Below are 55,406 nucleotides of genomic sequence, written 5' to 3' on the forward strand. Positions count from 1 at the left end.
GTTGCGTTTACGGTGGAGGGCATGGTGATCAGACGAGCCGTGGTGACCGGAGCCAGTTCAGGTATCGGGGAGGCGACCGTGCGCGTGCTGCGCGCGCAGGGCTGGGAGGTCGTCGGCGTCGCACGGCGCGAGAAGCGCCTCGCGGCGCTCGCCGGCGAGACAGGGGCATCCGCCGTCGCGTGCGACCTGACCGACCCCGCAGCCGTCGACGCCCTCGTGGCCGAGCTCGAGCGCACCGGGCCCGTGCACGCGCTGGTGCAGGTGGCCGGCGGCGCGCGCGGCACCGACAGCGTCGAGCAGGCCTCGATCGACGACTGGCAGTGGATGTACGACGCGAACGTGCTCGCGACGCAGCGCCTCGTGGCGGCACTGCTGCCGCTTCTGCGCAAGGCGGCGTCCGCGGACGGGCACGCAGACACGGTGTTCGTGACCTCGACTGCGGCGCAGAACCCCTACCCGGGTGGCGCGGGATACAACGCTGCCAAGGCAGCCGAGGCGATGCTCGTCAAGGTGCTTCGTCAGGAGCTGCACGGCGAGCCGATCCGCGTCGTGGAGGTCGCGCCGGGCATGGTGCACACCGAGGAGTTCGCGCTCAACCGGCTGGGCGGTGACGCGGCCGCCGCGGAATCGGTCTACGAAGGGGTCGCCGAGCCGCTGATCGCGGAGGACGTGGCGGAGCTCATCGCGTATGCGCTGAACGCCCCTCGACGTGTGAACCTCGACCTGGTCACGATGCGTCCCCTCGCGCAGGCGGCGCAGCACCTGCTGGCCCGCGGGCCGCTGCACGTGCGCACGGACGACTGATGCGGCGGACCCTCGCCGAACTCGCCGATGCGGGCGCGATCGACAGCGGATGGGCCGAGGCGCTGCACCCCGTGCAGCCACTGATCACCGAGCTCGGCGACCGGCTGCGTGCCGAGCAGGCCGCGGGACGCGACTATCTGCCCGCCGGTGCGAACGTGCTGCGTGCCTTTCAGCGGCCCCTCGCAGACGTACGGGTGCTGATCACCGGGCAGGACCCCTATCCGACGCCGGGGCACCCGATCGGCCTGTCGTTCGCGGTCGAGCGCGACGTGCGGCCGCTGCCGCGCAGCCTGGGCAACATCTACAAGGAGCGGCACACCGATCTCGGCATCCCGCCGGCTCCGCACGGCGACCTCACCGCGTGGAGCGACCAGGGCGTGCTGCTGCTCAACCGCGTCCTCACGGTGCGGCCGGGCGCTCCGGCATCCCACCGTGGCTGGGGATGGGAGAAGGTGACCGAGCTCGCGATACGCGCCCTCGTCGCACGGCAGAAGCCCCTCGTCGCTGTGCTGTGGGGCAAGGACGCTGCGGGGCTGAAGCCGCTGCTCGGACAGACGCCGATGATCGAATCGGCGCACCCCTCGCCGCTCTCGGCGAGCCGGGGATTCTTCGGGTCGCGCCCGTTCTCGCGCACCAATGCGCTGCTCGAAGCGATGGGCGCCGACGGCGTCGACTGGCGCGTGGAGGGTGAGGCGTGAGCGACCTGCGGATCCGGCCGGTGTCGGATGCCGATCTTCCGGCGATCCGCGATATCTACAACCACTACGTGCGATCGTCGACGGTGACCTTCGACGAGGTCGAATCGACGCTGACCGACTGGGAGAGCAAGGTCGCACGGATCGTCGCTGCCGGCATCCCGTTCCTCGTCGCCGAGACCGAGGCGGGAGAGCTGCTCGGGTATGCGCTGGGCCAGCCGTGGTCGCCGAAGTCGGCGTACCGCGTCACGATCGAGAACTCGATCTACCTCGCCCCGTCCGCCGCAGGCAGGGGAGTGGGCTGGGCGCTGCTGGCGGTGTTCCTCGACCGCTGTCGCGACGCCGGCCTCCGGCAGGTCATCGCGGTCATCGCGGATCGCGGTGCGGACGCGTCGATCGGTCTGCACCGGAAAGCGGGGTTCGTCGATGCGGGCCGGCTGCTCGAGGTGGGAGAGAAGTTCGGCGAACGACTGGGAGTGCACTTCCTGCAGAAGTCGCTGTGAGCGCCCCAGGCGGATGAGCGTGCTGAGTGCGGGTCGCGGCGCCGGTCTCAGCTGTTCGGGATGACGGGGACCGCCGCGAGCAGGCGCTTCGTGTAGTCGTCGGCGGGATGCTGCAGAACAGCAGCTGTCGTTCCGTGCTCCACGATGCGGCCGTCCTTCATCACGGCGACGGTGTCGCTGAGGTGCTGCACGAGTCCGATGTCGTGCGAGACCGTGATCATCGTCAGGCCCTCCTCGACACGCAGGCGCGAGAGCAGGGCGAGGATCTGCGCCCGCACGGTGACATCCAGCGCGGACATCGGCTCATCCCCGACCAGGATCCGCGGGCGGTGCACGATGGCGCGGGCGAGCGCGATGCGCTGGCGTTGGCCGCCGGAGAACTCGTGCGGATGGCGATCGGCCATGTCCGCGTCGAGACCGACCTGAGTGAGAACCTCGCCCACGCGCGCGCGATGGTCGCCGGGGATGTCGAGAGCCCACAGCGGTTCGGCGATGATCTGCCCAGCGCTCATGCGGGGATCGAGCGACGCATACGGGTCCTGGAACACCAGCCCGGTCTGCCTGCGCAGCCAGTGCAGCGATCTGGCGCGCGCGGTGGCATCCACCTCCCGGTCATCGACGACGACCCGCCCGCTGGTCGCACGGTCGAGCCCCAGCAGCAGGCGCACGAGCGTCGACTTCCCCGAGCCCGATTCGCCGATCAGCCCCAGCGATTCGCCCTCGGCGATCGCGAGGTCGGTCGGATGAAGCGCCACACTCGTGCGTGCGCGCTCGAACATGGTGCGACGACGCACAGCGAAGCGGCGGCTCACTCCTTCGGCGACGATGAGCGCCCGGCCTGCGTCGTGGGGGAGGGTCACGATGCCGTCCCTTCGTCATCGGCGCGCCACAGCGTCGCGACGGCGTCGCGCAGCAGAGCCTGCGTCACCGCAGAGGCCGGCGCGCTCAGCAGCGTCGAGACGGGAGCCTGCTCGACGACGCGACCGTGCTCGAGCACGACACCGTGGGTCGCGACCTGCGACAGCACGGCGAGGTCGTGCGTGATGAAGACGAGAGACATGCCCTCGTCGGTGACCAGTCCCAGCAGCAGCTTGAGCACCTCGGCCTGGATCGTCACGTCCAGCGCCGTGGTCGGCTCATCGGCGATCAGCAGCCGGGGTCTGCAGGCGAGTGCCATCGCGATCGCGACGCGCTGTCGCTGACCACCGGAGAGCTGGTGCGGGTACCGATCCACGATGGATGCCGGCTCGGGGAGCTGCACGCGGGCGGCCTCGGCGACGGCGCGCTCGCGCGCCTCCTTTCGGCCGACCCGCTCATGGATGCGCACCGACTCCGCGATCTGGCGCCCGACGGTGCGGATGGGGTTGAGTGCGGTGCGCGGCTCTTGGAAGACCATGCCGATCTCATCGCCGCGCAGACGTGCGAGCTCGCGATCGGGCATCCCGACCAGCTCGACCCCGTCCCACCGGATGCTGCCGCTGACCTGAGCACCCTCCGGGAGCAGACCGAGGATCGCGAGCGCCGTCATCGACTTGCCGGAGCCGGACTCGCCGATCAGGCCGAGGCGCTGGCCGTCGGAGACGCTGAACGACACGCCGTCCACGACGCGCGCCCCGTCGATCTCGACGACGAGGGAGTCGACCTCGAGACTCACGCGACCACCTCCGGCACGTGCACCTGCGCCGAACGGCGCGAGAGGGTGGGATCGGTCGCCTCGCGCAGCGCATCGCCGAGCAGGTTGAGTCCGAGCACGGTGAGCGTGATGGCTATGCCGGGCCAGACGACGGTGAGCGGATGCACGCCGATGTAGCGCTGCAGGTCGGCGAGAAGCGTGCCCCATGACGCCTCCGTGAGCGAGGCGCCGAAGCCGAGATACGACAGGCCGGCCTCGGCGAGCACGGCCACCGCCATCGACCAGGACAGCTGCACGATGAACACCGGCGCGATGTTGGGAAGCAGGTGGCGCATGAGGTTCTGGCCCGGGGTGAGACCCGAGGCGCGCCCAGCGAGCACGAAGTCGCTCTGCTGCACCCGGCGAAGCTCAGGTCTGGTGACCCGGGCGATGCTGACGCCGAACCCGATCCCGACCGAGAAGACGACCACCCACAGCGATCCGCCCCACACCGCGGAGATCATCATGGCGATCATCAGCACGGGGAAGGCGATGAGGATGTCGACCAGCACCGCCATGCTCTCACGCACCCAGCGCGCGGTCAGCGCACCGAGAGCGGCGAGCGAGATGCCCACGAGCGTGGCGACGACGCCGGCGCCGACTGCCACGAAGGCCGTTGTGCGCGCTCCCGCCATGAGCAGGCTGAGGATGTCGCGCCCCGTGCCGTCTGTGCCGAGCACGTGCGGCCACCCGGGGGCTGCCCAGCGGCCCCGCACGTCCGACAGCATCGGGTCGAACGGTGTCCAGAAGATCGAGACGACGGCGACCAGGGCGATCGCGAACACCACCAGCACGGCGAAGCGGCCGGTCCATGACGACAGCAGGGTGCGCAGCCAGCGCGGCATCAGCTCTCCTCCGCTCTCTGCCGGGGATCGACCGCGTGGTGCACGAGGTCGACGACGAATCCGATGATCAGCACGAAGCCGGTGAGCACGAGGAGTTCGCTCTGCACCTTGACCAGATCGCGCGTGCCCACGTCGGCGACGAGCATGCGGCCGATGCCGGGCAGAGTGAAGAGCTGCTCGATGACCACCGAGCCCACGACGATGCCGGCGATCTGCACGCCCAGCACCGTGACGATCGAGAGGCCCACTGCGGGGATGCCGTGGCGGATGAGCGCCTGGCGCCGTGTGAGCCCCTTGGCTGCCGCAGTGCGGACGAAGTCCTGCCCCGCGGCCTGCAGGGTCGCGCTGCGGACGAACCGCATGAGCATGGCGCCTTCGACGACGCCGATCGTCAGCGCAGGCAGAAGCAGCGACTCGAATGCCTTCGCCGGCGTCGCCCACCCTGAGCGGGGGAATCCCTGCGCAGGCAGCCAGCCCAGCCCGTGCGCGAAGACGACGACGAGCATCATGCCTGCCCAGATCACGGGCACGGCGGCGAGGGTCTGCGCGCCGATGCTGAGTGCCGTTCCTTCTGCGCGCCCGTGCAGGAGGGCGGAGAGGACACCGAGTGGCACGGCGATGAGCAGCGCGATGGCGAGAGCCATCAGACCGAGAGGCACGGTGACGCGTGACTTCTCTACGAGCTCTGCCCCCACCGACGCGCCGCTGAGCTGGGAGGTGCCCAGATCGCCACGCAGGATCCCCGCGATCCAGTCGCTGTACTGCGCCGGCAGCGGCTTGTCGAGTCCGAGGGACTCGCGCAGCGCTTCCACCGTCTGCGGATCGGCCTGCGTCCCTGCGATCAGCTGGGCGACGTCGCCAGGGAACACGCGGAGGGTGAGGAAGATGATCACGCTCGAGACGAGGAGCCCCGCGATCAGCAGGGCTCCTCGAGTCAGCGCGTATCGGATCACTCCGCGGACTTCGTCACGCCGGCGAGGTCGATGCGCGAGTTGATCGAATCGGTCGGGAAGCCGGAGACCGCGGCGGTGTGGGCGGTCAGGGTCGCGCCGTTGTACAGCCAGTCGGCGGCGTGGTCCTCCGACACGAGGCGGGCCGCCTTCTTCAGCAGGTCGGCGGACTTGTCGGGGTCGATCTCGGTCTGCGACTGCTCGTACAGCTTCTGCACCTCGGGGTTGTCGTATCCGAAGTAGTAGTCCGGATTCGCGAAGTTCACGAAGTCCCGAGGCTCGACGTGCAGCACGAAGCTCAGCTCGTAGTCGTGGTTGGTGTAGACGTCCTCGAGCCACGTCGGGAACTCGACGCGCTTGACCTCGAGCGAGACGCCCACCTTCGCGTAATCGGAGACGAGGACCTGCGCCGCGGTCGTGCCGTAGAACGAGGGGATGGTCAGAGTGAGGTCGAGCTTCTCGTGACCGGCCTCCTTCAGCAGCTTCTTCGCCTCTGCGGGGTCGTACGGTGCGACGTCGCTGAGATCCTCGTATCCGGGGTCGAGCTCGGGGATCGGCCCGTACAGGGTCTGCCCGGCGCCGATCGCCTCGACGAGGGCCTCGTGGTCCACGGCGAGGCGCAGTGCCTCACGCACCCTGATGTCGTCGAGGGGAGCCTTGGCGTTGTTGAACGCGAGTGTCGCCTTGTCAGTGGTGCGACCCGTCGTGATCGTGAAGTCGCCGGTGTCCTCGAGCTGCGACACGAGGTTGGGGTCGACCGCGGTGAGCACGTCGAGTGTGCCGTCGAGCGCGGCGTTCACGCCCGCGGTGAAGTCGGGGATGTACTGGAAGACGACCTCGCCGATGGTCGCAGCGTCGCCCCAATAGTCGTCGAAGCGGTCGAAGGTGATGGCGCTGCCCTTGGCCCAGCGATCGAGCACGAACGGTCCGGTGCCGTTCTCCGCGGTCTTCAGGTCGGTCGTGTCGCCCTTCTTGAAGACCAGGCCGGCGGGGCCGGTGAGGGTGAAGAGGAAGTTCTGATCGGGCTTGGTGAGCGTGATCGTCACGGTCTGGGGATCCGGCGCGGTGATGGCGGCGACGTCGGCGAACTCGGCGTTGCCCTGCACGCTCGCGTCGGACTTGACCGTCTGGTACGAGGCGACGACGTCTGCCGAGGTGAGGGCGGTGCCGTCGTGGAAGGTGATGCCCTCGTTGAGCGTGAAGGTGTAGGTAAGCCCGTCGTCCGAGATCTCATACGCGCTCGCGAGACGCTCGTCGATCCCGTTGTCCTGCGTGCGGGTGACGAGCCCCTCGTAGATGTTGTCGACGAGCACCTGCTCGAGCGCGGCGCCGCTCGTGTGCCGGATGTCGAGGTTGGTGGGCTCGAGCACGAGACCGACGGTGAGGGTCGCGTCGGGGTCTGCCGCGGCGGACGCCGTCGGCGTGGGTTCAGCGGATGGGGAGCACGCGCTGAGAGCGAGGGCGCCGGCGGCGAGCAGACCGACCGCGGCGAGTGCGCCGCGGCGTCGGGGGTGTGTTGCAGACACGGATTGTCCTCTCGAGGGAAGCGGAGCGCGCCGTCAGCGCGTTCCGCGGATCAGTGCGCCGGTGGCGATGGCGGCGAGTGCGGCGGGTGCTGTCTCCTGCACGTTGTGGCCCGCGTCGACCGTGACGACGGTCGCCTCTGGCAGGTGCTCCGTGAAGGCTGCGACATCGGCATCCTGGAGGAAGCCACGCTCTGCGCGGACGAGCGTGACGGGCACGGAGACGGACTCCAGCGGCGTCCACGGGTCGGTGCCGGATGCCGCATGCGCCGCCTTGAGCGAGTCGAAGGCCGAGCCGATGATGTGAGCGAAGTGATGCTTCCACTCGACCCGACCGTCGGCGCGCACTCTCGTGTTGAAGAACACGCCTCGTTCGGTGTCCGGTCGGCTGCCGCCGAATCCGAACGCCTGTGCGCGGTCAGTGGCGTCGTCCCGCGAGGCGAAGTCGGTGACCGCGTAGAAGTCTCTGAGGATCGCGGGAGCAGCGTCGGTGTCGAGTCCGGGGACGATGTCGACCAGCACCAGCTCGCGCACGAGTTCCGGATGCTCGGACGCGACGATCGATGCGGTCAGGCCGCCCAGCGAGTGCCCGATGAGCACCTGCGGACGTGATGTCCGCGCCGTCATCGCGTGGGCGACGTCGTCGGCGAGGAGGGCGGGGGAGTAGTCGAGGTCGTCGCGCCACGACGAGTCGCCGTGTCCGGCGAGATCGATGGCGAGCACCGGTCGTCCGATGAGCAGCGCGACAGCGTCCCAGGTGTGCGCGTTGAGCCCGGCACCGTGCAGCAGCGTCACCTCCGGCTCGCCGTGGCCGAACAGCAGGGCGCTGAGCACGCGGCCGTCGGGCAGGGTGAGAGCGATGCGCTCTGCGGAGGGCACAGGGGTGCCGAGGGCCTGCGCCTGGATGGGCAGGTAGCGGAACTCGCTGTCGTCTTGGACCACGGCCATATTCTGCTCTGATGGCGCCGACACAGGAAATGCGGGAGCAAGTTGCGCGTCTTTCGCCGTAATCGTGGGCAGATCTGCTCAAGCTACGCGCGTAATGCTTAGCAATTCGAATTTGCGCTCCTGTCGCTCTGATGTCAGACCGGACATAGGCTGGACTCATGGGAAAGCTGCGGAATCGAGGACGCGCATGACCGTCCTCGACGTCGACGGCGTCGCCAATGTGCGCGACGTCGGTGGTATGCGCGCCGGCTCATCGCGCGTGCGCTCCGGCGTCCTGCTGCGCTCGGGTCACCTCGCTCAGGTGACCCCGCGAGGCAGTGCGCTGCTGTGCGAGCGCGTACGACACGTGGTCGATCTGCGGGATGACGTCGAGGTCGAGCGGGAGCCCTCCGCGCTCGCAGGGGTGCGCACGACCCGTATCCCGCTGTTCCTCGGATCGGTCGGATCCTTCTTCGCGCAGAACATGGATCTCGCGGCGATGTATCGCCATCTCATCGACGAGTCGGCGTCGAGGCTGGTCGACGCGGTGCGTGTGATCGCGGCCGGCGAGCCGACCCTTGTGCACTGCACGGTGGGCAAGGACCGCACCGGAGTCACGGTCGCTCTCGCGCTCGGTGGCGTCGGTGCCGATCGGGATGCTGTGATCGCCGACTACGCGCTCACCGCTTCGCAGCTGCCGCCCGAACGCAACCGCGCGATCGTGCAGTACCTGCGCGCCCACCTCCCCGATGCGACGAACGCCGTGCAGCTCGCGACCGAGTCGCCGGCGCCGGTCATGGCTGCGCTGCTCGCCGACATCGATGAGCGCTACGGCTCGGTCGCCGACTATCTCATCGCTGCGGGGATGAACAGGGCAGAGCTGGATGCCCTGTCGTCAGCCCTGCTCGAATGATGAGCCACTGAGGTTAGGCAACCCTACATCGGTGGTAGAGTGGACGCATCATGAGCACCACGCAGACGTCCGCAGGCAGCCGCGCCGCACGCCGGGCCTCCCGTCGTCCGCAGGTGCAGCATCTCATCACGGCTGACGAGCACTCGCTCGCCGATCTCGAGCTGGCCCTCGCCACGCTGCCGATGTGCGCTGTGGGCCGCGTCTTCATCGAGGTCCCCGAGCAGTCCGACGTCGGCGTCGTCGTGGCTCCGCCCCGCATGACCGTCACGTGGCTTCCGCGCGCCCGGCGTCAGGCAGCGCCGCGTGCGGTCGGCGATGCGCTCACCCGTGCCGCCGTCGCCTGGTCCGACGAGATGCTGTGCGATGACTCCGCACACGGGCTGCGCACCGAGGTCATCCTCCTCGGCGGCTGGCTGAGCACAGCGGACATCGCCGAGCACCTCACGGCTGCGCACGGCGTGCCGGCAGAAGCCATCCACGCGCCGGCGAGCTACGGCCTGTCGCTCGACTGAGTGACGCTCCCGCGGGTGTCGCGATGTGCCGCACGCGGCACATAGCCGCCGTCCTCGAGGCCCGCCTCGACCTCGAACCTGTTGCGCAGGGGATCGCGCCCCGCGAACAGATACAGCAGGGGCATGAGAAAGCCGTAGCGCTGCCATTGGCGTCTGTGCACGGCTTCGTGCCTGAGAACGGCGTCGGACGGCTCGCGGTCGCCGGTGAGGAAGCAGGCTCCGACACAGACGCCGCCTCGGGCGTACGACCAGTTCGGCAGTCCTCGGAACACCCAGAGTCCTTGTCGCCGCTCCACTGCGCCCGTGCTCCAGAGCGAACCCCACACCCAGCCGACGGCCGTGCCCCACCAGAAGCCGACACGACTGATGGGCGAGTCCAGCAGCACCGACGGGATCACACGGTCGACCCTGCGGCCGCGCTCGAGAGCTCGCTCAGCCTGAGGGTGCCAGTCGTCGCTCATGCCACCGCGCCGATCAGGCGCAGGATGGCGCCGAGGTCGAGAACGGCGTCGGCTGGGCTGCGGGGCGCGAACCCGGCGATGGTGGCGCCGGCCAGCGGCACCTCGTCGCGGAGGACCTTCAGGGCTGCAGCGAGACCGGAGGCGCTGACGCCGAACGGCGCCGCTTCGGACACGCCCTCGAACTCGGCGGGGTCGAGCACGTCGACGTCGATGTGAACCCAGACGCGGCTCGCCCCGGTCGCGCGGACGGCTGCCGCGACGGCCCCCGCATCGTCCAGCGCAGCGGGCGCCAGCTGAGTGACCCCGTCGAGGGCATCCTGCTCGGCTGGATCGATGCTTCGAGCCCCGAGCAGGACGACGCGCCCTGCCGGGATGCCGGGGGAGAGCACCAGCTGCGGTTCGCCTTCGCCCATCAGCGCACGCAGCGCCATGCCGGCGAAAGCACCGGAGGGAGAGGTGGCGGGCTCATTGAGGTCGGGATGCGCGTCGCACCAGAGCACCGCCAGGTCAGTCGTGTCGAGAGCTGACAGTGCGAAGACGCTGACGCTGCAGTCGCCGCCGACGACGATCATCGGCCCATCCGCAGCGGCGACCTCGTCGGCCACCATCTCGCGCGTGCGCAGCAGCGCGCTCAGACGGCGGATACCGGTACCCAGGGAGTCCCCGGCTTCGAGGGGCACATCGAGCAGGGTGGTGTCGCGGCGCGGCAGGTCGCCGGCGATCGCTGCGGCGCCGTCGGTGAGCAGCATGGCCCGAGCCGAAGGCGAGCCCTGCCACTGCGGGACGATGAGGAATCTGGTCATGGTCTCTCCGGGGGGAGAAGGCGGGGTGGATGCCGGGCGACGGCATCCACCCCGCGGGAACTCACTCTGCTTCGAGGGCTGCGCGCGAGGTTCCGCCGGACTTCAGCTCGGCGAGGCGTGCCTCGACCTCGGTCAGCTCGCCCAGGTCTTCGAGGCTCTCGAACTGCGCGTCGAGCGACGAGGCCGCGATCTCGGCCTTGCCCTGCGCAAGAGCCTCCTGGCGACGGATCTTGTCTTCGAACCGGCCCAGCTCGCTGGTGGGGTCGAGCACGTTGATCGAGCCGATCGCGTCCTGGACCTTGGTCTGCGCCTCGGCGACCTTGGCGCGGGCCAGCAGCTCGCTGCGCTTCGTCTTGAGCTGGCCGAGCTTCTCCTTCATGCCGTTGAGGCCACCCTTGAGCTTCTCGACGATCTCGGTCTGAGCGGCGATCTGGGGCTCGGCAGCCTGTGCTTCGCGCTCCTCGCCGATCTGGCGCTGCAGCGCGATCTTCGCGAGGCTGTCGAACTTGTCGGCGTCGGTGGTGTTGCCGGCCGCGCGCAGCTCGTCTGCCTTGCGGCTGGCAGCGAGCGCCTTGTTGCCCCACTCGCGTGCAGCACGGACATCCTCTTCGTGGTCGCGCTCGAGAAGTCGCAGATTGCCGATGGTCTCGGCGATGGCCGACTCCGCGTCGGCGATGTTGTTCGTGTAATCGCGCACGAGCTGGTCGATCATCTTCTGCGGGTCCTCGGCTTGGTCGAGGAGGGAGTTGATGTTCGCACGGACGAGGGTCGAGATACGTCCGAAGATGGATTCCTTGGCCATTGTGGTTCCTTTCGTCAGGGGAGAAGCGTGTCAGGGTTGTCAATGCGGGAGATCAGAAACGGCCACCTCCGCTGCGTCCGCTGCGTCCGCCGCCGCCGCCGAAACCGGAGCTGCGGAAGCCTCCGCCGCCGCTCGAGCGCCAGCCACCGCCGCGCGACGAGCCGCCGCCTCCGGAGAGCAGACCGCCGATGATGCCGCCCAGGATGTCACCGGCCAGTCCGGAGTCGGCACGCGAGCGTGAACCGCCGCCGAACAGGCCGCCGTCCCAGCCCCTGTCGTCGTACTGGATGCGGGGAGTCTGATACATCTCGACGTCGTTGCGGGCCTGACCACCGGCCTGGCGGATGAGCTGGAGGGCGCGATTCGCCTCAGCGAGCGCCGCCGGCTCGTCGGCGGGCTGCAGAGCGATCGCCCGATCGAGCGCGACCTCGGCCTGCGCCAGGCGCGTCCTGGCCTCGGGGCCGATCGTGCCCCGCCTGGTCTCGATGAACTGCCGCGTCGACCCGATCTCCATAGCTGCCTGGTTGATGGTCTGCACGAGCAGCTGACTCTGACGGCGGGCATTCTCGGCGCGTTCGCGTGCCTGGGCGATCGCCGCATCGATCTGCGTGTTCGCGGCGGTCAGGGCATCCAGCGCCCTCTGCGGGCTTCGGCGCTCACCGGTGAGACTGCTCTCTGCCTGCCGCACCTGCGCGTCGACCGACGACACGACCGCCGTGACGGATCCATCGGGGTCGGGCAGCTGCCTCGCGGTGGTGAGATCGTTCTGCAGCTCGACCAGCAGCGTGCGCGATCGGCGCTCGGCGTCGGCGAGCTGAGCGCCGAGGGACGTGATCGCCGTGGACAGCTGACCGGCCTGAGCGACCGCCTGTTCCGCGGTGCGGATCGCGAAGGCCGCTCGCCCCGTCTCACCGGTGGCGATCGCCGCCGTGGCCGCCTCGATCGAGCGATCGGCGAGCGCCACTCGCTCCCGCGCTTGGACGGGGTTGTCGATGACGGTCGCAAGGGCCTGGTCGTCGTATTCGCCCGCCAGCGCGGTGAGAGCGTCTGCCGCGGGCGCGAGGACGCCATCCACGGCCGCGCGCTCACGGCGTACCCGCTCGAGCTCCTGCGGGGCGTTCTGCTGCAGCGCGCGCAGCGCGTCGAAGGCCTCGGTGTTCTCGTCGAGCATCTCGTCGATCTCATCGCAGAGGCCGATGATGCGGATGTGCCATGCCCGGCGGTCGTGCACGGAGTCCTCGACCTCGTCGTCGAGTTTCTGCTTGAGGTCGAACGCCTCTGCCATCTTCACCTTCGCGGCCTCGATCACCTCGGTGAACCCGGCCGTCGCCTCTTCGCCGAACTGGGCGATCGCGAAGCCGAGCTCCTCTCGGCTCGAGGTGATCGCGTCGTCGGCACGCACGATGGCGGAGCCGGCCTGGGTCTGCACCTGGTCGTCGGTCAGTGTGGAGAACGGGTCCTCCGGATCCGGATGCTCGGGCATGGCTCCGCGGGCGCGGATGGCTGCTTCACGACGCCGCCTCGCGGTGTAGCGGATCACCAGCCAGACCACGGCGATCGCGGCGGCGATGCCGACGAAGATCAGCACGCCCCGCATGAGCCCTGCGCCGCCGTCTCCCTCGATCTCGTCCGCGGCGAGCAGCACCGCGCCGTCCCAGTCCTCCTGGCCGAGGAGCGGCTGGATCTTCTGCTCGATGTCATCGAGTCTGCCGTCGCTGAGCGGGCCGCCGGAGGCTGCGGAGATGTAGTACGCGCGCTGCTCGACTGCGACGGCCAGCAGGTACTGCTCAGGTCCCAGATTGTTGGCTGTAGCGACCTCATCCGCCCAGGCGACGCGGTCGGACGGCGAGGTGAACTCGTCGACGAACACGATGAACAGGTCGGACGAGGAGTTCTGCGCCAGCTGCTCGAGGCGAGTCTCGACGGCATCCTCCTCCGAGGACGACAGCACATCTGCGTGGTCTGTGACGTGGCCGGGGTCGAGCTGGAGCGGATCCGTCGCGGAGGCCACCGAAGCGGTGGCGATGCTCGCGGTCACGGCCAGCAGCAGTGCGGCCGCAGTCAGCCACCGATTCCTCATAGTGATCCCTCCGACCGGCAGCCGTGCCCCCATGGGACGAGTCTATGCACTGGGCCCTGACGGCGACAGCACCGGCGGCGGGTTCGCCGTTCGCCCTCAGCGCAGACGCATACGCTGGAAGGCATGGACGACATGTACGGCTCAGACGTGCTCGCAGACGGCTGGCGGCAGCGCGGCGTCGCCAAGACGCCCGAGGTCGCCGCCGAGAAGGATCTCGTCGTCGAGGTCGCACAGGACGGCTACTGCGGCGCGGTCACCCGGGTGGAGGCCGGGATGGTCGAGCTCGAGGACTGGAAGGGCCGTCGGCGCAGCTTCCCGCTGGGCGGCGGGTTCATGATCGATGGCAGACCGGTGAAGCTCGTCGTGCCGGCCACCAAGCAGAATGGGCCGCGCCGCACGGCATCCGGCTCCTTCGCTGTCGCAGACAGCCTCGCGCGCACCGCGCTGCCCAGCCGCATCCTCGTCGAAGGGCGTCATGACGCTGAACTCGTCGAGAAGGTGTGGGGCGCAGATCTGCGAGTCGAGGGCGTCGTCGTCGAGTATCTGAAAGGCCTCGACCTGCTCGACGAGCTGCTCGCCGAGTCCCCGCCGTCGACCACGAGACGCTACGGCGTGCTGGTCGACCACCTCGTGCCTGGTTCCAAGGAGACGCGCATCGTCGAGCAGATCATGCGCGGACCGCACGGGCGGCACCTGAAGATCGTGGGGCACCCGTACATCGACGTCTGGCAGTGCGTCACACCGGCCGCCATGGGCATCCGCGCCTGGCCGACGATTCCGCGCGGCACCGACTGGAAGACGGGCATCTGCCGGGCGTTCGGCTGGCCGGCCGAAGACCAGGCCGACATCGCCCACGCGTGGAAGCGGATCCTGTCTCGTGTCACCACCTACCGCGACCTCGAACCGGCGCTGCTCGGCCGCGTCGAGGAGCTGATCGACTTCGTCACCGAGCCGCGGCGATGAGCGGCCGGTCCCGGGGCGTACCGGTGGGGTCGAGCAGACAGCCCCGGTATCCTGAAGGGATGCCTGAACCCCGCACCTTCCGTGATGAGCCCGTCTCGTTCGTCCGCCGCAGCGGCCGCATGTCGGAGGGCCAGGAGCGGGCGTTCGAGGAGCACGCACCCTTCTACCTGCTCGACGTGCCCCGCGACGTGGCGTTCACCTCGGTGCATCCCGACGCTCGACTCGACGTGGCGGCCGAGTACGGCCGCACGGCGCCGCTCATCGTCGAGATCGGGTCTGGCCAGGGGCATGCGATCATCGCCGCCGCGTCCGCAGCGCCGGAGACCGACTTCCTCGCGGTCGAGGTCTTCAGGGCAGGACTGGCGCGCACGATGCTCGACGCCGACAATGCGGGCGTCCGCAACCTGCGCCTGATCGAGGCGAACGCACCGGAGGTGCTCTCGACGTACCTTCCCGAAGGCTCGGCGGCCGAGGTATGGATCTTCTTCTCAGACCCGTGGCACAAGAAGCGCCACACCAAGCGGCGGCTGATCCGACCGGGTTTCCCGGCGACCGCGGCGCGGGCTGTCGCCGATGGCGGTCTGCTGCGCCTGGCGACCGACTGGGAGGACTACGCGCTGCAGATGCGCGAGGTGCTCGACGACGCCCCGGAGTTCGAGCGCGCCTTCGAGGGTGAGTGGGCCGAGCGCTTCGACGGCCGGGTCATGACCGCCTTCGAGCGCAAAGGCATCAGCAAGGGACGCGAGATCCGTGACCTCACCTATCGTCGGGTGCCCCGGGTGTGACGAAGACCACCTGGCACAGCATCCCGCCCGCCGCGCTCGTCTGCGCGGCTGCGCCGGCCTTCTTCGTGCTCGGCTGGACGTGGGTCGGATGGCTGCTGCTCGCGGTCGGCATCGGCGCGGCGGCGCTGGTCGAGCGCGGCGCGGAGCGCACGGTGACCGCCTTCGCCGGAACGCGCCCGGATCGGGCGGTCGGTGAGCGACGTGCGCCCTCGCTGTCCCGAGACCTGTCGCTGATCGGCATCGGCATGGTGATCGTGCACGCGATATCGCTCGAGGCGAAGCTCGACGACCTGTCGATGCTGCGCTTCACGCTGGCGCTCGGCGGCGCGGTGATCGTGCCCTATCTGCTCTCGCGCTTCGTGTTCCGCGACCGCGCGATCTCGTTTCCGTGGCGAACGCACAGGCGATGGACGCGCTGGCAGTGGGCCTGGCTGTTCGCCGTGCTGGTGCTCGGGTGGCTCATCCTGCCCTACTACTTCATCACGAGCGGCGTGTACCAGAACTGGCCGGTCGTCGACACTCCGTCGCTGATCGCGCGACTGTTCGTGGGCGTCGGAGCGGTCGGCATATGGGACGAGCTGTTCTTCATCTGCACGGTCTTCGCCCTGCTGCGCCGGCACATGTCGGCCGTCAACGCGAACGTGCTGCAGATGATCGTGTTCGTCTCGTTCCTCTGGGAGCTCGGCTACCGGGCCTGGGGGCCTCTGCTCACCATCCCCTTCGCGCTGCTGCAGGGCTGGATCTTCCTGCGGACCCACTCGCTCGCCTACGTCGTCACCGTGCACCTGCTCTTCGACGCGGTCGTGTTCGCGGTGCTCGTGCACGCACACAACCCCGGCATGCTCCTGTTCTTCCTCGTCTGATGTCCTGCGCAGCATGGGCAGGACTGCCCATCGCGGCCCTCGACGGCGATCGATAGCCTCGATCTCGGCTCAGATGGAGGAGGGCGCATGTCGATCAAGCCGGTGATCCGCGAGATGCGGCAGGCCGTGATGCACGGCATGGGGCATGCCCGCATGCGTCTGCACCATCTCGCAGACAACCTCGGTGACCATATGGACACCGTCGTCCGCGAGGTGCGCGACATCGACGACCTCGATGCCGTGTCGCGCGGCTGGCTCAAAGACCGAAAGCTGCGCAGAGGCGAGAAGACCGACGTCGGCTGGCATTTCCTGCCGGAGAAGGACCGAGAGTTCTCATCCGACGTGCCCGCCTACAAGGGCGAGTACGTGCTCGACCTGCACGGAGCACCGAACCAGGTGCAGGGTGCCGACGGGAACATGCTCGACGCCGAGCAGTTCGCCGCGCTCGTGAAGAAGCGCACCGATTGGGACGGCGAGACGCCGATACGCTTGTTCTCGTGCCACACCGGCGCAGATCCCGACGGGTTCGCCCAGCAGCTGTCGAACCACCTCGGTGTCGACGTGACTGCGCCGACGAAGCCGGTGTGGTCGCGAAGGAACGGCGAGCCCTTCGTGACGGACATCGACCCGGTGACGGGTCGTCCGGTCAAGCCGCACAACGGCACCTGGGTGCTGTTCCAGCCGAAGGGAGAATGAGCGCAGATGGTCAGAGAAGTATCGGTGTTCCAGCCGGACTGGGTGCAGAGCCCGTCTCTGCCGCGGCCCCCGCTGAACGAGGAGCGGCTGTCGCCGGAAGAGGCCGAGCGCATCGGCGCCTATCTCGAATCGGGCGCCGTCGTGATGCACACCACCGCACGCGGCATCGACGTGCTGGCGGACGATGCACCTGTCGTTCCGCTCACGATCAGAACCGACGGGGAGTTCGTCTGGACCGGCCCCGTCACCTATTACGTGCAGAACTACGGTGTCGCACCCGACCCCGACTTCCTCGCACACGTGCGCGAGCGCGACTACGAGCCGCGCATCCCCACCGACGACGAGATCGACGCCGCGACCGCCCTGTTCGCCGACGACTGAGCGACGCGCTGAGGGCTCCCATCGTGCATTGGACGGGCCGCGCAACTGGTAGGCTCGACCGGTACGCCTCCGTAGCTCAGCGGATAGAGCGCCGGTTTCCGGTACCGTAGGTCGCAGGTTCGATTCCTGTCGGGGGCACACTCATCAGAAGACCGCCCATGGGGCGGTCTTCTCTCGTTTCCGGCAGCTCGATGATCGAGAGGAACGCCGGATGACGAGAAGATACGAGGTCGGAGACCACGTCAGCTGGAACTCCGAGGCAGGCCGGGTGCGCGGACGGATCACGAAGGTGCACACGGCCGATTTCGAGTTCATGGGCCGCACCCGCCGAGCAGACGCCGACGAGCCGCAGTACGAAGTCAAGAGCGACAAGACCGACCATGTCGCAGCGCACAAGGGGAGTGCCCTGACCCTTCTGAAGGACTGAGCGTTGATCCTCACAGTCGGTCACTCGACGCATCCCTTCGACGAGTTCGCGGAGCTGCTCTCGCATGCCGAAGTGGGTGCCCTGGCCGACGTGCGCCGGCTGCCGGGCTCGAACAGGTACCCCTGGTTCAACGAGGATGCGCTCACCGCCTCGCTGCCTCCCCAGGGCATCGGCTACAGGCGCATCGAGCAGCTGGGCGGACGGAGGAACGTGCAGCGCGACGTGCCGGACGAGGTCAACGCGCTGTGGCGCAACCGCAGCTTCCACAACTACGCCGACTACGCGATGGGCGAGGAGTTCGCAGCGGGGATCACCCAGCTGCTCGCCCTGGCTGACGCCACGACGGGGCGGGTGGCCGTCATGTGCTCGGAAGCGGTCTGGTGGCGCTGCCATCGCCGCATCATCGCCGACAGCCTGCTGGCGCGCGGCATCGCCGTCGGCCACCTCATGCCCGGTGGTGGGGTGAGCGAGGCTGCGCTCACCCCCGGGGCCGTGGTGAAGGACGGTGCGGTGGAGTATCCACCGCGGGAATGATCACTTGGCGGGCTTGGGCTTCGCGCCGTCGGCCGCGGTCACAGGGGCTGTGGTGAAGCGTTCGAGCGCGCCCGCGACCTTGTCGGCGAGGTAGGCGTGGCCCGCGTCGGTGGGGTGCTTGCGCCCCGCGCCCACGTCGATCAGCTGCAGGTAGTTCGCCTCGGTGATCCAGTTCTCCTGCACGGGGGAGATGTACCACCAGCCCCGCGACGCGGCGAGACTGCCGAGATCGCGGTCGATGCGTGCCGTCGCCGCCCCCACCGGCAGCTCATGCGGTGCGGGTCCCAGGATGACGACCGGCGTCTCTGGGTACTTCGCGACCACGGCATCCCACACCGCGTTGACGGCGGCCGGATAGGCCGCAGCATCCGACCGGCGATCGTTGATCGACCCCTGGAGGATGATCAGGTCGGGGTCGATCCACTTCTCCAGCGCGGCGACGCGCGTGAGGAAGTCGGGACCGTCGATGCCCGGCTTCTGGTACCCGCTGCCGCGGACTCCGCGCACGACGGTGTCTCCGTCGATCAGCCGGGCGAGCCGGTAGGCGTATCCGTCGGTGGGCACGGTCGCGGCCGAGCCGTACGTCCATGAGTCGCCGAAGATCAGAACCTCGGGGTCGTCGGGAAGAGTCAGGGCGGCCGGAGAGATGCCGTTCTCGGCCGCGGCGACCGGGGCGGTCTCTGCGGGTGGCAGCCAGGGACGGGCGATGCCCAGGGTGACGGAGGTCGCCACCGCGAGCGCGCCCGCGATCGCGAGGGCCGTGCGGCGCCGTCGGGTCGGCGGGAGCAAGGTCATGAGAAGAGCGTAAGCGACCGCGCCGGATGCTGAGATCCGGACAGGTCACAGTGCGACAACGCTCAGGCCTCCTGAGACGACGATCGCCCCCTCGCGCCGAAGCGGGAGGGGGCGATCGGAGAGCGGATGCTACTTGGAGGTGCCCTGAGCCACCGAACCCTGCAGCTGTCGCTGGAAGAGCACGTACACGATCAGCACCGGGATGATCGTGATCATCACCGCGGCGAACATCTGGCCGAAGTCGAGGGCGTAGCCGGCCGATGAGGCATAGGCGGCCATACCCTGCGACAGCACCCAGTTGTCCTTCTCCGGGTTCAAGGCGACCGGGAGAAGGAACTGGTTCCACAGTCCGAGGAAGTTCATGATCGCGACCGCGGCCATCCCGGGCTTGGCCATCGGCAGCATCACCGTGAAGAACGTGCGCCACTCGCTCGCACCGTCCATGTACGCGGCTTCCTGGATCTCGTACGACAGGGACTTGAAGAACGAGAAGAGGAAGAACACGGTGAACGGCAGGGCGAAGGCCACGTAGGTGATGATCAGGCCGAACAGCGACCCGAGAAGCTGCATGTTCTGCAGGATCATGAACAGCGGGACGATCGCGAGGAAGACCGGGAAGGTGAGCCCGGCCAGCATCAGGTAGTAGATGATCCTGCTGCCTGGCACCGAGAACCGGGCCAGCACATAGGCGCACATGGCGCCGAGGATCATCACCGACACCAGCGCGACGCCGACGACGATGACCGTGTTGAGGAACATCCCGCCGAAGTTGTTCTCGACCCACGCGCTGATGTAGTTGTCGAAGTTCCAGTTCTCGGGCAGCCCGAACGGTGACGCGAAGATCTCCTTCGTGGTCTTGAAGGAGCCGAGCAGCGTCCACAGCATCGGCAGGATCACGACGAGCGACCAGATCGCCATCACGACGTGCGAGGTGATGCCGACGGCTTTGTCGCCGGCTGTCGACTGGACCCCCACCTGGGGCGGGCGCGGCGTCGAGCTGCGACGGTTCACGGTCACGGCGGCGCGGGTGTCGGTGCTCATGAGCGTCCTCCTTCGTCCTTGCCGCCGATGAGGCGGAACACGCCGATGATCAGCGCTGCGAACAGGAGCGTGATGATGGCGAGCACCACTCCCATGGCCGTGGCGAGACCGAACTGGCCCTTCTCGAAGGCGGTGCGGTACAGGTACTGGCTCATGACCAGGGTGCTGTTGCCGGGGCCGCCGGTCGAGTTCAGGCCCGCCATGTAGACGAAGGCGTCGAGCGCCATGATGCCGAGGTAGATGTATGCCGTCTGCACGTTGTCGCGGATCTGCGGCAGCAGGATCGACGTGACGGTGCGCCAGCGTCCGGCTCCGTCGATGCGAGCCGCCTCGAGCGTCTCAGCAGGGATGCCCTTGATCGCGGCGATGAACAGGATCATGTAGAAGCCCACCATGCTCCACACGATCACGAAGATCGTGGCGCCCATGGCGGTGCGCTCGTCGCCGAGCCAGGAGGGCTGCTCCGTGACGCCGAAGAGGCCGAGCACGCCGTTCAGCAGGCCGCCGCTGGGCGTGTAGATCATGTTCCAGAGGATCGCGATGACGATCGCGGGGATCACGTACGGGAAGAACGAGATCACCCGGTAGAAGCTCGAGCCCTTCAGCCCGCGCACCTGACCGTGACTCGGTCCGCCGACGGTGATCATGCTCGCGAAGATCAGGGCGATCACGATGGTGATCAGCGGCACCACCAGCGCGAGCACGATGTTGTTGCGCATCGCCTGCAGGAAGGTGGGATCGTTCAGCAGCCTCACGTAGTTGTCGACGCCGACGAAGTCCATCGTGTCCGAGAATCCCGTCCAGTTCGTCGACGCATAGTACAGCGCCTGAGCGAACGGCGAGATCACGAAGATCAGGAAGATCGCCAGCGGGAGCCCCAGGAAGACCAGGAGGAAGGAGACATAGTCGAATGTCAGCTTGCGCCCGCCGAGGCGGAGCGACCTGCGTCGCCCCGCCTCGGCCGCGACGACCGCGGCTGTCTCCAACCCCGGTCCACCGCTGACGGTGGAATTACTCATGGGTCACTTGATCTCGATCTTCGTGACCGAGCTGTCGTTGGCGATCTTGTCGGTCAGCGCCTGCAGCTGCTTCGTGATCTCGGCGACCGTCATCTTGCCGTCGAGGAACGAGTTCCAGATGGGCAGCTGGTCGGAGTTCATGCCGTACAGGTTGAACGACTTGATGGTGAAGACGTTCTCGCCGGCCGACGCCAGCAGCTCCGACTGCGACACGAGAGCGGTCGAACCGAACCCATCGGCAGGAACGGTGTCCTTGACGATGGTCGGAGCGAGCTTCGCCTTGGCGAACGCCGTGGCGGACTCCTTCGACAGCATCGTGCGCAGCAGCTCCTTGCCGCCGGCCGGGTTCTTCGCCTTGGACGGAACGATGAACGGCTCGCCGGCCTCGGCGCGCATGGTGCCCTTCGGCGTGGTCTGCTTGTCGTCGAGGGGAAGTTCGGCGATGCCCTTCATCTTGAAGTTGTCGGCCGTCGTCTTCTTCATCTCGTTCTCGATCCACGAGCCCGACGGGTACAGCAGTGCCTCCTGGTCGAGGCTCCACTGCGACTGCGCCTGCGTGAACTGCGTGCCGCCACCGCCGGGCTTGACGTAGCCCGACTTGATGAGGTCGTGCAGGATCTCGAGGATGCCCTGCACGGCCGGGTGCGACCATGCCTTCGGGTCGAGGTTCTCGAGCGGCAGACGGAAGTCGTCACCGGCCTGGATGACAGCAGAGTCGACGACCATGGTCTGGTAGTAGGTCGCCGCCTCCTTGCCCCAGAGGAAGAGGTACTTGCCCTTGGCCTTCGCCTTCTCGCCGAGCGCCTTGAGGTCCTGCCACGAGGTGGGGACGTCCCAGCCGTTCTCCTCGAACAGGCTCGACGAGTACCAGATGCCGTAGACGGTCATGACGTAGTTCAGCGCGACGAAGCGGCCGTCGAACGTACCGGGCGCCTCGACGCCGCCGAAGAGCGTGTCGCGGATCTTCTCGCCCTCGAGGTTCTCGGAGTCGAGCACGTCGTCGAGCTCCTCGAGCTGCTCGAGGATGGTGTTCCATCCGATCGAGTTGGCACCCGAGTTGTCGATGAGGTCCGGCGGGTTGCCGCCGACGAAACGGGGCTGCAGCTCCTGCGCGATCTTCGTGGACGACGAGACCTTGACGGACACGCCGTCGAGGTTCTTGTTGCCCTCCATGATCTTCGCGGCGCTCTCGACGTAGTCGATGCCGTAGCCGCCGTCGAAGATGACCGCGTCGACCTTGGCGTTCGCTGCGACGCCGAACGGGTTGTCGGCGCTCTTCTCTCCGCCGCCGGTGTTTCCGCCGCCTCCGCCGCCCGGCGCCGCGCACGAGGCGAGGGTCGCGCCGAACGGCAGCAGGATCGCTGCAGCGGCTGCGCCGCGCAGCAGGTTGCGACGGCTGATGGATGCTTCGTTGAGGTCCATCTCATTACCTTCCGTAGTGATTGATCGGTGTTCAGGGTCGGGTCCGTGACGAGCTCAGGAACCCAGGTCGAGCTCGGAGGTCAAGCTCCCCGTCGCATTCGGCCCGCGTAGCGGTCCTCAAGGACGGAGTTGTGCTCATCGCCGCCGGGGATGTTGGCGGAGATGTACATCGGTGGGGTCTCGCCGCGGTCCGCGATCGTGCGCGCGACGCCGAGCGTCAGCAGCTGCGCGATGAATGCGGCGGTGATCGACGAGATCGCGCCAGCGCCGATGCCGTCGGCGACCTCGAGGGTGGCGTCGCCGTACGGCGCGAGGTTGTCGATCACGACGTCGGCGACCTCGCTGAGGCGCCTGCCGCTCGGGTGCTTCGGCTCGACCCGGGCAGTGTGCTCGAGACTGGTGACGGCGATGACGGAGTGTCCGCGCTCCTTCGCCCAGAGCGCAGTGCCGACGATGGAGCCGTTCACACCGGAGTTGGAGGCGATGAGGAACACGTCGTGCTCGTTCACGGGCACTGTCGCCATCAGCTCGTCGACGACCCATGGCTCCCTCTCGAGAGAGCCGGTGAGCACCTCGACGTCGCGGTCGCCGTGCATGACGATGTCACGGAGGGCGAAGCGGTTGGTGGGGATGAGGCCTCCGGCGCGGCCAGCGATCTCCATCGCGAAGGCCTCGGAGTGCCCGGTGCCGAAGGCGTGCAGGACTCCGCCGCGGTCTAGCGCGTCGACCATGAGCGCGATCGCGGGGTCGAGGGCGCCGTGCTCGGCGTCGGCGGCCAGGCGTTCGAGACGGGTCGTCGCTTCATGCAGCAGCGCGGTAGGGGTGGCGCTCATCGGTTCTCCTGGGGGCCGGGGGCGGGCTTGGTGGTACGCGGTGCGCGTCGGTGCGGGGCGACGGCCATCGCGCTGGCGGCGAGTCGCGTCGACGCGACGCCGAACGTCTGCTGCGCGGCGAGCACGTAGAGCAGATCGAGCACGAGCAGCTGCGAGTGCTTCACCGAGAGATCGTCGGGGCGCAGATAGGCCGTCGGCTCGGCTGTGGCGAGCGAGATGTCGGCGAGAGCGGCCAGAGGCGACTCGGCGTCGTGGGTGATCGCCACGGTGAAGGCGCCTGCGGAGTGCGCCTGGGAGAGCATCTGCACGGTCTCCTCGGTGCGGCCGGTGCTCGATATGCCGATCGCGACCGACGACTGGTCCTGCAGCACGGCGCTCGTGAGGCCGTCGTGCACGTCGGACCAGCTGTGAGCGTTGACCCCGATCCGGTACAGACGTCCCTGGAACTCGCGAGCCATGACGCCGCTGCCGCCGACGCCGTAGATGTCGACGTGGCGGGCTGCTGTGATCGCATCGGCGGCGCGCAGCACCGAGTCGAGGTCGAGTCGGGTGGCTGTGCTCTGCAGGCTCTCGACGTGCAGTGACAGCAGCGTGTTGAGCACCTTTCCCGGCTCGTCCGATGCGCTCAGCTCGCGGCCCATGTCGGCCTGCCAGCTCTCGTCCGCGTCGCCGCGGCCGATCTCCGATGCGACCCCGACGCGGAACTGCGTGTAGCCGTCGAAGCCGAGTGCGCGGCAGAACCGGGTGACGGTCGCGGCGGAGGTTCCTGCGCGGTCTGCGAGCTCGGTGATGGTCAGCTCGACGGGGGCGGCGGGGTGCTCGGTGACCACGTCGGCGATCTTGCTCATCGCGGCGGGCATCGCGCGTCGACGGTCTGCGATGCGCCGTGCGATCGTCAGGCCGTTGCCGATGTCCCGGGTCCGTGGCACCATTGCCTCCAACTTCTTCCGCGGTACCGGGTGAGAAATCTCGCCCGGCGATCTCCGTTGCAATGAAAACTATTCTCACGCGACGAAAACGTCAAACAGGACAAGATCACAAATGAATCACGAACCGCTGCTCGTCGGCGTCGACGCCGGGGGCACCTCGACCCGGGCTGTGCTCACAGACCACACCGGACGCTGCCTCGGCTATGGCGTCGGGGGACGAGGAAACCCCATCTCGGCCGGCCCCGACCGAGCCGCGGCCGGCGTCCTCGATGCGATCCGCGGTGCCCTGGCGATCACCGGGCGCGATCTCGCCGACATCGACGTCATCGTCCCTGCCATGGCCGGCATGCGGGCATCCGGCGGCGGCGACTGGCTCATGCAGCGACTCGCCCCCGAAGGATTCCGCGGCACTCTCCTGTTCGAGTCCGACCTGCTCGCGGCGTACTTCAGCGGTGCGGCGGCTCCGCTCGGCTACGCGCTGGTCTCTGGCACGGGCGCGTGCGTCATCCGCGTGCAGGACGGCCGCATCGATGGCGCAGGCGATGGCCTCGGATGGCTGCTCGGCGACCGCGGCAGCGGATTCTGGATCGGGCATGCGATCGCGCGCGCCGCGGTGCAGGATCTCGACGGCACAGGGCCCGCCACCGCTCTCACGGATCGCGTGCTCGCGCATTACGAGCTCGCGCGGACCGCGGTGCGCACGGACGGTCGTCAGCTCGAGCTCGAAGAGCTGATCGGCCGGCTGTACGGGCATCCGCCGATCGAGCTCGCCGGTCTCGCCCCGTACGCCTTCGACGTGGACGACGCCGTCGCGCACGGCATCCTCGCCTCGGCGGGAGCGCACCTGGCCGACACGCTCTCGGCGGTGCTGGCGGGTCCGGGGCCGGTCGTGATCGGCGGCAGCGTCCTGACCCGCTCCGGTCCGGTGCGCGACGCGTTCCTTGCTCGACTCGGGGCCGCCGGCGAGAGCCTGGATCTGAGATCCGTCAGCGACGGTGCCGTCGGTGCCGCGGTGCTCGCCGTCCGCGCAGCCGGAGGCGCTGCGGACGACGCCGTGCTCGCGCGCCTGACCGAGTCGGTGGCGGCGTTCCGGTAGAGGTTCGGGCGAGCCGTAGACTTGACCGTCTATGAACCCTGAAGCCCTCTCCGCCGCAGTCCTCGCCGTCCTCGACCCGATCGCGGTCTCGCTGCGACCGGACGAGCAGCTCGGGCTCCAGGCAGCGGACATCGTGCTGGAGCGTCCGCGCAACCGCGACCACGGCGACTGGTCCACGAACATCGCGATGCGCCTCGCCAAGCGGCTCGGAACGAACCCCCGCGACCTGGCCCAGCGCATCGCCGACGGACTGGCGCAGTCCGACGGCGTCGCCGGGGTCGAGATCGCCGGCCCGGGCTTCATCAACATCCGTCTCGAGGCGGGCGCGGCTGGCGCCCTTGCGAAGACCATCGTCGACCAGGGCTCCGCCTACGGCACCAACGCCTCGCAGGCGGGCGTCTCGGTGAACGTCGAGTTCGTCTCCGCCAACCCCACCGGCCCGCTGCACATCGGGCACACCCGCTGGGCGGCGCTCGGCGACTCGATCGTGCGCCTGCTGCTCGCGAGCGGCGCCGAGGCGGTGCGCGAGTACTACATCAACGACGCGGGCGCTCAGATGGAGCGCTTCGCGCGTTCGGTGCTCGCTGCGGTGAAGGGCGAGCCGACCCCCGAGGACGGCTATCCCGGCGCCTACATCGCCGAGCTCGCGCAGCGCGTGCTCGCCGCCCACCCCGGCCTGCTCGACCTGCCCGAGGAAGAGCAGCTCGTGGTCGCCCGGGATCAGGCATACGAGTACCAGCTCGCCGAGATCAAGGCATCCCTCGACGCCTTCAACGTGCCCTTCGACGTGTGGTTCTCCGAGCGCACGCTGCATGCCGACTCCGAGGGTCCCAGCCTCGTCGACCAGGCGGTCGAGCGTCTGCGTGCACAGGGTCACGTCTTCGACGAAGAGGGCGCCGTGTGGGTGCGCACGACCGATTTCGGTGACGACAAGGATCGCGTGATCCGGCGCTCGAACGGCGAGTACACGTACTTCGCGGCCGACGCGGCCTATTACCTGAACAAGGGTGACCGCGGCTTCCAGAACAAGATCTATCTTCTCGGGGCCGACCACCACGGCTACGTGCACCGCCTCAAGGCGGTCGCGGGCGCGGCGGGAGAGGACCCCGAGAAGAACATCGAGGTGCTGATCGGCCAGCTCGTCTCCGTGCGGGGCGCCCGCCTGTCGAAGCGCGCGGGCAACATCATCGAGATGGACGACCTTCGATCGTGGATCGGCACCGATGCGCTGCGGTACGCGCTCGAGCGTTCACCCGCCGACTCGCCGCTCGATCTCGATCCCGAGCTGCTGCAGAAGCGCACCAACGACAATCCCGTGTTCTACGTGCAGTACGCCCACGCGCGCACCCATAACGTCTCCCGCAACGCCGCAGACTCCGGCGTCGACCGTTCGGAGTTCGCCCCCGAGCTGCTGACCCACGAGACCGAGAGCGCGCTGCTCGGTGCTCTGCAGGAGTTCCCGCGGCTCGTGGCGTTCGCCGCCGAGGTGCGCGAACCGCACCGCATCGCCCGCTACCTGGAAGAACTCGCGGGGCTCTACCACCGCTGGTACGACAACTGCCGCGTGATCCCCAAGGGAGATGACCCGATCGAGACGGTGCACCGCACGAGGCTGTGGCTGAACGACGCCACAGGACAGGTGCTGCGCAACGGGCTCGACCTGCTCGGGGTCTCGGCTCCCGAAAGGATGTGACCGCATGACGAGCGCATTCGCCGAGCGGCGCAGGGCGCGCTGGCCGTGGGTCGTGCTCGTCATCGTGCTCGTTCTGGCGGCACTCGTGGTGGCGGCCGAGTTCATCGCCCGCTCAGTCGTGCCGAGCACTGTTCGCTCGCTCGTGATAGACAACCTCGACCTTCCTGCTGATCAGCAGCTCGACGTGCAGGTTCCCGGCATGATGCTCCCGCAGCTGATCGCCGGAACCCTGGGCGAGGTGAGACTCGCCTCAGATGAGGTGACGGTGGGAGGGATCAGCGGGTCCGCCCGTGTCACAGCCACCGACGTGCCCGTCAGCGGCGGCGCGCTGGGGGCAGCGAAGGGCACGGTCTCGATCGATCAGGATGAGTTCAGCTTGCTGCTCGACTCGGCACAGCTGCCGGTCACGCGGATTGCGCTCTCAGCGCCCAACGCGACCGTCGAAGGCGAGGTCGAGCTGTTCGGTCGGCAGATCCCGGTCGGGATCACCGTCACCCCCGGCGCAGAAGACGGAGACCTGCTGCTGACGCCCGTGTCGCTGTCGCTGAACGGGATGGACGTCGACCTCGACGCGGTGTCGGGCATGATCGGCTCGGCAGGGGACACCATCACGCAGCCGCAGCGCGTGTGCATCGCCGACCGGCTGCCCGAGGGCATCACCCTCACCGGGCTGCGCATCGAGGGGACCCGCGCTGTGGCCGACATCTCCGCCGACGGTCGGATCACGGTCGACCAGAACCTCCTCGAGAACGGCACCTGCCCGAGGTCCTGACGGTCAGCGGTGATCGGGGGCGACGGCCTCCTGAGCCGCTCGCAGCGTCGCGGTGGCGGCGCGCACGTCATCCTCGGCCCGGCGCAGAGCGAACTCGGGCAGCGTCTCGGCGCCGAATCGCTCAGCCACCCTGTCGCCCTGCTCGCGGTGCGACACGGTGATGAGCGAACTCGCGAGCAGGATCACCTGCGTCGACAGGTTCAGCCAGAGCAGCAGCGCCAGCAACGAGGCGAACGAGGCGAGCAGAGGGTTCGACTTCGCCCCGCCGACGAACAGCCCCGACAGCTCCTGCAGGATCAGCAGTCCCGCGGCGCCGACGAGCGCGCCGCCCCAGAGGGCCCGTCCCGAGGCGCGCACGCCCGACAGCATCCGGTACACCGCGGCGATCAGAAGTGCGTCGAGGGCGAACACGATGACCAGCGAGAGAAGCCGCACCGTCCAGAACACGGCGGGGGAGTCGTCCGGCACGCCGAAGAGTCCTGCCATCCAGCCCACGACCGCATCCCCGGCGAACGTGAGTGCGGCCGCTCCGACGAAGCCGCCGCCGATGATCAGTGCGAGCAGGATGCTGCGCAGCAGCACCAGCCACCACGCCACGTCGGTCGACTCGGTGCCGGCGATCGTGCGGACCGCGTTGCGCATCGACCCGATGGCGCCCAGCGCCGATCCGATGAGTCCCACGAGCGAGATGACGCCGGCTACCGACAGGCCGGCCGGCGCGGTGATCTCGTCCAGGTCGATGAGCCCCTTCTCCTGGTCGGTGCTGACGAGACCTGGCACGGCCGAGTCGACGGCAGAGACCACGGCGGTCCAGGCGACTGCGTCCTGCGACAGCCAGAGCGCGGCTGCGGAGAACCCGAGCAGCACCGCGGCGAAGACGCTGAAGAGCGCGCGATAGGTCACGGCGTCGGCGAGCATCGGGCCGCGCCTGCCGGTGTACAGCAGTGCGGCGCGGACGATGCGGAATCGCAGCAGCCGCCGGATGACGTCCGCGGATGTCCGCGCGAACCATCCCTGCGGCGCCGGCTTCGCGGTCGACTCTGCTTCTGAACTCATCGGCCTCTCCATCCTCTCCACACTATTCAGCCCATCGGAATGTGAGCAGGGGTTGACTCGGAGGTGTCTTAGAATCAGGGGCGACGTCGCCGACACGGCGAGACCCCGTGACCCGATTGGTGCTGCGTGCATTCCGCTGATTCCTCTCCCGCCCCCGGATGGCTGTCCGTTCCCGACGACGCCAACGACCTGGTCGAGGCGGTGTGGCCGCAGTCCGCAGAGCGCGACGCCACTGGCGAGCTGCGCATCGGCGGTGTCGGTGTCGCAGAGCTCGCCCGCACCTATGGCACGCCTCTGCAGGTGATCGACGAGACAGAGGTGCGCCGCCGAGCGTCAGTGCTGCGCGCCGCGTTCGAGCGGGCGGCGACCGCGCACGGCACGTCGGCCCGCGTCTACTACGCGGGCAAGGCGCTGCTGAACACGTCGATCGTGCGGTGGGTTCTGGATGAGGGGCTGAACGTCGACGTCTGCACCGGCGGCGAGCTCGAGGTGGCGCTCGCCGGGGGAGCGGATGCCGGAAGACTGGGCTTCCACGGCAACAACAAGTCGGTCGCCGAGCTCGAGCGTGCGGTGGAGGTCGGCGTCGGCACCATCGTGATCGACAGCGTCATCGAGATCGAGCGTCTCGCGGCGATCGTCTCCCGCACGGGTGCATCGCAGCGCGTCATGCTGCGCGTCAACAGCGGTGTGCACGCCGAGACCCACGACTTCCTGGCGACGGCGCACGAGGATCAGAAGTTCGGCTTCGCGCTCGACCACGCGGCCGCGGCCGTCGCGCGCATCCGCGAGGTGGATGGTCTGGTGTTCACCGGACTGCACTGCCACATCGGCTCGCAGATCTTCGGGGTCGCCGGTTTCCGCGAGTCCGCGTCTCGTGTGCTCGACCTGCACCAGCAGCTGCTCGAGGGCGGCGAGATCCCCCAGCTGAACCTCGGCGGCGGCTTCGGCATCGCGTACACCCGTGTCGACGACCCGACGCCGATCGGCGACCTCGCCGAGGGGATCGTGTCGGCGGTCGCTGAAGGCTGCGCGGCGCGCGGCATCGCGCTGCCCGATCTGTCGTTCGAGCCGGGCAGGGCGATCGTCGGCAACGCCGGCGTCACCCTCTACGAGATCGGCACGACGAAGGACGTGACGCTCGACAGCGCGGTGCGTCGCTACGTCAGCGTCGACGGCGGCATGAGCGACAACGCCCGTCCCGCACTCTACGGCGCGCAGTACTCGGCCCGTCTGGCGTCCCGAACCGGAACGGGCGAGCCCGTGCTCGTCCGCATCGTCGGCAAGCACTGCGAATCGGGTGACATCGTGGTCGATCACGAGTACCTGCCTGAGGACCTGACTCCCGGCGACCTGCTCGCCGTCCCCGCGACCGGGGCGTACTGCGCGCCGCTGTCGAGCAATTACAACCACGTGCCCCGACCGCCCATCGTCGCCGTCGCCGACGGCGTGTCGCGGGTCATCGTCCGCGGCGAGTCCATCGCCGACCTGCTCGCGCGCGACGCGGGCATCCCGCAGTGACCGGCCGTCTTCGGCCCGAACTCTCCCTATCCGACGTGCTGAGGAGCGCAGATGACTGACTACCGACGACTTCGCGTTGCGCTGCTGGGAGCCGGAGCCGTGGGCTCGCAGGTGGCGTCGCTGCTGCTGCGTCACGGCGACGAGCTCGCCGACCGCGCCGGCGCCCGGCTCGAGCTCGCCGGAATCGCCGTGCGCGATGTCGACGCGCCGCGCGACGTCGACCTTCCCCGTGAGCTGTTCACGACCGACGCCGAGACGCTGATCACCGGCGCCGACATCGTCATCGAGCTGATGGGAGGCATCGAGCCGGCACGCTCGCACATCCTGCTGGGTCTCGGATCGGGCGCAGACGTGGTCACGGCGAACAAGGCGCTGCTGGCCACCCACGGTCCCGAGATCTTCGACGCGGCGAGCCGCGTCGGAGCGTCCGTGTACTACGAGGCGGCCGCTGCGGGCGCCATCCCGATCATCCGTCCGCTGCGCGATTCGCTCGCCGGTGACCGGGTGGTGCGGATCATGGGCATCGTCAACGGCACGACCAACTACATCCTCGACCGCATGGACGGCGAAGGCGCCGACTTCGCCGACGTGCTCGCCGACGCGCAGCGTCTCGGCTACGCCGAGGCCGATCCCACCGCCGACGTCGAAGGGTATGACGCGGCGCAGAAGGCGGCGATCCTGGCTTCGCTCGCGTTCCACACCGCTGTGCCGCTCGAGGCCGTGCACCGCGAGGGCATCACGACGATCACGGCCGACATGATCGAAGAGGCACGCGAAGCCGGATTCGTCATCAAGCTGCTCGCGGTGTGCGAGCGTCTCGGCAACGGCGGCGACGAGTCCATCTCGGTGCGCGTGTATCCGGCGCTCGTCCCGCGCGACCACCCGCTCGGCGCTGTGCACGGAGCCAACAACGCGGTGTTCGTCGAGGCGGAGGCGGCTGGTTCGCTGATGTTCTACGGCGCGGGCGCCGGCGGGGTGCAGACAGCCTCCGCCGTGCTGGGCGACGTGGTGTCGGCTGCGCGGCGCCACATCGCGGGCGGCACCGGCGTCGGCGAATCGACGCGCGCGAACCTCCCCGTCGTCTCGATCGGGCACGTGCTCACTCGATACCAGATCACCCTCGAGGTGGCGGATGAGGCGGGCGTGCTCGCCACGATCGCGGGTCTCCTCAGCGACGGCGACGTCTCGGTCGCGACACTCGTGCAGACCGTCATCCCCGCAGAGGACGGAGCCGACGGCGAGACCGCTCGGCTCATCATCGGCACGCACCGCGCGACCGACGATGCGCTGAGCGCTGCGGTCGACCGTCTGGCGGCGAGCGACGTCGTCGAGCGCGTGGTGTCGGTGCTGCGCGTCGAGGGGGAGTGACGTGGGAGTGACCCTCGTACCGGCTGAGCCGGTCACCGGCGAGGCGCCGCTCGTCGACGGCGCAGTGCGCACGGTCATGGTGACGGTGCCCGCGACCAGCGCCAACCTGGGCCCGGGCTTCGACACCCTCGGCCTCGCACTGAGCGTGTACGACACGCTCACGGCGTCGTCGTTCGACGACGACCGCCTGGTGATCGAGGTCGCCGGGTCGGGCGCAGACGAGATCCCCACCGACGCGAGCAACCTCGTCGTCAGGTCGATCGCGCACGCGTACGCCGACGCCGGCCGTCGGATGCCGGGTCTGCACCTGCACGCCGAGAACGGCGTGCCGCATGGTCGCGGTCTCGGGTCGTCGGGCGCGGCGGTGACAGCGGGCATCCTCATCGCGAAGGGGCTGCTCGCCGGCGACGTCGACCTCGACGATGAGACCCTGCTGCGCCTGGCGACCGAGCTCGAGGGTCATCCCGACAATGTGGCACCGGCCCTGTTCGGCGGCCTCACGATCGCCTGGACCGGGGAGCGCGGACCGCAGCACAAGAAGCTGCTGGTGCATCGCGGCGTCGCTCCGCTGGTGTTCGTCCCCGGTTTCACCATGTCGACGTCGCTGGCCCGCTCGCTGCAGCCACCGCAGGTCTCCCGCGAGGACGCGGTCTTCAATGTGTCCCGCTCGGCCCTGCTGATCGCTGCGCTCACGCAGAGCCCCGAGCTGCTGCTCGACGCGACCGACGATCGGCTTCATCAGGACTATCGCGGTCCCGCGATGCCCGAGACGCTCCGGCTGGTGCAGGCGCTGCGCGCCGAGGGCTTCGCCGCGGTCGTATCGGGCGCAGGCCCCAGCGTTCTCGTGCTGGCAGACGGCCCCGGCGCGCGACAGCGCGCGGTGGAGGTCGCGGATGCCGTCACGGACACTCCGTGGCAGGCGCACATGCTCGCCGTGGACGTGCAGGGTGGTACAGTGAGGGAACGAGCGGAGGGCACCACGTAACTTCGTGATTCTCGCCCTATCGCAATTCTGCGAAGTCCGCACGCGATCCCCAGGAACATCCAGGAACTGGCTGGCAGGCGCTCTGCGTCGGCGCGTGTGATGCACGCGGCATCCGCTGCGTGCTCGTCGGACTGCTCGTCTTCCCACGACATATGAGGGAGTACTCGTGGAGAACCTCTCCGAGACCCAGAACGACACCCGGGCCACCGAATCGGCGGCGACCGAGGCCGCGGCACCCGCGCGCAAGCGCGCGCCGCGTCGCGCCACCACGGCATCCGCTGCGGCCGCCGCCGAGGCATCCGCGGTCGAGACGCCCGCCGCCCCGGCTTCGGACGCGGCCCCCGCCGACGAGCAGCCGAAGGCCAAGGCCCCGCGTCGCACGCGCGCCAAGAAGGCCGACGCCGAGACGCTCGACCTCCCGGCGGCCGATGCTCCGGCCGAGGCCGCACCGACGACGCCGGCCGCAGAGAAGTCCGACGACGCCGAGGCGCCGGCGAAGCCTGCTCGCAAGCGCGCCGCTCGCCCCAAGAAGTCCGATGCCGAGGCTGCGACCGCGGCGGATGCCGACGGTGCCCCCGACGCTCCCGCGGATGACGCCGGCGCGACGGCGGGCAAGAAGGAGAAGGGCGGCAGCGACGAGCAGTCGGCTGACGCTGCCTCCGAGCCCGCGAAGCGCCCGGCGCGCGGCCGTCGCGGCGCCAAGGCCGCCGAGAACGAGGCTCCGGTGGAGGGGACCGCCGACTCCGCGCCGGGCGAGCAGGCGCAGGCATCAGCGGATCAGGGCAACGGTGACGGCGAGACCGACGGCGAGGGCTCCGGTCGCAGCCGCAGCCGCAGCCGCAGCCGCAGCCGTGGCCGCGGGGGCAACGCCCAGAACGGCCAGAGCTCCAACGGACAGAACGGCGGCTCGCAGAGTGGCAGCGGTCAGAACGACCGTCAGAACGACTCCGACGACGAGGGCGGCTCGGGCCGCGGGCGCCAGCGGGGCAGCAAGCGCCGCGGTGCAGTCAACGCCACCGCCGACGAGTTCGAGACCGAGATCGGCGAAGACGACGTGCTGATCCCCGTCGCCGGGATCCTCGATGTCCTCGACAACTACGCCTTCGTGCGCACCACCGGCTACCTCGCGGGCTCCAGCGACGTGTACGTCTCGCTTGGGCAGGTCAAGAAGTACAACCTGCGCAAGGGCGATGCGGTCGTCGGCGCGATCAAGCAGCCGCGAGAGGGCGAGCAGCAGGGCCGCCAGAAGTACAACGCGCTGGTGAAGGTCGACTCGATCAACGGCCTGTCTCCCGACGACGCCGCGAACCGCGTCGAGTTCGGCAAGCTGACCCCGCTGTACCCTCAGGAGCGCCTGCGGCTCGAGACCGCCCCCGAGAAGCTCACCCAGCGGATCATCGACCTCGTCGCCCCGATCGGCAAGGGCCAGCGCGGCCTGATCGTCGCACCGCCCAAGGCGGGCAAGACGATCGTCCTGCAGCAGATCGCCAATGCGATCGCTCAGAACAACCCCGAGGTGCACCTCATGGTCGTGCTCGTCGATGAGCGCCCCGAAGAGGTCACCGACATGCAGCGCACGGTCAAGGGCGAGGTCATCGCCTCGACCTTCGATCGTCCGGCGGAAGACCACACCACGGTCGCCGAACTCGCCATCGAGCGTGCCAAGCGCCTTGTCGAGCTGGGCCGCGACGTCGTCGTGCTGCTCGATTCGATCACCCGCCTGGGACGCGCGTACAACATCTCGACCCCCGCGTCGGGCCGCGTGCTCACCGGAGGCGTCGACGCCGCCGCGCTGTACCCGCCCAAGCGCTTCTTCGGCGCTGCCCGCAACATCGAGAACGGCGGCTCGCTGACCATCCTCGCGACCGCTCTCGTCGAGACCGGCTCGAAGATGGACGAGGTGATCTTCGAGGAGTTCAAGGGCACCGGCAACAGCGAGCTGCGTCTGTCTCGTCAGCTCGCCGACAAGCGCATCTTCCCGGCCGTCGACGTGAACGCGTCCAGCACGCGCCGCGAGGAGATGCTGCTCTCGGCCGACGAGGTCAAGATCACCTGGAAGCTGCGGCGCGCCCTCGCGGGCCTCGACCCGCAGCAGGCGCTCGAGGTCGTTCTCGGCAAGCTCAAGGAGACCGGCTCCAACGTGGAGTTCCTCTTCCAGATGCAGAAGTCGGTGCCGACGCCGGGCTCGAACGGCGGCTCGCACGCCCACGAGAACAGCATCCGCTGATCCACCGCTGAGCGGAGCAGAGGCGTGTTCGATTCGGTCCAGGCCCTCATCGAGGAGCATCGCCGGGTGCAGGAGGAGCTCTCCGACCCGGCGGTGCACGCCGATGCCGCTCGCGCCAAACGCGTCAACCGGCGCTATGCGGAGCTGAACCGCATCGTCGCCGCACACGAGGCGTGGACGGCCGCGTCGGACGATCTCGACGCGGCTCGCGAGCTCGCCAGAGAAGACGACGCGTTCGCCGACGAGGTGCCCGTTCTCGAGGAGGGGCTGCGCGTCGCTCAGGAGAAGCTCCGCCGCCTCCTGATTCCTCGCGATCCCGACGACGCGCGTGACGTGATCATGGAGATCAAGGCGGGGGAGGGCGGGGCCGAGTCGGCGCTGTTCGCCGCCGACCTGCTGCGCATGTACGTGCAGTACGCCGCCTCGAAGGGCTGGAAGACCGAGCTGCTCGAGCGCAACGAGTCCGATCTCGGCGGTTACAAGGACGTGCAGGTCGCGATCAAGGGATCATCGACCGATCCGTCGCAGGGCGTCTGGGCGCACCTGAAGTACGAAGGCGGAGTGCATCGAGTGCAGCGCGTTCCCGCGACCGAGTCGCAGGGCCGCATCCACACCTCGACGACGGGCGTCCTCGTCTTCCCCGAGGTCGACGAGCCGGAAGAGATCCAGATCGACCAGAACGATCTGAAGATCGACGTCTACCGCTCATCCGGCCCCGGCGGTCAGTCGGTCAACACCACCGACTCGGCGGTGCGCATCACGCATGTGCCCACGGGCATCGTCGTGTCGATGCAGAACGAGAAGTCGCAGCTGCAGAACCGTGAGGCGGCCATGCGCGTGCTCCGCGCGCGGCTGCTCGCCAAGCAGCAGGAGGAGCTCGACGCAGCTGCATCCGACGCCCGTCGTTCGCAGATCCGGGGCATGGACCGCTCCGAGCGCATCCGCACCTACAACTTCCCCGAGAACCGCATCGCCGACCATCGCACCGGGTACAAGGCGTACAACCTCGATCAGGTCATGGATGGAGCCCTCGAGCCCATCATCGAGTCCGCGATCCACGCGGATGAGGAGGCCCGTCTGGCGGCCCTGGGCGGCGACGCGTCGTGAGTGCGACCAGAAGCGACGGGATGCTGATCCGCGACGCCACCGCCCAGGACTGGCCTCAGATCTTCCCGTTCTTCTCCGCCATCGTCGAAGACGGAGAGACGTACGCCTACCCGGACGGCCTCAGCTCGGAGCAGGCGTCGGCGCTGTGGATGGAGCAGGCTCCCGCCCGCACGGTGGTCGCCGTGCTCGATGGGCGCGTCGTGGGGTCGGCGAAGATGGGACCGAACCGCCCCGGACGAGGGTCGCATGTCGGGACCGCGTCCTTCATGGTCGACCCGTCCGTTCGCGGCGCGGGAGTCGGCACGGCGCTGGCGCGCCACATGATCGAATGGCACCGCGCCCAGGGGTTCTCGGCCATCCAGTTCAACGCTGTGGTCGAGACGAACACCGGCGCGGTGCGCCTCTGGCAGTCGCTCGGCTTCGAGATCATCGGCACGGTGCCGGCGGCATTCGACTCCCGCCGGCACGGTCCGGTGGGGCTGCACGTGATGCATCTCGCGCTCTGAGCCCCGTGCGGCGGGATCTCGCCGACCTCAGATCACGTAGTCAGCCGCAGTGAGCAGAGCGCGTGAATCGTCGCGCTCGGTGCGCTGACGCGGCTTCGCCGGCACGCCCACCAAAATGCTGTCTGCCGGGGAGTCCTTCGTCACGACGGCGTTCGCGCCGACCACGGAACGCGCACCGATGCGTACGGGGCCGAGGATCTTCGCACCGGCACCCACTGACACCCCGTCCTCGAGGGTGGGGTGCCGCTTGCCGTGATCACGCGTTCGACCGCCGAGCGTGACCCCGTGATAGAGCATGACATCGTCGCCGATCTCAGCGGTCTCGCCGATCACGACGCCCATGCCGTGATCGATGAAGAAGCGCCTTCCGATCCGCGCACCCGGGTGGATCTCGATGCCGGTGAGCCAGCGGGTCACCTGCGAGCCCATCCTCGCCACGAAGCGCAGGTCGCGTCGCCACAGAGCGTGCCAGAGCCGGTGGCTCCAGACCGCGTGCAGCCCCGGGTACAGCAGGGCCACCTCGACCCCGCTGCGGGCGGCGGGGTCGCGGCGACGTGCAGCCGCGAGGTCTTCGCGGACCCGGGAGAACATGCCCACGGCGCGGATCAGTCCTCGCGCAGGTCTTCGAACAGCGCGGTGCTGATGTAGCGCTCGCCCGTGTCGGGGGCGATGACGACGATGGTCTTTCCGGCGTTCTCGGGGCGGGCGGCGACCTTGAGTGCCTGCGCGACGGCGGCACCGCACGAGATTCCGACCAGCATGCCCTCCTTGGCGGCCAGAGCCCGGGCGGTGGCGATCGACTCATCGAACTCGGCGGTGATGATCTCGTCGATCACGTCGCGGTCGAGCACGGGAGGAACGAAGTTCGGGCCGATGCCCTGGATCTTGGCCGGTCCCGTGCGTCCTTCGGAGAGCAGGGGGGAGTCCTTCGGCTCGACGGCGATGACCTTGATGCCGGGGATGGCCGCCTTGAGCGCCTGACCGGTGCCGGTGACGGTGCCGCCGGTGCCGACGCCTGCGACGAAGACGTCGACCTCGCCGCCGGTGTCGCGGAGGATCTCCTGGGCAGTGGTGTCGCGGTGCACCTGAGGGTTCGCGGCGTTCTCGAACTGACGGGCCCACACAGCCCCTGGGGTGCTTTCGATGATCTCCTTGAGGGTCTCGATCGCGCCGCTCATGCCCTTCGTGGGGTCGGAGAGCACGAGTTCGGCACCGAACGCCTTGAGCAGAACCCGGCGTTCCTTCGACATCGACGCGGGCATCGTCAGGATGACGCGGTAGCCGCGCGCGGCACCGACCATCGCGAGCGCGATGCCGGTGTTGCCGCTGGTCGCCTCGACGATCGTGCCGCCCGGCTTGAGCTCGCCCGACGCCTCGGCGGCATCGACGATCGCGATGCCGATGCGGTCCTTCACGCTGGATGCCGGGTTGAACGACTCGAGCTTGACGAGCACGGTGGCATCGATGCCCTCGGTGAGGTGGTTCAGCCGCACGAGCGGAGTGTTGCCGAAGGTGCTCGTGATGTCGTTGTGGATTCCGGTCATGACGGACCTTTCGTATGCGGGGCTCAGCGAGATCAGCCTACGGTGCGGGCCTCTCCGGATGACGGAATGTGACCGCATCCGTCCACCGCCTACGCTGAGAGGATGCCCATCCTGATCTCCGCGCAGCTGCGCGCCGTCGCGCAGCGACTGGCAGACGCCGGCGTTCCCGATCCGCTCGTCGACGCCGAGCTGCTGATCGGACATGTGCTCGGACGGGGGCGGGGCGAACTGCAGGCTGCCGTCGTCCGCGGCGATGAGATGACCGATCCGGATGCCGAGCGGCTGGCGTCTCTCGTAGACCGCCGGGCGGCCCGGGAGCCGCTGCAGCATCTGACCGGGCGTGCGGCGTTCCGCCACCTCGAGCTCGCTGTCGGACCCGGCGTCTTCGTGCCCCGGCCCGAGACCGAGACGGTCGTGCAGTTCGCGATCGATGCGCTCCTGGAGAGCGCCTCGTCCGCACCGATCGCGGTGGACCTCGGAACGGGCAGCGGGGCGATCGCGCTCGCGATGGCGACCGAGGTGCCGCATGCGCGCGTGCACGCCGTCGAGCGCTCCGCCGAGGCCCACGCCTGGGCGGCTCGCAACGTGCAGGGAGTCGAGAACCTGACTCTCGTGCACGGTGATCTCGCGACAGAGCTCGACGAGCTGCGGGGCGCGGTCGACGTCGTCATCTCCAACCCGCCGTATGTGCCCGACGCGGCGATCCCTCGCGATCCCGAGGTGCGACTGCACGATCCCGCACAGGCGCTGTACGGCGGAGCCGACGGCCTCGACGTCGTGCGCGTGATCAGCCGCCGCGCGCAGGAGCTGCTGCACGCCGGCGGCCTCCTCGTGCTCGAGCACGGAGAACTCCAGGGTGCGGCCATCCGCGACATCCTGGCCGTCGACGGCTGGTGCGCAGCGGCGACGCACCAGGACCTCACGCGACGCGACCGCGCGACGACGGCACTGCGCGCCTGACGCGCCTGCTGCGCTGAGCCCTGCCAGGTGGTCACGAAGCTGACCGAAGTAGACTGGTGATGCCATGTCAACTGTCTTCGATTGCCGCGACGATTCTCAGATCCTCGCCGGCATGCGCCACGCCCGCCAGGCCATCGCCCGCGGTGAGCTCATCGTGCTGCCCACCGACACCGTCTACGGCATCGCCGCCGACGCCTTCTCGCCGGCCGCGGTGCAGCGCCTGCTCGACGCGAAGGGTCGCGGGCGCGACATGCCTCCGCCCGTGCTGGTGGCCGGCCCGGACGTGCTCGCAGCACTCGTCGAGGAGGTGCCCGCGGCGGTGCAGAAGCTCGTCGACGCGTTCTGGCCGGGCGGACTCACGATCGTCCTGCCCGCTCAGCCGTCCCTGACCTGGGACCTCGGCGAGACCAAGGGCACCGTCGCCGTGCGGATGCCCGACCGTCGCGTCGCCCTCGAGCTGCTCGCCGAGACCGGTCCGCTCGCGGTGTCGAGCGCCAACCTCACGGGCCGCGACGCCGCGATCATCGCCTCCGACGCTCAGGAGATGCTCGGCGACAGGGTCGCGGTGTACCTCGAAGAGGGCTACAGCGAGAACGGCATCCCGTCGACGATCGTCGATGCGACCTCGCTGGTCGCCACTCCCGAGGGCGAGGCCCCTCTTGTGCGCATCCTGCGCGAGGGCGCGATCAGCCGAGAGCGGCTGGCCGAGGTGCTCGGAGACCTGCTCGAGCCGGAGGAGGACCCCGCCGAGGTCGACGAGAGCCCGGTCGACGAAGAGTGAAGCAGTACCTGTTCACGATCATCCTGACGGCGGCGATCACCTTCGCGCTGTCGTGGGCGGTGTGGCGTCTGAGCCTGAGGTTCAAGCTCTACCCCGGCATCCGTGAACGCGACGTGCACAAGACCCCGACGCCCCGGCTGGGCGGGGTGGCGATGTTCATCGGCATCGCCGCGGCGATCCTGATCTCGGCGGCCAACCCGTTCTTCGAGCGCATGTGGTCACCGCCGAACACCCTGTGGGCGATCCTCGCCGCAGCTCTGCTGATCGCGGTGGTCGGGGTGACCGACGACCTCATCGATCTCGATTGGATGATCAAGCTCGCCGCGCAGTTCCTCGCGGCCGGCATCATCTCGGTCGGGGGAGGCCTGCAGATCCTGTCGCTGCCCGTCGGCGACATGATCCTCGTCTCGAGCTGGGTGAGCATCTCGATCACCATGTTCGCGATCGTGGTCGTGATGAACGCGGTGAACTTCATCGACGGGCTCGACGGTCTCGTCGCCGGGGTCTGCCTGATCGCCAACGGCGTGTTCTTCGTGTACGCGTACATCCTGACCCGCGACTCGGGAGCCACGAGCTACTTCAACCTCGCGACGTTCCTCGCCGCCGTGCTCATCGGCGCCTGCCTCGGATTCCTCCCGCTGAACTGGAGTCCGGCGAAGCTCTTCATGGGCGATTCCGGTGCCCTGGTGCTCGGCCTTCTGATGGCGACGTCGACGATCGCGCTCACCACCCAGGGCGATGTGAACGCCTTCGACCCCGAGCGCTTCGGACGCTCCCAGCTTCTCGGAGCGTTCATCCCGATCGTCCTGCCGCTGGTGATCGTGATGCTGCCGCTGCTCGACTTCGGTCTCGCCGTGTTCCGCCGCATGCGCGCCGGCAAGTCGCCGTTCTCGCCCGACCGCAAGCATCTGCATCACCGGATGCTCGACCTCGGCCACCGTCACCGCGATGCGGTGCTCATCTTCTACGCATGGAGCGCCGTCATCTCGCTGACCGTGCTGCTCATGTACATCGCCGGTCGCCAGGACTGGCCTGGCGGCTACTTCGCCGCCATCGCGTTCGGGGTCGTCGGCATCACCGCCTGCCTCATCGTCACGCGCACTCCGCCGCGCGCCCGCTCGGCATCCTCCTCCTCGTCCAGCCTGGACGAATCCGCCTCCGAAACACACAGGGAGCCCTGATGACCTCGAGCCCCGTCTCCAGCACACCGATCCTGCGCCGCACGCTCGCGTGGTCCGCAGGCGCGGCCCTCGTGCTCGCCCTGGCCGCAGCAGGGATCGGATATGCCGCCGACGGCAGGAGCGGGATGTGGAGCGGCCTGATCGGCGTGCTGCTCGCGTTCCTGTTCCTCGGGATCACAGCGGGCAGCATCCTGTTCGCGAACCGCTGGTTCGGCGACCCGATCTACGTGCAGCTGTTCTTCGCGATCGTCCTGGGCGGCTGGCTGCTCAAGCTCGGCGTGTTCCTCGTCGTGATGATCATCCTGGGCGGACAGCCGTGGATCTCGCCGATGGTGTTCTTCCTGTCGATCGTGGCGGGCGTCGTGCTCTCGCTCGTGGTCGACATGATCGTGCTCATGCGCATGCGCCTGCCCAACGTCAGCGACATCGACCTCCCGACGACCAATCCGGAGGACGAGCCCGACGTGGATGGTCGGCAGGGCCACGCCGCGGCGGATGGCGACCGTTGAATCTGGTAGTGTTTACCCGTGCCCGCCGCTCGTCTCGCGAGCGCTTGCGCTGATGCACACCGTCCCTCGTCGCCCCGGTTCCGACCGGTGACCCGAAGCTGGAGCCCGCGCTTTTGAATCCCGTTGCGACCCTGACCGTTCGTCCGATCGCCGGTGACGGTGAATTCCACGGCCCCTCGATGGACGAGTTCTTCCCGGAGATCCTGTTCAACGCGTTCGGCGTCGTGCCGATGCACCGCATCCACCTCATCCAGCTGCTCTCGGTGATCGCCGTCGTGCTGATCATGTGGCTCGGAACCCGTCGCATGACGGTCGTGCCCGGTCGCTTCCAGAGTCTCGTCGAGATGGGCATCGGCTTCGTGCGCAACGGCATCGGCCACGACCTGCTCGGACGCAAGGACGGCGAGCGGTTCGCGCCGCTGCTCGTGACCATGTTCTTCATGATCCTGTTCATGAACATCACGGGCATCATCCCGTTCCTCAACATGCCGGGAACCGCGATCATCGCCGTGCCGCTCACGCTGGCGATCATCAGCTACGTGACCTTCATCTACGCCGGCATGAAGAAGAGCCCCCTCGGCTTCTGGAAGAACTCGCTCTTCCCCGCCGGCGTTCCGTGGCCCGTCTACATCATCGTCACCCCGCTGGAGTTCATCTCCACCTTCATCATCCGCCCGGTGACGCTCACCCTCCGTCTGATGATGAACCTCGTCGTCGGTCACATGATCCTCGTGCTCTGCTTCGCAGCAACGCACTTCTTCTTCTTCACCGCAGGTGGCGGATGGGCGGCGCTCGGCGTCGGCACCCTCGCCTTCGGCGGCGCCTTCACTCTCTTCGAGATCCTGGTCGTCGTCCTGCAGTCGTACGTCTTCACCGTCCTCACCGCGATCTACATCCAGCTCGCGGTCGCAGAAGAGCACTGAGCGGGTCGGCAACTGCCGTCCCACCCAACGAAAGGAAAAACCCGTGGACGCTACTACGGTTCTCGCTGAAATCAACGGTCACATCGGTGCAGTCGGCTACGGCCTCGCCGCCATCGGACCGGCTATCGGCGTGGGCATCGTCGTCGGCAAGACCATCGAGGGTGTCGCCCGTCAGCCCGAGCTGGCCGGTCGTCTCCAGGTCCTCATGTGGATCGGTATCGCCTTCACCGAGGCGCTTGCGTTCGTCGGCATCGCCGTCGCATTCATCCCCTTCCCGTAATCCGCACCGACTTCTGAAGGAGACAGGATGCTGAACGCTCTTGTCACGAACCTCGCGGCGGCGGAGACCGAGGCGCAGAACCCGCTCATCCCCGCGTGGTACGACATCATCTGGTCGGGCCTGTGGTTCCTCATCATCCTCATCGTGGTGTGGAAGGTCGCCCTTCCTCGCCTGACCGCGATCCTCGACGAGCGCTCGGCCGCCATCGAAGGCAACATCGCCAAGGCTGATGAGGCCCAGAAGCAGGCTGAGGCAGCGCTGGAGGAGTACACCCGCCAGCTCGCCGAGGCCCGCACCGAGGCCGGTGAGATCCGCGAGGCCGCCCGTGAGGACGGCAAGAAGATCGTGACCGAGGCCAAGGAGACGGCGGTCGCCGAGGCGAACCGCATCACCGCGGCCGCTCACACGCAGATCGAGGCGGAGCGCCAGGCGGCGTTCGTCTCGCTGCGCAGCGAGGTCGGCACGCTCGCGATCGACCTGGCCGGCGGCGTCGTGGGGGAGACCCTCACCGATGACGCTCGCGCGACGGCGGTCGTCGACCGCTTCCTCGCCGACCTCGAGAAGGCCAAGTAATGGGCAGCGCGACCACTCAGGCACTCGCGGCATCGACGGACGCGCTTGCCGCAGCGTCGGGCCTGAACCTCGACAGCGCGGCCGAGCTCTTCGCTTCGGCCCGCGCCATCGGGGAGTCGGCCCAGCTGAGCGGCGCGCTCGCCGATCCCGCGGCTCCGGCTGAGGCGCGCAGCGCGCTCGTCTCAGCTGTGTTCGCCGGTGTCTCGGCTCCGGTGCGCTCGCTGCTGATCACGGTCGCCGCACAGCGCTGGTCGTCGGTGTCCGACCTGATCGACGGCGTCGAGGAGCTCGCCATCCGCGCGGCCGCGAAGGCGGCCCCCGGCGACGACATCGCAGGTGAGCTCTTCGGCTTCTCGCGCGTCGTCGCGGCGAACCCCGAGCTCGAGCTCGCTCTCGGCAGCCGCCTCGGCGGTGCGTCGGCGAAGGGCGAACTGGTCGAGAAGGTGCTCGGCGGCTCCGCGTCGCCCGCGACCGTCCTGGTCGCCTCGTCGCTGGTGCGCATGCCGCGCGAGCGTCGTGTGCGCCAGGTGCTCAGTCGTGCGACCGACATCGTCTCCGCTCAGGCCGGTCGTGCGGTGGCGACGGTATACACCGCGACCGCTCTCTCCGCTGCTCAGGAGACGCGCCTGCGCGACGCGCTGGCACGTCGCTATGGCGGCGAGATCTCCATCAACCAGGTGATCGACGCGACCGTCGTCGGGGGCCTGCGCGTGCAGATCGCCGATGATGTCATCGACGGCAGCATCTCCGCCCGACTCGCCGACCTTCGCCAGAAGCTCGCGAGCTGAACAACTTGACGCGGGGAACCGCGCCCACCCAGACACACAAAGGGAAGACAATGGCAGAACTATCGATCAGCCCCGACGTCATCCGTGACGCGCTGAAGAACTTCGCCGACGCCTACGAGCCCACCGGCGCCGTGGCGACCGAGGTCGGCACCGTCATCGACGCGGCCGATGGCATCGCGCACGTCGAGGGACTGCCCGGCGTCATGGCCAACGAGCTCGTCACCTTCGCGGACGGCACCAAGGGCCTGGCCCTGAACCTCGACGAGCACGAGATCGGCGTGGTCGTCCTCGGCGACTTCACCGGCATCGAGGCCGGCCAGGAAGTCACCCGCACCGGCGAGGTCCTCTCGGTCCCGGTCGGCGACGGCTACCTGGGTCGCGTCGTCGACCCGCTCGGCAACCCGATCGACGGACTCGGCGCCATCGCGACCGAGGGCTCGCGTGAGCTCGAGCTGCAGGCGCCCGGCGTCATGCAGCGCAAGTCGGTCCACGAGCCGATGCAGACCGGAATCAAGGCCATCGACGCCATGATCCCCGTCGGTCGCGGCCAGCGTCAGCTCATCATCGGCGACCGCCAGACGGGCAAGACGGCCATCGCGATCGACACGATCATCAACCAGAAGGCCAACTGGGAGTCGGGCGACGTCAGCAAGCAGGTCCGCTGCATCTACGTCGCGATCGGCCAGAAGGGCTCGACCATCGCCTCCGTCAAGGGCGCGCTGGAAGAGGCCGGTGCCCTCGAGTACACGACGATCGTCGCCGCGCCCGCGTCCGACCCGGCCGGCTTCAAGTACCTGGCGCCCTACACCGGCTCGGCCATCGGCCAGCACTGGATGTACGGCGGCAAGCACGTCCTGATCATCTTCGATGACCTGTCGAAGCAGGCCGAGGCCTACCGTGCCGTGTCGCTTCTGCTGCGTCGCCCGCCGGGCCGCGAGGCATACCCGGGTGACGTCTTCTACCTGCACTCGCGTCTGCTCGAGCGCTGCGCGAAGCTGTCCGACGAGCTCGGTGCCGGTTCGATGACGGGTCTGCCGATCATCGAGACCAAGGCCAACGACGTCTCGGCCTACATCCCCACCAACGTGATCTCGATCACCGACGGCCAGATCTTCCTGCAGTCCGACCTCTTCAACGCCAACCAGCGTCCGGCGGTCGACGTGGGTATCTCGGTCTCGCGAGTCGGTGGTGACGCTCAGGTCAAGTCGATCAAGAAGGTCTCCGGAACGCTGAAGCTCGAGCTCGCGCAGTACCGTTCGCTCGAGGCGTTCGCGATGTTCGCATCCGACCTCGACGCGGCCTCGCGTCGTCAGCTCGCCCGTGGCGCCCGTCTGACCGAGCTGCTCAAGCAGCCGCAGTACTCGCCGTATCCCGTCGAGGAGCAGGTCGTCTCGATCTGGGCCGGAACCAACGGCAAGCTCGACTCGCTCGAGATCGAGGATGTGCTGCGCTTCGAGCGCGATCTGCTCGACTACCTGCGTCGCAACACGTCGATCCTCGACACGCTGCGCGAGACCAACGTCCTCGACGACGCCACGGTCGCAGAGCTCGACAAGCAGACCGACGCCTTCATCCTGGAGTTCCAGGGTGGCAAGGGCCAGTCGATCGGTGCTCCGGGCAACGAGCAGGTCTCGGCCGAGGATGCCGGTGACGTCAGCCAGGAGAAGATCGTCAAGGGTCGTCGCGCGTAATCGCGTGAGGTACTGATTCATGGGCGCTCAACTCAGGGTCTACAAGCAGAAGATCTCTTCTGCTCAGACGACCAAGAAGATCACGAAGGCGATGGAACTCATCGCGGCTTCGCGCATTCAGAAGGCGATGGCACGCGTCAAGGCGTCCAGCCCCTTCGCGCAGGCCGTGACGAGGGCCGTGTCCGCCGTCGCGACGCACTCCAGTGTCGATCACCCGCTCACTCGCGAGGCAGAGACGATCCGCCGTACGGCGGTCGTCATCTTCTCGAGCGACCGTGGTCTCGCCGGCGCGTTCAACTCCCAGGTGATCCGTGAGGGCCTGGAGCAGGGCGAGCGTCTGCGCGAGCTCGGCCGCGAGCCGGTCTACTACCTGGTCGGTCGCAAGGCCGTCGGGTACTTCCAGTTCCGTCGGATCGAGTCCGCGGCCGAGTGGATCGGCGACACCGACACGCCGTCGTTCCACACGGCGGAGGAGATCGCGCACACGCTGCAGCAGGCGTTCCTGCGCGGCGGCGAGTCCGAGGGCGTCGACGAGATCGTGCTGGTGTACAACCGCTTCGTCAGCATGATGACGCAGGAGCCCACGGCTCTGCGTCTGCTGCCGCTCGAGATCGAAGAGGCTGAAGACACCGCGAGCGCGGCCGTCTACCCGCTCTACGAGTTCGAGCCCGACGCAGAGACCGTGCTCGACGCGATCCTGCCGGTGTACATCCAGAGCCGCGTGTTCAACGCCCTTCTGCAGTCCTCGGCCGCCAAGCAGGCCGCGACGCAGAAGGCGATGAAGTCGGCGAGCGACAACGCCGACAAGCTGATCACCGACTACACCCGCCTGCGCAACAACGCTCGCCAGGCGGAGATCACCCAGCAGATCGCAGAGATCGTCGGTGGAGCCGACGCCCTCTCGTCGAGCAAATAAGACCATCAGGAGAAGAGACGAGATATGACCACCACCGCCACGGCTGAGCAGCCGGCGACCGCGGTCGTCGGACGCGTTGCACGCGTCAACGGTCCGGTTGTCGACATCGAGTTCCCGCACGACTCGATTCCCGAGATCTACAACGCCCTCAAGACCACGATCACGATCGGCGAGGACTCCACTGAGATCACGCTCGAGGTCGCGCAGCACCTCGGCGACGACCTCGTTCGCGCCATCGCCCTGAAGCCGACCGACGGCATCGTCCGCGGCCAGGAGGTTCGCGACACCGGTGAGGCCATCTCGGTCCCCGTCGGCGACGTGACCAAGGGCAAGGTCTTCAACGTGATCGGCGAGGTCCTCAACGCCGAGCCCGGCGAGACCATCGAGGTCACCGAGCGCTGGCCGATCCACCGCAAGGCGCCCAACTTCGACCAGCTCGAGTCGAAGACCACCATGTTCGAGACCGGCATCAAGTCGATCGACCTCCTGACCCCCTACGTGCAGGGTGGAAAGATCGGTCTGTTCGGTGGTGCAGGTGTCGGCAAGACCGTGCTCATCCAGGAGATGATCCAGCGCGTCGCGCAGGACCACGGTGGTGTGTCGGTGTTCGCCGGTGTCGGCGAGCGCACCCGTGAGGGCAACGACCTCATCCACGAGATGGAGGAGGCGGGCGTCTTCGACAAGACCGCCCTCGTCTTCGGCCAGATGGACGAGCCGCCGGGGACCCGTCTCCGTGTCGCGCTCTCGGCGCTGACCATGGCGGAGTACTTCCGCGATGTGCAGAAGCAGGACGTGCTGCTCTTCATCGACAACATCTTCCGCTTCACGCAGGCCGGTTCCGAGGTCTCCACGCTGCTGGGCCGCATGCCCTCGGCCGTGGGCTACCAGCCGAACCTCGCCGACGAGATGGGCCTCCTGCAGGAGCGCATCACCTCGACGCGCGGTCACTCGATCACCTCGCTGCAGGCGATCTACGTGCCGGCCGACGACTACACCGACCCGGCTCCGGCGACCACGTTCGCGCACCTCGACGCCACCACCGAGCTCTCGCGTGAGATCGCGTCGAAGGGTCTCTACCCGGCCATCGACCCGCTGACGTCCACCTCGCGGATCATGGACCCCCGCTACCTGGGTGAAGACCACTACCGCGTCGCCACCACGGTGAAGCAGATCCTCCAGAAGAACAAGGAGCTGCAGGAGATCATCGCGATCCTCGGTGTCGACGAGCTCTCGGAAGAGGACAAGATCGTCGTCTCCCGCGCACGTCGCATCCAGCAGTTCCTTTCGCAGAACACCTACATGGCGAAGAAGTTCACCGGTGTCGAGGGCTCGACCGTCCCGCTCAAGGAGACCATCGAGTCGTTCGATGCGATCTGCCGCGGTGACTTCGACCACGTCGCGGAGCAGGCGTTCTTCAACGTCGGTGGCATCTCGGACGTCGAAGAGGCTTGGGCGAAGATCCAGAAGGAGAACGCCTGACCATGGCGCTGCACGTGAGCCTCGTCTCCGCTGATGCGGAGGTCTGGACGGGGGAGGCGTCGCTCGTCGTCGCCAAGACCGTCGAGGGCGAGATCGGCATCATGTCCGGTCACGAGCCGGTGCTGGCCATCCTCGCCCAGGGCGAGGTCCGCATCACTCAGACCGACGGCAGCAAGGTGCTCGCGAACGCGCAGGATGGGTTCCTCTCGATGGAGGGCGACACCCTGACGATCGTGGCAGGCAACGCCGCTCTGATCGCCTGACAGCAAGACAACCCGGCGTCCGCCTCGGTCCGTGCCCTGCACGTTCCGAGGCGGACGCTTCGTCTGTGTGGAGCCCATGAAGATCCTTCTGCCCCCATCCGAGACCAAGCGTGCCGGCGGCACCGGCCGTCCTCTGCGCCTCGACGCGCTCGCTCTGCCGTCGCTGACCGCACAGCGCGCAGAGGTCGTCGATGCCCTCGTCGAGCTCAGCTCCGACCCGGCCGAAGCGCGACGTGTCCTCAAGCTGAGCGAGCGTCAGGCGGGTGACGTCGAGCACAACCGGATGCTGCGCACGGCCCCCACGATGGCCGCGATAGACCGCTATACCGGAGTGCTCTACGACGCGCTCGACGCCGCATCGCTCGACGCGGCCTCACGGCGGTGGCTCGGCTCGCATGTGATGATCCATTCCGCTCCGTTCGGACCGATCGGCGCACTGGATGAGATCCCCGCCTATCGCCTGGCCGCAGGGACGTCGCTTCCTGGCATCCGCCCGCTGAAGCGGCATTGGGCGGAGGCGACGTCAGCCGCACTGTCCGACTGCGGTTTCGTCCTCGACCTGCGCAGCGAGTCGTATGTGGCGCTCGGGCCCGTCGCCGGAGTCGTCTCCTCGGCTTATGTGCGGGTGGTCACGGACAAGGGGCGTGCGCTGAATCACTTCAACAAGAAGGCGAAGGGCGCGTTCGTGCGTGCGCTTGCGACGACACGCCCGAGAGGGAGCACCGTCCCGGCGCTGATCGCGTGGGCCGACGAGCAGGGCATCCGTCTGCGAGAAGCGCAGGATGCCGGTGTTCTGGAGCTCGTGGTCGCCGACTGACCTTCCACGGCCGGCCTCGCGAGCGGTGATGCATCGTTGCCCGGGGTGCGGACGCTTCGCTAGCATGACCGTGCGCGAGATGCGCACGGGGGAGCGAAACCGCTTCCTCTCAACGAGGGAAGTGGTTCACTCATGGACTATGGCGACTACGGGGGCTATGAGGGCCTCGCCGCGATGTTCGCCCTTCTGGGCATCCTGCTCTTCATCGTCGGGCCGATCATGTATGTCCTCTCGTCGATCTTCATGATGAAGATCTTCGAGAAGGCCGGTGTTCAGGGCAAGTGGAGGGCGTGGGTGCCCGTCTACCGGGAGATGATCTTCTTCAAGCTCGGCGACATGAGCCCCTGGCTCGTGCTGTACGCCCTCGGCGCCACGATCCTGCTGTCGTGGACCGGCATCGGCAGCATCTTCGGTCTGGTCTTCACCGCCCTCTTCGCGATGGCCGGCTGGCGCGTCGGCCTCAAGCTGCAGAAGGAAGCGGCATGGGTCATCCTGTTCGTGCTGCTCAACATCGTCTGGATGGGCATCGTCGCGTTCGACCGTTCGCGCTGGAACCCCAGCATCGCGCCGGCTCCATGGGCGGGCAACAGCTTCCTGGGCGACAACACCGTGTGGGAGGGGATTCCCGCGCAGCCCGGCCAGAGCGCGGCTCCCGCGACCGGCTACGCAGCTCCACAGGGCTATCAGCCTCCGGCACCTCAGGGATACCAGCCGCCGGCTCAGCCCGGTTACGCCCCGCCTGCTCAGCCCGGTTACGGCCAGCCGACGCAGCCGGGCTACGGCGCCCCGCACAACCCGGGTGCTCCTGTTCCGCCTGCGCCGGGCGCCCCGGTGCCTCCTCCCGCCACTCCGCCTGCGCCCCCCGCGCCGCCTGCAGCGCCGCCGACCGCCCCGCCCGCGCCTCCGGCCCCGCCCGCGTCGCCCAACGACCCGACGCAGCCGCCCGCGTGAGCTGATCCGATGAAGAAGCCCTCGACGACGTCGAGGGCTTCTTCTCATCGTGATGGCGGACGACGCGTCCGGAGGCCCCGATAGTGTGGATGCATGGCTACCTCGCAGCGCCGCGTCGGCGCATCCGGACTCGTCGTATCCACCGCCGGTCTCGGCTGCAACAACTTCGGCCGTGCCGGCACCGTGACCGAGACGCTCGAGGGCACGCGCGCGGTGATCGACGCGGCGCTTGCGAACGGTGTCTTCTTCTTCGACACCGCCGACATGTACGGCGCCGACGCCGGACGCAGCGAAGAGCTGATGGGGGAGGTGCTCGAGGGGCGCCGCGACCGCGCAGTGCTCGCGACCAAGTTCGGTCACGAGCGCGATATGGGCTACGACTTCCCCGGCGGGCGCGGGTCGCGTCGGTATGTGCGCCATGCGGTGGAGCAGTCGCTGCGGCGCCTGCGCACCGACTGGATCGACCTTTATCAGCTGCACCTTCCCGATGCGCAGACGCCGATCGCCGAGACCATCGACGCGCTCGACGAACTCGTCGACGAGGGCAAGATCCGCTACTACGGGCACTCGAACTTCACCGGCTGGCAGATCGCCGAAGCCGAGTTCACCTCACGTGCCCGGTCGACCGGCCGCTTCATCTCGGCGCAGAATCACTACTCGCTTCTCGCCCGCGCCTCAGAGCGCGAGGTGCTTCCCGCCGTGAACAGGTACGACCTGGGCTTCTTCCCGTTCTTCCCCCTGAAGAACGGCCTGCTGACGGGCAAGTTCACCCGCGAAGGCGGGCCGTCGGGTAGTCGGATCATGGAAACGCGGCAGCACATCTGGGCGGACGCCCCGTGGGACGCGCTCGAGCGGTACCAGCAGTTCTGCGTGCAGCGCGGCATCTCGATGCTGCAGGCGACGTTCGGCTGGCTGCTCGCCCAGCCGGGTGTGTCGAGCGTGATCGCCGGGGCCACGAGGCCGGAGCAGGTCGAGGCGAATGCCGAAGCGGCCGACGCGTGGACCCCTGGTGCGGCCGACCTGGCCGAGATCGATGCGCTGTTCCCGCTCGTCGACGACCCGGCCGACCGGATGTGAGCGCGCGCACCACTACGATGAACATGAACCCTGCGGCGTCCCCGCCGCTCAGCAGTCCGACGGAGAACCCACGTGCCTGAGACCACGACGCAGACGTTCCGCGTCAGCGATGAGCTGGAGCTCACCTGGGCGGGGATCACAGACCGCGGGCGCCGTCGCGAGAACAATCAGGACTCCTTTCTCGCGAAGTACCCGCTGTACATCGTCGCCGACGGCATGGGCGGCCATGCGGGCGGCGAGATCGCCAGCCAGGCGACGGTCGACCGGCTCTCCGACATGGTCGATGCAGGACACATCGACGACGATCGCATCCTCGCCGCTCTGCAGCTCGCCGTCGACGACATCCACCAGCATCCGGACACCACAGACGAGGGAACGGGCACGACGCTGACCGGCGTCTATCTCGACCGCGGCGAAGACGGCTGGCGCTGGATCTCGCTGAACATCGGCGATTCCCGGGTCTACCTCGAGCGCGACGGACGACTCATCCAGGTCACCACCGATCACTCGGTCGTCCAGGAGCTCATCTCATCGGGCAAGATCAGCCCGGAAGAGGCCGACGCGCATCCGTACAGCAATGTGATCACGCGTGCCGTCGGCGCGAACGAGCTGGTCTCTCCTGACTACGTGGCGATCGACGTCGTCGACGGGGATCGCTTCATCATCTGCTCAGACGGTCTCACCAAAGAGCTCACCGACTACGGCATCCTGCACTTCCTTCGCGAGAACTCCGAACCCGCAGCTGCAGTGAGCGCGATGGTGGAGGCTGCGCTCGAGAACGGCGGGCGCGACAACGTCACGCTGATCGTGCTGAACGTGCGGTACACGGGTGCTTCCGAAGACGACGGCGATCACGGCGCGGCACAGGAGGAAGCCGATTCGGCCGAAGCTGAGCACTCTCCCTCCACAGAGCCCTCGACCGCGGATTGACCAGGCCCCGCCTGTGGAGAGGCGGGATCTGATTCCATCGATGGGCTGAAATGGGCGGATGGATGCCACGACCATCGTCCTCCCCGCAGCCCCGGCCGAGCCGGCACGCCCGCAGCTTCCGCTGCTGGCGGCGATCGTGCCCGTCATCGCCGGCATCGTGCTGTGGATGGTCACGGGTTCGCTGTTCTCCCTGTGCTTCGCCGCCATCGGACCGTTGATGCTGCTCGCGTCGTTCTTCGACGGGGTGCGGGCTCGGCGGCGTGGTCGCAGACGAGCACAGGACGAGACCGATCTCGCCTGGCGGCGCGCTGACGAGGAGCTCGCGCGGCTGCACGATCAGGAGCACCAGATGCTGTGGCACCGAACTCCTGACGCAGCGGGCTGCCTGCTCGACCCGCCCTTGCGCGGACGCGTGCCGGTGGGTTCAGGCACCGAGGTGGTGATCGGGCGCGGGGATGGGCGCAGCAGCGTGCGCGCCTCGGGTGGCGATGACGAACGGGCCCGATCCTTCCGCGAGCGTGCGCAACGGCTCGCTGACGCACCGGTCATCGTCGAACTCGGTGGCGGCATATGCGTCCGCGGTCCCGAGCCCGTCGCGGCCGCCATCATCCGGGCGCTCGTGACGCAGCTGTGCCTCCGATTCGGGCCGGCAGAGCTCAGTCTGCACGGCGCGGGCGTCGCCTCCTGGGGATGCGACGCGTTCCCGCACGCCGGCCGGCGTCGTGCGCGCTTCCGGCTGCGTCTGGGGGAGGGCTCGGATGCCGCGGACGCCGTGATCTGCATCCGGACCCCCGGTGCAGAGCCGCCGGAGGGCGTCACCACCGTGCTCGACTTCACAGCCCCCGGCAGAGCGCGGGCGCGCACTGCCGCTGGTGTTCGGGAGCTCTCCCTGGAGGGACTGTCGGTGCGGCAGACCGCAGCGATCGCGGTGGGAACGGCACGCCGCGACGACGAAGGGTCCGAGGTGCCCGACACGGTCGCCCTCGCCGAGATCGATCCGACTTCCGGTGGCGACGGGCGGCTCGCCGCTCGGTTCGGCCGCGGACAGCATGGCGACCTGCTGATCGACCTCGTCGACGACGGACCGCACGCGATCGTCACCGGGATGACAGGCACGGGCAAGAGCGAGCTGCTCACCAGCTGGGTGGCGGCCATCGCCGCAGGACACAGTCCGAGCGAGGTGGCATTCGTGCTGATCGACTTCAAGGGCGGAACGGCGTTCGAGCCGCTGCGCACCCTGCCGCACGTCGTGGCCGTTGTGACCGACCTGGACTCGGTCGGTGCCCGCCGCGGCGTCGGCAGTCTCAGCGCCGAGCTGCGACGGCGCGAAGCCGCCCTCGCGGCGGCAGGTGCTCGTGACGTGCGCGAGTGCCCCTCGCTCGGGCGTCTGGTGATCGTCGTCGACGAGTTCGCCGCACTCGTTCAGGAGCACCCGGATCTGGCGCAGATCTTCACCGACATCGCCGCCCGCGGGCGGGCGCTCGGGATGCATCTCGTGCTCGGGACCCAGAGGGCCGGGGGAGTGATCCGGGACGCCCTGGCCGCGAACTGTCCGCTGCGGCTCAGTCTCCGTGTCGCGGAGTCGGCGGACAGCCGTCTCGTGATCGGCTCGGACGCGGCCGCCGATCTGCCTGGCGGGTTGGAGAGCCGAGGTCTGGGCTACGTGCGCCGCCCGGAGGATGTCGAGCCTCATCCGATGCGGGTGGCTCTCACATCGCCCGCCGACCTGGCCGCCGTCGCGCAGCAGTGGGCGAGAGCGCCCAGGCAGGGCAGCCCATGGCTGCCACCGCTGCCGTCCGTGATCGATGTGCCCCCTGCGGCTGCCGATGACGCGCAGGATGCGGTGGTGCTCGGTCGCGCCGACGATCCGGACCACCAGAGCCAGCCCTGGGTCCGCCTCGCGCGCGGCGAGGCGCTCGGGGTGATCGGCGGTCCCGGTTCGGGAAAGAGCACGCTGATCCGGGCGCTGCGGACCCAGCTGCCCGATGCCGTCGTCGTGCCCACCGACGCGGAGGAAGCATGGGACGCTGTAGCCGAGCTGTCCACCGGTCGTCACGGCGTGGTGCTGTGCGACGATCTCGACGTGCTGGTCGCACAGTATCCGTCCGAGCATGCGCAGCTATTCCTGAGCCGCTGGGAGACGATCGTGCGGTCGCCGGCCGGCGCGGTCATCACGGCCTCGCGCTCGTCGGGTCCGGTCGGGCGGCTGCTGGATGGACTCGCACGCCGCGCTCTGCTGCGGGTGGGCAGTCGGGTCGAGCACGTCGCCGCCGGCGGTGAGTCGGGCGCGTTCGATCCGCATCGTCCGCCTGGACGCGCCTGGGTCGACGGTCGTGACGTGCAGCTGTGCTGGACGGATCGCGCACCCGCGGGCGACCTCGTCAGAGCGGTCGCCGGCTGGCATCCGCGCCTGCGGCGCTCCGGGGTGGTGACACCGGCTGTCGAGGGCACTCGGGCCGCGCTGGCTTCCGCTCACCCCGGCTGTCGGGTGACGACTCTGGCTCAGCTCGGTGCGACGGCGGAGGTCCCGGATGCCGGCGATGCGCCCGTCGTGATCGTCGGCGACCCCGAGGAGTGGCGTTCGCAATGGGCGCGGCTGCAGCGCATCCGAAGCGAGGGGGAGCTGATCATCGCCGCCGAGTGCGCACCGGAGCTGCGTCAGCTCGGCGGCGTGCGCGAGACGCCGCCCTTCGCCCGACCTCATGAGGGCAGGGCGTGGGCGGTCGAGTCGGGGCGTCGTCCCCGCAGGGTTCGGCTGGGGTGATCGCCGGGGTCAGATGCCGGAGCCGGGGCGGATCATCCCGACCGCCTGACCGCCGCCGAGCACCTCCAGGGGCAGAGCGTTCGCCAGGGCCGCGACATCCGACTCGCCGAGGGCGCCGGCGCGCGCGAGCAGAGTGGCCGCGACGATGGCTGAAGCCCGGCTGCTGCCGTCGAGCATCTTGCTGGCGACGGTCGTGCCGTCGGGTGCGACCATGACCATCACGCCCTCCGCGCCGTGCTTGGCGAACACGCCGAGCGTCTCGATGGCGATGGTGTCGGGTTCGCCCGGACCGGCGATGGTCCACGGGTTCTCGCGCACGGCGCGGACGAGCGCACCGGCGACACGATGCAGCGCGAACGGCGAGCGCTCGGATGCCGAGCCGATTCGGTGGATCGCGCGGGCGAGGCCCAGAAGGGTGATCGCGTGGACGGGCGCTCCGCAGCCATCGATCGAGGTGTGCGCGATCTTCTCGC

Annotated in this window: 58 protein-coding genes and 1 tRNA gene (1 of these 59 running past the window's edge); 39 read left to right on the forward strand and 20 right to left on the reverse strand. The window is 68.7% G+C overall.

Features of this window, described 5'->3' with window-relative positions:
- Window positions 1-21: 21 nt before the first annotated feature.
- Genes AB0N59_RS09600 through AB0N59_RS09610 form a run of 3 tightly spaced genes read left to right on the forward strand, consistent with a single transcriptional unit; the run spans window position 22 to window position 2,002 of the window.
- Window positions 22-804, forward strand: coding sequence for an SDR family oxidoreductase (locus tag AB0N59_RS09600; RefSeq protein WP_363482120.1), 783 nt, complete (start codon window positions 22-24; stop codon window positions 802-804).
- Window positions 804-1,502 (forward strand): uracil-DNA glycosylase, encoded by a 699-nt coding sequence (locus tag AB0N59_RS09605; protein WP_363482123.1) that lies wholly within the window; start codon window positions 804-806, stop codon window positions 1,500-1,502. Before AB0N59_RS09600 ends, AB0N59_RS09605 begins: the two co-directional genes overlap by 1 nt.
- Window positions 1,499-2,002: an N-acetyltransferase family protein gene (locus AB0N59_RS09610; RefSeq protein ID WP_363482126.1), complete on the forward strand. Its 504-nt coding sequence runs from the start codon at window positions 1,499-1,501 to the stop codon at window positions 2,000-2,002. The genes AB0N59_RS09605 and AB0N59_RS09610 overlap by 4 nt, the downstream gene beginning before the upstream one ends.
- Before the next feature lie 47 nt (window positions 2,003-2,049).
- Here AB0N59_RS09610 and AB0N59_RS09615 read toward each other — a convergent pair whose 3' ends face one another.
- The 6 genes from AB0N59_RS09615 to AB0N59_RS09640 all read right to left on the reverse strand — a co-directional run bounded on the left by AB0N59_RS09615 (window position 2,050) and on the right by AB0N59_RS09640 (window position 7,940).
- Window positions 2,050-2,781: an ATP-binding cassette domain-containing protein gene (locus AB0N59_RS09615; protein WP_363484179.1), complete on the reverse strand. Its 732-nt coding sequence runs from the start codon at window positions 2,779-2,781 to the stop codon at window positions 2,050-2,052.
- Window positions 2,782-2,858: 77 nt separating this feature from the next.
- Window positions 2,859-3,656 carry an ABC transporter ATP-binding protein gene (locus tag AB0N59_RS09620; protein ID WP_363482128.1) on the reverse strand — a complete coding sequence of 266 codons (798 nt, stop codon included), beginning with the start codon at window positions 3,654-3,656 and terminating at the stop codon, window positions 2,859-2,861.
- Window positions 3,653-4,519 carry an ABC transporter permease gene (locus AB0N59_RS09625; RefSeq protein WP_363482131.1) on the reverse strand — a complete coding sequence of 289 codons (867 nt, stop codon included), beginning with the start codon at window positions 4,517-4,519 and terminating at the stop codon, window positions 3,653-3,655. The genes AB0N59_RS09620 and AB0N59_RS09625 overlap by 4 nt, the downstream gene beginning before the upstream one ends.
- Window positions 4,519-5,472, reverse strand: coding sequence for an ABC transporter permease (locus tag AB0N59_RS09630; protein WP_363482134.1), 954 nt, complete (start codon window positions 5,470-5,472; stop codon window positions 4,519-4,521). The genes AB0N59_RS09625 and AB0N59_RS09630 overlap by 1 nt, the downstream gene beginning before the upstream one ends.
- Entirely contained in the window at window positions 5,469-6,995 is a 1,527-nt protein-coding gene (locus AB0N59_RS09635) for an ABC transporter substrate-binding protein (protein WP_363482136.1), read from the reverse strand. The genes AB0N59_RS09630 and AB0N59_RS09635 overlap by 4 nt, the downstream gene beginning before the upstream one ends.
- Window positions 6,996-7,028: 33 nt before the next feature.
- Window positions 7,029-7,940: an alpha/beta hydrolase gene (locus tag AB0N59_RS09640; RefSeq protein ID WP_363482139.1), complete on the reverse strand. Its 912-nt coding sequence runs from the start codon at window positions 7,938-7,940 to the stop codon at window positions 7,029-7,031.
- Window positions 7,941-8,127: 187 nt separating this feature from the next.
- On the opposite strand from AB0N59_RS09640, the gene AB0N59_RS09645 reads away from it, so the two are divergent.
- Both AB0N59_RS09645 and AB0N59_RS09650 read left to right on the forward strand, forming a co-directional pair.
- Complete coding sequence (locus tag AB0N59_RS09645) at window positions 8,128-8,832, forward strand: tyrosine-protein phosphatase (protein ID WP_363482142.1); 705 nt, start codon at window positions 8,128-8,130, stop codon at window positions 8,830-8,832.
- 50 nt (window positions 8,833-8,882) lie between these two features.
- A complete protein-coding gene (locus AB0N59_RS09650; protein ID WP_363482145.1) occupies window positions 8,883-9,344 on the forward strand; it encodes an SIP domain-containing protein in 462 nt (153 codons plus the stop codon).
- Here AB0N59_RS09650 and AB0N59_RS09655 read toward each other — a convergent pair.
- From AB0N59_RS09655 to AB0N59_RS09670, 4 genes are all read right to left on the reverse strand, one after another.
- On the reverse strand, window positions 9,323-9,805 hold the full coding sequence (locus AB0N59_RS09655; RefSeq protein ID WP_363482148.1) for a Fe-S oxidoreductase: 483 nt from the start codon (window positions 9,803-9,805) through the stop codon (window positions 9,323-9,325). The two genes, AB0N59_RS09650 and AB0N59_RS09655, sit on opposite strands and share 22 nt — an antisense overlap.
- Complete coding sequence (locus AB0N59_RS09660; protein WP_363482151.1) at window positions 9,802-10,608, reverse strand: arginase family protein; 807 nt, start codon at window positions 10,606-10,608, stop codon at window positions 9,802-9,804. The genes AB0N59_RS09655 and AB0N59_RS09660 overlap by 4 nt, the downstream gene beginning before the upstream one ends.
- Window positions 10,609-10,669: 61 nt before the next feature.
- On the reverse strand, window positions 10,670-11,410 hold the full coding sequence (locus AB0N59_RS09665; RefSeq protein WP_204976162.1) for a PspA/IM30 family protein: 741 nt from the start codon (window positions 11,408-11,410) through the stop codon (window positions 10,670-10,672).
- 52 nt (window positions 11,411-11,462) lie between these two features.
- Window positions 11,463-13,523, reverse strand: coding sequence for a TPM domain-containing protein (locus tag AB0N59_RS09670; RefSeq protein WP_363482153.1), 2,061 nt, complete (start codon window positions 13,521-13,523; stop codon window positions 11,463-11,465).
- A 90-nt stretch (window positions 13,524-13,613) separates the two neighbouring features.
- Between AB0N59_RS09670 and AB0N59_RS09675 the strand changes: the two genes are divergently transcribed.
- The 8 genes from AB0N59_RS09675 (at window position 13,614) to AB0N59_RS09710 (ending at window position 18,139) form a co-directional block, all read left to right on the forward strand.
- On the forward strand, window positions 13,614-14,453 hold the full coding sequence (locus tag AB0N59_RS09675; protein WP_363482156.1) for a DUF3097 domain-containing protein: 840 nt from the start codon (window positions 13,614-13,616) through the stop codon (window positions 14,451-14,453).
- Window positions 14,454-14,512: 59 nt separating this feature from the next.
- The gene (trmB, locus tag AB0N59_RS09680; RefSeq protein ID WP_363482159.1) at window positions 14,513-15,238 is read left to right on the forward strand and encodes a tRNA (guanosine(46)-N7)-methyltransferase TrmB; all 726 of its coding nucleotides are present in this window, start codon (window positions 14,513-14,515) and stop codon (window positions 15,236-15,238) included.
- Entirely contained in the window at window positions 15,235-16,101 is an 867-nt protein-coding gene (locus AB0N59_RS09685; protein WP_363482162.1) for a CPBP family intramembrane glutamic endopeptidase, read from the forward strand. The genes trmB and AB0N59_RS09685 overlap by 4 nt, the downstream gene beginning before the upstream one ends.
- A gap of 87 nt (window positions 16,102-16,188) precedes the next feature.
- The gene (locus AB0N59_RS09690) at window positions 16,189-16,797 is read left to right on the forward strand and encodes a hypothetical protein (protein ID WP_363482165.1); all 609 of its coding nucleotides are present in this window, start codon (window positions 16,189-16,191) and stop codon (window positions 16,795-16,797) included.
- A 6-nt stretch (window positions 16,798-16,803) separates the two neighbouring features.
- Complete coding sequence (locus AB0N59_RS09695; protein WP_363482167.1) at window positions 16,804-17,178, forward strand: hypothetical protein; 375 nt, start codon at window positions 16,804-16,806, stop codon at window positions 17,176-17,178.
- A 65-nt stretch (window positions 17,179-17,243) separates the two neighbouring features.
- A tRNA-Arg gene (locus AB0N59_RS09700) sits at window positions 17,244-17,316 on the forward strand.
- A 73-nt stretch (window positions 17,317-17,389) separates the two neighbouring features.
- On the forward strand, window positions 17,390-17,605 hold the full coding sequence (locus AB0N59_RS09705) for a DUF2945 domain-containing protein (protein ID WP_363482170.1): 216 nt from the start codon (window positions 17,390-17,392) through the stop codon (window positions 17,603-17,605).
- Window positions 17,606-17,608: 3 nt separating this feature from the next.
- A complete protein-coding gene (locus AB0N59_RS09710) occupies window positions 17,609-18,139 on the forward strand; it encodes a DUF488 domain-containing protein (protein WP_363482173.1) in 531 nt (176 codons plus the stop codon).
- Here the strand turns inward: AB0N59_RS09710 and AB0N59_RS09715 are convergent, their stop codons facing one another.
- From AB0N59_RS09715 to AB0N59_RS09740, 6 genes are all read right to left on the reverse strand, one after another.
- Window positions 18,140-18,934 carry an SGNH/GDSL hydrolase family protein gene (locus AB0N59_RS09715; protein ID WP_363482176.1) on the reverse strand — a complete coding sequence of 265 codons (795 nt, stop codon included), beginning with the start codon at window positions 18,932-18,934 and terminating at the stop codon, window positions 18,140-18,142.
- Window positions 18,935-19,063: 129 nt separating this feature from the next.
- Entirely contained in the window at window positions 19,064-19,975 is a 912-nt protein-coding gene (locus tag AB0N59_RS09720; RefSeq protein ID WP_363482179.1) for a carbohydrate ABC transporter permease, read from the reverse strand.
- Window positions 19,972-20,994 carry a sugar ABC transporter permease gene (locus AB0N59_RS09725; RefSeq protein WP_363482183.1) on the reverse strand — a complete coding sequence of 341 codons (1,023 nt, stop codon included), beginning with the start codon at window positions 20,992-20,994 and terminating at the stop codon, window positions 19,972-19,974. Before AB0N59_RS09725 ends, AB0N59_RS09720 begins: the two co-directional genes overlap by 4 nt.
- 3 nt (window positions 20,995-20,997) lie before the next feature.
- Complete coding sequence (gene ngcE, locus AB0N59_RS09730; protein WP_204976174.1) at window positions 20,998-22,416, reverse strand: N-acetylglucosamine/diacetylchitobiose ABC transporter substrate-binding protein; 1,419 nt, start codon at window positions 22,414-22,416, stop codon at window positions 20,998-21,000.
- An 80-nt stretch (window positions 22,417-22,496) separates the two neighbouring features.
- Complete coding sequence (locus AB0N59_RS09735; protein ID WP_363482185.1) at window positions 22,497-23,249, reverse strand: SIS domain-containing protein; 753 nt, start codon at window positions 23,247-23,249, stop codon at window positions 22,497-22,499.
- Window positions 23,246-24,181 (reverse strand): MurR/RpiR family transcriptional regulator, encoded by a 936-nt coding sequence (locus AB0N59_RS09740; protein WP_363482188.1) that lies wholly within the window; start codon window positions 24,179-24,181, stop codon window positions 23,246-23,248. Before AB0N59_RS09740 ends, AB0N59_RS09735 begins: the two co-directional genes overlap by 4 nt.
- A 109-nt stretch (window positions 24,182-24,290) precedes the next feature.
- Here AB0N59_RS09740 and AB0N59_RS09745 point away from each other — a divergent pair, with 109 nt between their 5' ends.
- From AB0N59_RS09745 to AB0N59_RS09755, 3 genes are read left to right on the forward strand one after another with little or no spacing between them, the layout of a single operon-like run.
- Window positions 24,291-25,274: a BadF/BadG/BcrA/BcrD ATPase family protein gene (locus AB0N59_RS09745; protein WP_363482190.1), complete on the forward strand. Its 984-nt coding sequence runs from the start codon at window positions 24,291-24,293 to the stop codon at window positions 25,272-25,274.
- A 31-nt stretch (window positions 25,275-25,305) separates the two neighbouring features.
- Complete coding sequence (gene argS, locus AB0N59_RS09750) at window positions 25,306-26,967, forward strand: arginine--tRNA ligase (protein WP_363482193.1); 1,662 nt, start codon at window positions 25,306-25,308, stop codon at window positions 26,965-26,967.
- Window positions 26,968-26,971: 4 nt separating this feature from the next.
- Window positions 26,972-27,739 carry a DUF2993 domain-containing protein gene (locus AB0N59_RS09755; protein ID WP_363482196.1) on the forward strand — a complete coding sequence of 256 codons (768 nt, stop codon included), beginning with the start codon at window positions 26,972-26,974 and terminating at the stop codon, window positions 27,737-27,739.
- A 3-nt stretch (window positions 27,740-27,742) separates the two neighbouring features.
- Here AB0N59_RS09755 and AB0N59_RS09760 read toward each other — a convergent pair whose 3' ends face one another.
- Complete coding sequence (locus AB0N59_RS09760) at window positions 27,743-28,795, reverse strand: YihY/virulence factor BrkB family protein (RefSeq protein WP_363482199.1); 1,053 nt, start codon at window positions 28,793-28,795, stop codon at window positions 27,743-27,745.
- A 126-nt stretch (window positions 28,796-28,921) separates the two neighbouring features.
- Between AB0N59_RS09760 and lysA the strand changes: the two genes are divergently transcribed.
- The 6 genes from lysA to AB0N59_RS09790 all read left to right on the forward strand — a co-directional run bounded on the left by lysA (window position 28,922) and on the right by AB0N59_RS09790 (window position 36,506).
- Window positions 28,922-30,313: a diaminopimelate decarboxylase gene (lysA, locus tag AB0N59_RS09765; protein WP_363482201.1), complete on the forward strand. Its 1,392-nt coding sequence runs from the start codon at window positions 28,922-28,924 to the stop codon at window positions 30,311-30,313.
- Between the two features lie 51 nt (window positions 30,314-30,364).
- Window positions 30,365-31,681 (forward strand): homoserine dehydrogenase, encoded by a 1,317-nt coding sequence (locus AB0N59_RS09770; RefSeq protein WP_363482204.1) that lies wholly within the window; start codon window positions 30,365-30,367, stop codon window positions 31,679-31,681.
- A 76-nt stretch (window positions 31,682-31,757) separates the two neighbouring features.
- On the forward strand, window positions 31,758-32,666 hold the full coding sequence (gene thrB, locus AB0N59_RS09775; protein WP_363484182.1) for a homoserine kinase: 909 nt from the start codon (window positions 31,758-31,760) through the stop codon (window positions 32,664-32,666).
- 166 nt (window positions 32,667-32,832) lie between these two features.
- Complete coding sequence (gene rho / locus AB0N59_RS09780) at window positions 32,833-34,893, forward strand: transcription termination factor Rho (protein WP_363482206.1); 2,061 nt, start codon at window positions 32,833-32,835, stop codon at window positions 34,891-34,893.
- Between the two features lie 24 nt (window positions 34,894-34,917).
- On the forward strand, window positions 34,918-36,000 hold the full coding sequence (prfA, locus tag AB0N59_RS09785; RefSeq protein ID WP_363482209.1) for a peptide chain release factor 1: 1,083 nt from the start codon (window positions 34,918-34,920) through the stop codon (window positions 35,998-36,000).
- Window positions 35,997-36,506: a GNAT family N-acetyltransferase gene (locus AB0N59_RS09790; RefSeq protein WP_363482212.1), complete on the forward strand. Its 510-nt coding sequence runs from the start codon at window positions 35,997-35,999 to the stop codon at window positions 36,504-36,506. Before prfA ends, AB0N59_RS09790 begins: the two co-directional genes overlap by 4 nt.
- 27 nt (window positions 36,507-36,533) lie before the next feature.
- On the opposite strand, the gene epsC is transcribed toward AB0N59_RS09790, so the two are convergent.
- The gene (epsC, locus tag AB0N59_RS09795) at window positions 36,534-37,103 is read right to left on the reverse strand and encodes a serine O-acetyltransferase EpsC (protein ID WP_363482214.1); all 570 of its coding nucleotides are present in this window, start codon (window positions 37,101-37,103) and stop codon (window positions 36,534-36,536) included.
- Window positions 37,104-37,111: 8 nt separating this feature from the next.
- Window positions 37,112-38,050, reverse strand: coding sequence for a cysteine synthase A (cysK, locus tag AB0N59_RS09800; protein WP_363482217.1), 939 nt, complete (start codon window positions 38,048-38,050; stop codon window positions 37,112-37,114).
- Between the two features lie 102 nt (window positions 38,051-38,152).
- On the opposite strand from cysK, the gene prmC reads away from it, so the two are divergent.
- The 17 genes from prmC (at window position 38,153) to AB0N59_RS09885 (ending at window position 54,933) form a co-directional block, all read left to right on the forward strand.
- Window positions 38,153-39,010, forward strand: a complete 858-nt coding sequence (gene prmC / locus AB0N59_RS09805; RefSeq protein ID WP_363482220.1) for a peptide chain release factor N(5)-glutamine methyltransferase — start codon at window positions 38,153-38,155, stop codon at window positions 39,008-39,010.
- Between the two features lie 64 nt (window positions 39,011-39,074).
- Window positions 39,075-39,791, forward strand: a complete 717-nt coding sequence (locus AB0N59_RS09810) for an L-threonylcarbamoyladenylate synthase (protein ID WP_363482223.1) — start codon at window positions 39,075-39,077, stop codon at window positions 39,789-39,791.
- Window positions 39,788-40,972 (forward strand): MraY family glycosyltransferase, encoded by a 1,185-nt coding sequence (locus AB0N59_RS09815; protein WP_363482226.1) that lies wholly within the window; start codon window positions 39,788-39,790, stop codon window positions 40,970-40,972. Before AB0N59_RS09810 ends, AB0N59_RS09815 begins: the two co-directional genes overlap by 4 nt.
- Window positions 40,972-41,481, forward strand: coding sequence for a hypothetical protein (locus AB0N59_RS09820; RefSeq protein ID WP_363482229.1), 510 nt, complete (start codon window positions 40,972-40,974; stop codon window positions 41,479-41,481). The genes AB0N59_RS09815 and AB0N59_RS09820 overlap by 1 nt, the downstream gene beginning before the upstream one ends.
- Before the next feature lie 179 nt (window positions 41,482-41,660).
- The gene (gene atpB / locus AB0N59_RS09825; protein WP_204976191.1) at window positions 41,661-42,404 is read left to right on the forward strand and encodes a F0F1 ATP synthase subunit A; all 744 of its coding nucleotides are present in this window, start codon (window positions 41,661-41,663) and stop codon (window positions 42,402-42,404) included.
- Between the two features lie 43 nt (window positions 42,405-42,447).
- Window positions 42,448-42,684, forward strand: coding sequence for an ATP synthase F0 subunit C (gene atpE, locus AB0N59_RS09830; protein WP_071642243.1), 237 nt, complete (start codon window positions 42,448-42,450; stop codon window positions 42,682-42,684).
- 27 nt (window positions 42,685-42,711) lie between these two features.
- The gene (locus AB0N59_RS09835) at window positions 42,712-43,257 is read left to right on the forward strand and encodes a F0F1 ATP synthase subunit B (protein WP_363482232.1); all 546 of its coding nucleotides are present in this window, start codon (window positions 42,712-42,714) and stop codon (window positions 43,255-43,257) included.
- The gene (locus AB0N59_RS09840) at window positions 43,257-44,045 is read left to right on the forward strand and encodes a F0F1 ATP synthase subunit delta (protein WP_363482235.1); all 789 of its coding nucleotides are present in this window, start codon (window positions 43,257-43,259) and stop codon (window positions 44,043-44,045) included. Before AB0N59_RS09835 ends, AB0N59_RS09840 begins: the two co-directional genes overlap by 1 nt.
- Window positions 44,046-44,095: 50 nt before the next feature.
- On the forward strand, window positions 44,096-45,736 hold the full coding sequence (gene atpA / locus AB0N59_RS09845; protein ID WP_363482238.1) for a F0F1 ATP synthase subunit alpha: 1,641 nt from the start codon (window positions 44,096-44,098) through the stop codon (window positions 45,734-45,736).
- 19 nt (window positions 45,737-45,755) lie between these two features.
- Window positions 45,756-46,652, forward strand: a complete 897-nt coding sequence (locus AB0N59_RS09850; RefSeq protein ID WP_204976194.1) for a F0F1 ATP synthase subunit gamma — start codon at window positions 45,756-45,758, stop codon at window positions 46,650-46,652.
- Between the two features lie 24 nt (window positions 46,653-46,676).
- Entirely contained in the window at window positions 46,677-48,131 is a 1,455-nt protein-coding gene (gene atpD, locus AB0N59_RS09855; RefSeq protein ID WP_363482242.1) for a F0F1 ATP synthase subunit beta, read from the forward strand.
- Window positions 48,132-48,133: 2 nt separating this feature from the next.
- Window positions 48,134-48,394: a F0F1 ATP synthase subunit epsilon gene (locus tag AB0N59_RS09860; protein WP_182252895.1), complete on the forward strand. Its 261-nt coding sequence runs from the start codon at window positions 48,134-48,136 to the stop codon at window positions 48,392-48,394.
- Between the two features lie 76 nt (window positions 48,395-48,470).
- Window positions 48,471-49,211 (forward strand): peroxide stress protein YaaA, encoded by a 741-nt coding sequence (gene yaaA, locus AB0N59_RS09865; protein ID WP_363482246.1) that lies wholly within the window; start codon window positions 48,471-48,473, stop codon window positions 49,209-49,211.
- Between the two features lie 132 nt (window positions 49,212-49,343).
- The gene (locus AB0N59_RS09870) at window positions 49,344-50,162 is read left to right on the forward strand and encodes a large exoprotein (protein ID WP_363482249.1); all 819 of its coding nucleotides are present in this window, start codon (window positions 49,344-49,346) and stop codon (window positions 50,160-50,162) included.
- A gap of 93 nt (window positions 50,163-50,255) precedes the next feature.
- Window positions 50,256-51,239, forward strand: coding sequence for an aldo/keto reductase (locus tag AB0N59_RS09875; protein WP_363482252.1), 984 nt, complete (start codon window positions 50,256-50,258; stop codon window positions 51,237-51,239).
- Window positions 51,240-51,311: 72 nt separating this feature from the next.
- Window positions 51,312-52,169 (forward strand): protein phosphatase 2C domain-containing protein, encoded by an 858-nt coding sequence (locus AB0N59_RS09880; protein WP_363482255.1) that lies wholly within the window; start codon window positions 51,312-51,314, stop codon window positions 52,167-52,169.
- Between the two features lie 58 nt (window positions 52,170-52,227).
- Entirely contained in the window at window positions 52,228-54,933 is a 2,706-nt protein-coding gene (locus AB0N59_RS09885) for an FtsK/SpoIIIE domain-containing protein (protein ID WP_363482258.1), read from the forward strand.
- Between the two features lie 9 nt (window positions 54,934-54,942).
- On the opposite strand, the gene AB0N59_RS09890 is transcribed toward AB0N59_RS09885, so the two are convergent.
- Window positions 54,943-55,406 carry the 3' portion of an asparaginase gene (locus AB0N59_RS09890; RefSeq protein ID WP_363482261.1) on the reverse strand. The gene runs 532 nt beyond the window's last position, so the window shows 464 of its 996 coding nt (coding positions 533-996); its start codon lies off the right edge, out of view — the gene reads right to left on this strand; it ends in the stop codon at window positions 54,943-54,945.

The sequence above is a fragment of the Microbacterium sp. NPDC089321 genome, from assembly GCF_040684935.1.
In the GTDB taxonomy this organism is placed as follows: Bacteria; Actinomycetota; Actinomycetes; order Actinomycetales; family Microbacteriaceae; genus Microbacterium.

Excerpts from the sequence above, each read along its gene's own strand:
- AB0N59_RS09660 (WP_363482151.1), bottom strand. The coding sequence starts at position 10,608 with ATGACCAGATTCCTCATCGTCCCGCAGTGGCAGGGCTCGCCTTCGGCT.
- AB0N59_RS09735 (WP_363482185.1), bottom strand. The coding sequence starts at position 23,249 with ATGAGCGCCACCCCTACCGCGCTGCTGCATGAAGCGACGACCCGTCTC.
- AB0N59_RS09850 (WP_204976194.1), top strand. The coding sequence starts at position 45,756 with ATGGGCGCTCAACTCAGGGTCTACAAGCAGAAGATCTCTTCTGCTCAG.
- yaaA (WP_363482246.1), top strand. The coding sequence starts at position 48,471 with ATGAAGATCCTTCTGCCCCCATCCGAGACCAAGCGTGCCGGCGGCACC.
- AB0N59_RS09810 (WP_363482223.1), top strand. The coding sequence starts at position 39,075 with ATGTCAACTGTCTTCGATTGCCGCGACGATTCTCAGATCCTCGCCGGC.
- argS (WP_363482193.1), top strand. The coding sequence starts at position 25,306 with ATGAACCCTGAAGCCCTCTCCGCCGCAGTCCTCGCCGTCCTCGACCCG.
- AB0N59_RS09675 (WP_363482156.1), top strand. The coding sequence starts at position 13,614 with ATGGACGACATGTACGGCTCAGACGTGCTCGCAGACGGCTGGCGGCAG.
- AB0N59_RS09705 (WP_363482170.1), top strand. The coding sequence starts at position 17,390 with ATGACGAGAAGATACGAGGTCGGAGACCACGTCAGCTGGAACTCCGAG.
- AB0N59_RS09820 (WP_363482229.1), top strand. The coding sequence starts at position 40,972 with ATGACCTCGAGCCCCGTCTCCAGCACACCGATCCTGCGCCGCACGCTC.
- atpA (WP_363482238.1), top strand. The coding sequence starts at position 44,096 with ATGGCAGAACTATCGATCAGCCCCGACGTCATCCGTGACGCGCTGAAG.
- AB0N59_RS09640 (WP_363482139.1), bottom strand. The coding sequence starts at position 7,940 with ATGGCCGTGGTCCAAGACGACAGCGAGTTCCGCTACCTGCCCATCCAG.
- AB0N59_RS09840 (WP_363482235.1), top strand. The coding sequence starts at position 43,257 with ATGGGCAGCGCGACCACTCAGGCACTCGCGGCATCGACGGACGCGCTT.
- AB0N59_RS09665 (WP_204976162.1), bottom strand. The coding sequence starts at position 11,410 with ATGGCCAAGGAATCCATCTTCGGACGTATCTCGACCCTCGTCCGTGCG.
- AB0N59_RS09605 (WP_363482123.1), top strand. The coding sequence starts at position 804 with ATGCGGCGGACCCTCGCCGAACTCGCCGATGCGGGCGCGATCGACAGC.
- AB0N59_RS09870 (WP_363482249.1), top strand. The coding sequence starts at position 49,344 with ATGGACTATGGCGACTACGGGGGCTATGAGGGCCTCGCCGCGATGTTC.
- AB0N59_RS09760 (WP_363482199.1), bottom strand. The coding sequence starts at position 28,795 with ATGAGTTCAGAAGCAGAGTCGACCGCGAAGCCGGCGCCGCAGGGATGG.
- AB0N59_RS09885 (WP_363482258.1), top strand. The coding sequence starts at position 52,228 with ATGGATGCCACGACCATCGTCCTCCCCGCAGCCCCGGCCGAGCCGGCA.
- AB0N59_RS09600 (WP_363482120.1), top strand. The coding sequence starts at position 22 with ATGGTGATCAGACGAGCCGTGGTGACCGGAGCCAGTTCAGGTATCGGG.
- AB0N59_RS09740 (WP_363482188.1), bottom strand. The coding sequence starts at position 24,181 with ATGGTGCCACGGACCCGGGACATCGGCAACGGCCTGACGATCGCACGG.
- AB0N59_RS09615 (WP_363484179.1), bottom strand. The coding sequence starts at position 2,781 with ATGTTCGAGCGCGCACGCACGAGTGTGGCGCTTCATCCGACCGACCTC.
- ngcE (WP_204976174.1), bottom strand. The coding sequence starts at position 22,416 with ATGGACCTCAACGAAGCATCCATCAGCCGTCGCAACCTGCTGCGCGGC.
- AB0N59_RS09625 (WP_363482131.1), bottom strand. The coding sequence starts at position 4,519 with ATGCCGCGCTGGCTGCGCACCCTGCTGTCGTCATGGACCGGCCGCTTC.
- atpD (WP_363482242.1), top strand. The coding sequence starts at position 46,677 with ATGACCACCACCGCCACGGCTGAGCAGCCGGCGACCGCGGTCGTCGGA.
- AB0N59_RS09875 (WP_363482252.1), top strand. The coding sequence starts at position 50,256 with ATGGCTACCTCGCAGCGCCGCGTCGGCGCATCCGGACTCGTCGTATCC.
- AB0N59_RS09860 (WP_182252895.1), top strand. The coding sequence starts at position 48,134 with ATGGCGCTGCACGTGAGCCTCGTCTCCGCTGATGCGGAGGTCTGGACG.
- AB0N59_RS09690 (WP_363482165.1), top strand. The coding sequence starts at position 16,189 with ATGTCGATCAAGCCGGTGATCCGCGAGATGCGGCAGGCCGTGATGCAC.
- atpB (WP_204976191.1), top strand. The coding sequence starts at position 41,661 with ATGGACGAGTTCTTCCCGGAGATCCTGTTCAACGCGTTCGGCGTCGTG.
- AB0N59_RS09650 (WP_363482145.1), top strand. The coding sequence starts at position 8,883 with ATGAGCACCACGCAGACGTCCGCAGGCAGCCGCGCCGCACGCCGGGCC.
- trmB (WP_363482159.1), top strand. The coding sequence starts at position 14,513 with ATGCCTGAACCCCGCACCTTCCGTGATGAGCCCGTCTCGTTCGTCCGC.
- cysK (WP_363482217.1), bottom strand. The coding sequence starts at position 38,050 with ATGACCGGAATCCACAACGACATCACGAGCACCTTCGGCAACACTCCG.
- AB0N59_RS09655 (WP_363482148.1), bottom strand. The coding sequence starts at position 9,805 with ATGAGCGACGACTGGCACCCTCAGGCTGAGCGAGCTCTCGAGCGCGGC.
- AB0N59_RS09770 (WP_363482204.1), top strand. The coding sequence starts at position 30,365 with ATGACTGACTACCGACGACTTCGCGTTGCGCTGCTGGGAGCCGGAGCC.
- AB0N59_RS09725 (WP_363482183.1), bottom strand. The coding sequence starts at position 20,994 with ATGAGTAATTCCACCGTCAGCGGTGGACCGGGGTTGGAGACAGCCGCG.
- AB0N59_RS09745 (WP_363482190.1), top strand. The coding sequence starts at position 24,291 with ATGAATCACGAACCGCTGCTCGTCGGCGTCGACGCCGGGGGCACCTCG.
- AB0N59_RS09695 (WP_363482167.1), top strand. The coding sequence starts at position 16,804 with ATGGTCAGAGAAGTATCGGTGTTCCAGCCGGACTGGGTGCAGAGCCCG.
- thrB (WP_363484182.1), top strand. The coding sequence starts at position 31,758 with ATGGTGACGGTGCCCGCGACCAGCGCCAACCTGGGCCCGGGCTTCGAC.
- AB0N59_RS09835 (WP_363482232.1), top strand. The coding sequence starts at position 42,712 with ATGCTGAACGCTCTTGTCACGAACCTCGCGGCGGCGGAGACCGAGGCG.
- AB0N59_RS09715 (WP_363482176.1), bottom strand. The coding sequence starts at position 18,934 with ATGACCTTGCTCCCGCCGACCCGACGGCGCCGCACGGCCCTCGCGATC.
- AB0N59_RS09720 (WP_363482179.1), bottom strand. The coding sequence starts at position 19,975 with ATGAGCACCGACACCCGCGCCGCCGTGACCGTGAACCGTCGCAGCTCG.
- prmC (WP_363482220.1), top strand. The coding sequence starts at position 38,153 with ATGCCCATCCTGATCTCCGCGCAGCTGCGCGCCGTCGCGCAGCGACTG.
- AB0N59_RS09670 (WP_363482153.1), bottom strand. The coding sequence starts at position 13,523 with ATGGGGGCACGGCTGCCGGTCGGAGGGATCACTATGAGGAATCGGTGG.
- AB0N59_RS09755 (WP_363482196.1), top strand. The coding sequence starts at position 26,972 with ATGACGAGCGCATTCGCCGAGCGGCGCAGGGCGCGCTGGCCGTGGGTC.
- AB0N59_RS09645 (WP_363482142.1), top strand. The coding sequence starts at position 8,128 with ATGACCGTCCTCGACGTCGACGGCGTCGCCAATGTGCGCGACGTCGGT.